This window comes from Bradyrhizobium sp. BR14999 (genome assembly GCF_056106085.1).
In genome coordinates, this window is sequence record NZ_CM148536.1 from 509,531 (window position 1) to 565,492 (window position 55,962).

Consider the following 55,962-nt stretch of genomic DNA (forward strand, 5'->3'; position numbering starts at 1 on the left):
AAAGGCCGCGGCGGACGCGCACCCATCCCTGGGAGTGGGGTGCACGGCAACATCACGGGGCAACCGGCGGTGTGCTCCGCGAGACCACCCGGTCGCGTAGCCATGCACCGATGGCGCAACCCACGAGATAGCACGCGAACATGATCAGGCCGAGGTCGAGCCAGTAGCCGAAACGACCGGGGACCACGTGTGACAACGAAGCTGCGACCAGACCCGCGGCAAGGGCGGCAAGCCACCGCGCAGTCACCTTCGAGGTGCCGTTGCCGCGCTGGACCACCGAGATCCAGCCCATGCAAAAGCCCAGCAGCAGCGAGCCGATCAGCCAACCCATATGGAACGAGACGAGGTAGGGCATCGTCACCTCACCAGAAATTCGATGCGGCGGTTCTGCGCCTTGCCCTCATCGGTGTCGTTGCCGGCGAGGGGCTGCGTGCTGCCGTGGCCAACCGCAGTGAAGCGGCTGGCGGGCAGGCCGGCCTTGACCAGATAATCGATCACCGCCTGCGCGCGCTTCTCCGAGAGAGCCTGATTGAAGGAGTCCTCACCGTCGGCATCGGTATGCCCGACGACCTCGATATTGGTGGTGGGGCAGCGCAACGCCGTCTCGATCAGATGGTCGAGAATGCCGGCGGAGTCCGGATCGATGTCGGCGCGCTTCGCCGCGAAGCGGATCTTGCCCTTGGCCAGGAGGTCCGAGAACAATTGCTGGCACACCGTGCCGTCGACGGGGCCTGCCGCAGGCTTCACCGTGATCTCCGGCTTGTATTGCCAGTTCTTCGGAAAGTCCTTGCCGAGCCCTGCGCGGATGTCATTGGCGGCGCCCTCGTAGAGCGCATCGCCCGACAGCTTCACCTCGCGATCCGAAACCACGAGTGTGCCGGTGGACAGCCGCGACAGCGCGCCGAGCGCTGCGACCACGGCGGTGTTGAAGGCGCCTGGCGCGCCGATGCTGGCCTTGAGATTGTCGACGACCTTCTCGTTGAAGAACTTTCGCGAGGCGCTGGTCGCGATCGCGGCGTGGATGGTGTTGTCGGGGACGTAGCCGGTCAGCGTCACCGTCGCGGCCACCGGATCCTTGTAGGCCTGGAAGATGTAGGGCGGTGCCTTGACGTCGTTGGCGGCGATCGAAAAACCCTCCGGCAGGTTCTTCAGCGCGGCCGCAATCGCCTCGCGACCGCCGAGCTCGCGCGCCATGCCCGACAGATTGACCTTGGTATCTGTGATCGTGATCTTGCCGTCCTTGAGCTTGCCGATCTGGTCGAGCAGCAACGTCGCGGCGGCCTCGAATCGTGGCGGCGCACCGCGCGCCAGCCCCATCTGATCGGTCACCTCGACGCCGGCGACTTCCTTACGCGCCGCCTCGGTCAGCCGCGCCCGCATCGAGGGCAGCGGCGCGGAGCCCGACAGGGTCACCCGCACCACGTCACGTTCCGCATTCCAGACGAAGGGTTTGGCCTCGGGAACAAGGCGGGTCCGGTCGTCGACCAGCCGCACACCGGGGACGGTTTCGACCGCCATCACGGCGTCGCGGCGCCCCTCCTCGGAGAAGGCGTCCGCGGCCAGGCTGACGTCGCGGCCGTCGACCGCGATCCGGGTCTTGTCCAGAACGGTATCCTTCAGCGCCGCCGAGCTGCGGGCCGCCAGGTCCGCCTCGACCGGCAAAGTGTTATTCCAGGCCGCAAATCCCCACATGACGGCCAGGGGAATCAGCCCCGGCCACCATTTGCTGGCCCACCTGAAAAGCTTCTGCATTCGACGACCCGAACTCTGGAACCGGAGACAAAACAAACCCTTGGCGGGCTGTCAAACCGGAAATGGTGCCCTTGTGGAGGCCCTGCGTGGACAACCGGAATAACTTTTTCTTCAAGGGTCCTTCCGTAAGTTGTGGGCGGAATGCCCGGGGGTCCGCCAGCCTGCAATGAAACAACTCCGCAACAACGTCATCCGCGCCGGGCTGGAAGCGCTCTATTTCAGCGGGGCGCACCATCTGTTGCGCCCGTTGCTGTCGGGCGTCGGTGCCATTTTCATGCTGCACCACGTGCGGCCGGCCCGTAAGGCTGCGTTCCAGCCGAACCGGCATCTCGAAGTCACCCCCGATTTCCTTCGCGCCACGCTGTGCCATTTGCGCTCACGCGACATCGACATCGTCGGCATGGACGAGCTGCATGAGCGGCTGGCGCAGGGCCGGTTCGCCCGCCGGTTCGCGGCCTTCACGCTCGACGACGGCTATCGCGACAACCTGGACTATGCGCTGCCGGTGCTGCGCGAATTTGACGCGCCTTTGGCGGTCTATGTCGCAAGCGATTTTGCCGAGGGCAACGGACGTCTGTGGTGGATTGCACTGGAGGCGGTGATCGCCAAAGCCGAGCACATTGACGTCAGAATCGGCCATTCCAAGCTGCGGCTCGATGCGACGACGCCCGCTGCCAAGCAGGCGGCGTTCGACCGCTTGCACGACTGGCTGCGCGCGCTACCGGGCGAGCACGACCTCAAGCGCGAGATCGAAGCGCTGTGCACGAATTATGGCGTCGACATGGAAGCGCTGTGCCGCAGCCTCTGCCTGTCATGGGACGAGGTGAAGAGGTTGGCCGCCGATCCCCTGGTCACGATCGGCGCGCACAGCATCAGCCATAGCAATCTCGCCAAACAGGCGGCGGAGATCGCCACGCAGGAAATGGCGATGAGCCGCGCGCGGATCGAGCAGGCGCTGGAGCGCCCCGTGCTGCATTTCGCCTATCCCTATGGCGACCGCGAAGCGGCGGGCGAGCGCGAATTCGCGCTCGCTGCGGCAGCCGGGTTCAAGACCGCAGTGACGACGCGGCCCGGCATGCTGTTCGCCGACAACGCCGGCCACATGACCGCGCTGCCGCGCGTCTCGCTCAACGGCAACTACCAGGCCACGCGAATCTTGCCCGTGCTGACCTCGGGCGCCGCGACCGCGATGTGGAACGGTTTTCGCAGGATTGCGGCGGCGTAGCCGTCAAACTCCGCCGTCGTCGCAAACCTCAGGCGTCGTCCTGGCGAAAGCCAGGACCCATTGCCACCGCCATTCATTTTGCGACGCGCTCGGGCCAAAGCTCGATCCAGCCACTGCCCCCTGGGGTAATGGGTCCTGGCTTTCGCCAGGACGACGATGAGGCGCGTTCCTTGACTCTCAATTGGCACCGGCTCACACAGCCTCCAACCCAAGGGAGGCACCATGTTCAACGATCTGTTCTCGCTCAAAGGCCGCGTTGCGCTCGTGACCGGCGGCTCGCGTGGCATCGGCAAGATGATCGCGGCGGGATTTCTCAGCGCCGGCGCGGCAAAGGTCTACATCACCGCGCGCAAGGCGGGGCCGTGCGAGGAGACCGCCAAGGAGCTCACCGCGCGATATGACGGCGAATGCATCGCACTGCCGATCGACATCTCGACGGTTGCCGGCGCCGAGCTGCTGGCCAGCGAATTTGGGAAGCGCGAGCCGAAGCTCGACATCCTCGTCAACAATGCCGGCGCGGCCTGGGGCGCGGCGTTCGACGAATTCCCCGAAAGCGGCTGGGACAAGGTGATGAATCTGAATGTGAAGGCGCCGTTCTTCCTGACCAAGGCACTGGCCGGCCCCTTGCGCGCGGCAGCCTCCGCCGAGCGACCGGCGAAGGTGATCAACATCGCCTCGATCGACGGCATCTTCGTCAATCCGATGGAGACCTATTCCTATGCCGCGAGCAAGGCCGGGCTGATCCACCTGACCCGGCGCATGGCGGTGAAGTTGATCTCCGACCATGTCGTGGTCACCGCGATCGCGCCGGGCCCGTTCCAGTCCGACATGAACCGCGCCGCGCGCGATCATGGCGACGAGGTCGCAACGCGCGTGCCCGCGGGGCGCATCGGCACCGACGAGGACATGGCGGGCGCCGCGATCTATCTCGCCTCGCGCGCGGGGGATTACGTGGTGGGCGCGACCATCGCGGTCGATGGCGGCATCGTCTATGCGAATCCGGGGATCAAGGGGAGCGGATGGGATAGCGAGTAGGATTGATTGGTACTCCGCTCTCACCCCATACTCAGTGTCATGCCCCGCCACCGGGGCTCGCCTCTGGCGAGCCCGATGACAGGCTCCGGCGGGGCATCCAGTACGCCGCGGCGGATCGGCTCAATCACTGTTGCCTCGGAGTACTGGATCACCCGCTTTCGCGGGTGATGACAGCATTCGTGTGGCGCAGTCGTCGCGCCTCGCGAGCAGCCCCTACGACTCGATCTTCACATACTCGAAATCGCCGGGCTTGTTGTCGATGCCGACTTTCGGCGGCGAGATCCAGGAGGCGAACTTGCCGGTTTCGGTGACGGGCTGCATCAGGGAGGTGATGAAGTCGCCGTCGCTCGTCGACGGCAGCCACTCGTCCTTGCGCTTCGCCCAGGTGGCCTCGTCGATCAAAATGCCGTCGGGCGTGGCGTGGATATCCTTGAACTCGCCGATGTGGCGGTGGAAGGCGACGTTGGGCAGGGTCAGCTTGTAGTCGTAGCCCGCGGTCGAAATCACCTTGTTCCAGCGCAGCATGCCCTTGACACAGTCCTGGCTGTAATCGTCGCGCAGGCGCATGTTGAGCGCGGTCAGCGCCGGCTCGTCGACCAGCTTGATCTCGCCGTTGATGAACTTCAGCACCGGATAGGTGGCGTTCTTGAGCTGGTGATCGTCCTCGATCTGGGTCTCGTGATAGCGGCCCTTGATGCCGGCATTGAAGGCATTGGCCGCGTTGGTCGAGACCTCAGAGCCGAACAGGTCGAGCGACAGCGTGTAGTGCAGGTTCAGCTTCTTCTGGATGGTCGGCAGGTCGATCACCCCGAGCGCGCGGACTTTTGCGATGTCGGTGGGGTCGGTGATGCCGGCTTCGCGCATCGCATCGCAAGTGCGCTGCACGACGCGGGTGATGCCCGTCTCGCCGACGAACATGTGGTGCGCCTCTTCCGTCAGCATGAAGCGGCAGGTGCGCGACAGCGGATCGAAGCCGGACTGCGCGAGTGAGTGCAGCTGCATCTTGCCGTCGCGGTCGGTGAAATAGGTGAACATGAAGAAGGACAGCCAGTCCGGCGTCGCCTCGTTGAAGGCGCCCAGCATGCGCGGCGCGTCTGCATCGCCGGAGCGGCGGCGCAAGAGATCATCGGCTTCCTCGCGGCCGTCGCGACCAAAGTACTTCTGAAGCAGATAGACCATCGCCCAGAGGTGACGGCCTTCCTCGACATTGACCTGGAACAGATTGCGCATGTCGTAGAGCGAGGGCGCGGTCTTGCCGAGATGGCGCTGCTGCTCGACCGAGGCGGGCTCGGTGTCACCCTGGATCACGATGAGGCGGCGCAGCATGGCGCGGTGCTCGCCCGGGACTTCCTGCCAGGCCGGCTCACCATAATGCTCGCCGAAAGGAACGACGCGATTTTCTTCCTGAGGAGCAAGGAGGATGCCCCAACGATATTCGGGCATGCGGACATAGTCGAACTTGGCCCAGCCGCGCGGATCGACGGAGTAGGCGGTGCGCAAGTACACCAGCGATTCCTGGAAGCCCTCCGGCCCCATGTCGCTCCACCAGTCCATGTAGCCGGGGTGCCAGCCTTCCAGCGCCTTGAGCACCTGGCGGTCTTCGGCGAGATTCACATTGTTCGGAATCTTGGTCGAGTAGTCGACGTTCATGATGTTCATGTTCATGGCCGTGCTCCTTGCGATTTCGTTCCGTCATGCCCGGCCTTTGTGCCGGGCATCCACGTTCTTGCTTCCTTGAGCCAGGGACGTGGATGGCCGGGACATTTGTGCGAAGACGCGCTTCGCGCTTTTGCCCGGCCATGACGCAGTGAATGTCGTTACACCCGCGTCATATCGAATTTCGGCTTCTGACCGCTGCCGTAACGGCGCAGTGCGCCTTCCTCGCCGACCGCGTTCGGGCGCTGGAAGATCCAGTTCTGCCAGGCCGTCAGGCGCGCGAAGATCTTCGATTCCATCGTCTCGGGGCCGACGAAGCGCAGGCTCGCTTCCATGCCGGTGAGGCTGTCGGGCGAGAAGCTGGCGCGCTCCTCCAGGAAGACGCGGACTTCATCATCCCAGTCGATGTCGTCGAGCGCGAAGGTGACGAGGCCGAGCTCTTCCGCCTGCTCGGCGTCGAGCGCGGTGCCGAGCGTCGCCTCGGCACGCTCCACATCGGACGGATCGGCCTGGAAGCGCGATTGAAGCCGCGTCAGGCCGTGGCTCATCGGATACGGGCCGAAATTCATCGCGGAGAGCTCGATCGACGGCGGCGGGCGGTTGTCGCCCTGGCGTGTGCCGATCAGCATGTAGGAGCGGTCGGCGGCGAACACGAGCTCGGCGAGCGTGCCGGCAAAACAGGAGCCGGGCTCGACCAGCGTCACCAGCGTGCGCGAGGTGACGTCGATGCGCTTGAGCACTCGCTTCCAGTAGTGCCTGGTTTCGTTGACCAGCCAGTGCGCCTTGTTGGCTTCGAGGAAGGCGTCGCTGGCAAGCACGTGGGCGCGGTCGCCATGGCTCTTGAATACCAGCATGGCAATCTCGAGCTCGTTGATGCGCAAGTGCAGAATGGCGTCGTCGAGCTCGCGCGCGAGCTGAAGCGGCCAGAACGAAGCTCCTTGCGCCATCATGCCGTCGATGTCGGCCGGCGGCGCCGCTTCCGGCGCCTTGATCGAGATGGTGGCGATGCGCGCTGTGCGATCGATATCGACCGTGACGAAGCCGTAGCGGATGCTGGTCTCGTCGATCAGGCGCTTGAGCGGCGTCAGCGCGATGCCCTTGCCGCTGCCCTTGCGCTTCGAGGCGGCCGCGAATTCCTTGGCGCGCTCGGCGATCTTGGCCTCCAGCTTCGAGTTCGGCGCGATCTCGTCGACGAGGCGCCATTGCACGGCGCGCTTGCCCTTCACGCCCTCCTCGATGGTGCAGAAGAAATCGGCATGGTCGCGGCGCACTTTTCGCTTGTCGACGACGCGGGTCAGCCCGCCGGTGCCGGGCAGCACCGCGAGCAGCGGCACTTCGGGCAGGGCTACGGCGGACGAGCCGTCATCGGCGAGGATGATGTGATCGGTCGCAAGCGCGAGCTCATAGCCGCCGCCGGCCGCCGAGCCGTTCACCACGGTGATGAAGCGCTGGCCGGAATTCTCCGAGGAGTCTTCCATGCCGTTGCGGGTCTCGTTGGTGAACTTGCAGAAATTGACCTTGTGGGCGTGGGTGGAGCCGGCGAGCATGCGGATGTTGGCGCCGGCGCAGAACACGCGGTTCTTGGCCGAGCGCATCACGACGACCTTCACCTCAGGATGCTCGAAGCGCAGCCGCTGGAGCGCATCCGCGAGCTCGATGTCGACACCGAGATCGTAGGAATTGAGCTTGAGCAGATAGCCCTCGAACAGGCCGCCATTCTCGTCGACGTCCATGGTCAGCGTCGCGACGTCGCCATCGACCGCGAGCTTCCAATGCCGGTAGCGGGACGGATCAGTCTGGAAATCGATGAATGTCGCGCCGCCTGCGAGGCGCCGATCTTCCCCGGCCATGGGTCACACCCCTGAGCTTGATTATGCATTTTCGCCGTAGCGTTAGATGCACAATAGTGCATCTTTTTGGATGCGTCTAGCCCCTAACGGCCATCACATGCACTTTGTTTCATGCGGCCATCCAAGACCGCGGCTGATGTTGCGGGCCCGCTCCGGGCTGGGCGGGTCTTGGACGTGTCACGCCGCTGCCGCCATCATGCGGCGCGTCCTTGCAGTCCCTGATCGTCGCGCAGGGCCGCTGTCGCAAATTGCCCAATCGCCTCAAGCGTCGCCGCCGGCGCCTCACGATGCGGGGAATGGCCCGCGCCTGGAATGATTTTCAGATCGACCGGGCAGTAGCACTCCTGCTGCGCAATCTCGACCTGACGCAGGGTGCCATATTGGTCGTCCATGCCCTGCAGGACCATGACGGGAACGCGGATGTAGGCGAGAAATTCCGAGATGTCCCAGTCGCGGAATTTCGGATCGAGCCAGGCGCCGTTCCAGCCGTAGAAGGCATTGTCGACATCCTGATGCCAGCGCGCGAGCTTTGCCTTGAGGTCCGTGGACTCGTAGGCGGTCTTGATCGCAGAGATCGATTTCACCGAGATGTCCTCGACGATGAAATGCGGCGCGATCAGCACGAGACCGCTAAGCCGATGATCCTGATGCGCGCCGGCATAGATCGTCGCGATCGAGGCGCCGTCGGAATGGCCGAGCAGGAGGCCGCGCTTGAAGGAGATCGCGTCGAGCAGCTTCGGCAGCACGTCCAGCGCCTCGCGCTGCATGTAATCGAGCGGTCGCGGCAGCGTCACCTTGCTCGACTGGCCGTAGCCTGCGCGCGAATAGACGAAGATGCCAGCGCCTGTGGCTTGCTGAAGCTTGTCCGGGAAGTCGCCCCACTGCCCGACCGAGCCGAGACCTTCATGCAGCATGACGATGGTGGGCGCGTCTGCAGCTTGCGGCGCGAGCCATTTGTATTCGAGGCGGGTGTCGCCGATGCTGAGGATGCCGGTGGAGGTGAGGTTGATCATTGTCGAATTCCCATTCCTAGCCACTGCCGAGATGCCCACCCTCCCCTGGAGGGGGAGGGTCGATTCACAGCGAGCGTAGCGAGATGTGAAGCGGGGTGGGGTGACAGTCTGTCAACGGATGCGGTGCCCGCGTGGAGAGATCACCCCACCCGCTTCGCATTGCGCTTTGCTCCATGCGAAGCGACCCTCCCCCTCCAGGGGAGGGTAAGGCGCGGCGAGTGCGGTGCGCTCAGCACCCAGCATCAATGCGCCCCTTCCCGCAGCTTGAACCGCTGGATCTTCCCGGTCGCCGTCTTCGGCAGCGAGTCCACCACATCGATCCAGCGCGGATATTTCCACGGGCCGATCTTCTGCTTGACGTGCTCCTTCAGCATCTCCTGAAGATCGTTCGTCGTTGCGCCGGGGCGCAGCACGACAAAGGCCTTCGGCTTCAGCAGGCCTTCGGGATCGGCTTCCGGCACGACGGCGGCTTCCAGCACGGCGGGATGCGTGATCAACGCGCTCTCGACCTCGAAGGGCGAGACCCAGATGCCGGAGACCTTGAACATGTCGTCGGCGCGGCCACAGAAGGTGTAGCGGCCTTCGGCATCCCTGACATATTTGTCGCCGGTCCGCGTCCACGGTCCCTCGAAGGTGCGACGGCTCTTGTGGCGCTGATTCCAATAGCCCTCGCCGGCGGAGGGTGCATCGACCAGGAGTTCACCGACCTCGCCATCAGCCACATCCTGGCCGGCCTCGTTGACGAGCCGCACCGCATAGCCGGGCACCGGCTTGCCCGAGGAGCCATACTTGATGTCGCCGGGCGCATTCGACAGGAAGATGTGGAGCAGCTCCGTCGAGCCGACACCGTCGAGAATGTCGACACCGAAGCGTGCCTTCCAGCTGTTGCCGACGGACTCCGGCAGCGCCTCGCCGGCCGAGGTGCAGATGCGCAGCGCCTTGCCGCCGCGCTCATTCTTCATGGTCTCGTCGTTGAGCATGGCCGCGAACAATGTCGGCACGCCGTAGAAGATCGAGGGGTTGTAACGGTTCATCAGGTCGAACATGCGCGCCGGTGTCGGCCGCTCGCTGTTCAGGATCACCGTGGCGCCGACCGACATCGGGAAGGTCAGCGCATTGCCGAGGCCATAGGCGAAGAACAGCTTTGCGGCGGACAGGCAGACGTCGTTCTCGCGGATGCCGAGCACCTGTTTTGCGTAGGTGTCCGCGGTCGCCTGCAAGTTCGAATGCAGATGGCGCACGCCCTTGGGCATGCCGGTCGAGCCCGAGGAATAGAGCCAGAACGCCGGCTCGTCGGGATGCGTCGCGGCGGTGGTGAACTGATCGCTCTCGCCGGCGATCTCCTCGGCGAGCTGCTTGTGGCCATTCTGCTTGACGCCGGAGACCACGACATGCTCGAGATCGGGCATGCGGCCGACGACGTCCTTGATGACGGGATAGAGCGCCTCGGACACGAACAACACGCGCGCGCGGCAGTCGGCGAGGATGTAGGCGTATTGGTCCGCGGTCAGCAGCGTGTTAAGCGGCACCGGCACGATGCCGGCGCGGATCGCGCCGAGGAATACGATCGGGAAATCGACCGTATCAAGCATGATCATCGCCACGCGCTCCTCGCGGCGAACGCCGAGCCGGCGCAGCATGTTGGCGGCACGGCGGCTCTCACGCTGAAGCTCGCCATAGGTGAGCCGCGAGACGGTATCGTCGAAGACGAGCTTGTTGCCCCTGCCCTCCTCGACGTTACGGTCGAGCAGCCAGGTCACCGCGTTGTAGGATCCCTCGCTCACGGACGCCTCCCCGAATTTAGAATTATAATTCATAGAAAGACACCACAGCGGCTTGCTGTCAATGCCAGCAGGCACTATGTTTCATTAAAACGCGCCGCAGGACATCCGCTAAAGAAGCCTCATGACCGACAGTCCCGACGCCGAATCCCGATTTCTCGAACAGCTCGGCCAGCGCGTGCGCACCATGCGCGCGCTGCGCGGCATGTCGCGCAAAGTGCTCGCCAAGGTATCGGGAATTTCGGAGCGCTACATCGCGCAGCTCGAGAGCGGCAAGGGCAATGTCTCGATCGTGCTGCTCCGCCGCGTCTCCGATGCGATGGGCGCACATCTCGAAGACCTGCTCCCCAGCGCCGATCCGACGCCGGACTGGCAGATGTTTCGCGACCTCCTGCGCAAGGCGACACCAGCGCAGATCGCGCAGGCCAAGGATCTGCTCGCCGGCGGCAGCGCGTCTGCGCCGCGGCGCGCGCCGTTCTGCGGCATTGCGCTGATCGGCCTGCGCGGCGCCGGCAAATCCACGCTCGGCCGGATGCTGGCGAAGAGGATCGGCTGGAGTTTTGTCGAGCTCAACAAGGAGGTCGAGCAGCAGAACGGGCTCTCGGTCGCCGAGATCATCGCGCTGTACGGCCAGGAAGGCTTTCGCCGCATGGAGCAGGCGGCGCTGCAGCAGCTGCTCGCGCGCAACGAGCTGATGGTGCTGGCGACCGGCGGCGGCATCGTCTCCGAGCCCCTGACCTTCGACCAGATCCTGACCTCGTTCTACACGATCTGGCTGAAGGCCGAGCCGGAAGAGCACATGGCCCGCGTCCGCCGCCAAGGCGATCTGCGCCCAATGGCGGACGATCGCTCAGCGATGGCCGAGCTGCGCAACATCCTCTTGAGCCGCGAGCCGCTGTATTCGCGCGCGACCGCGGTGGTGGATACCGCGGGCCTCTCCGTCGACGCGGCGGCCGCACGGCTGATCGATGCGGTGCGCCCAGTGCTGCAGAACGAAGCGCGCAGTTTTGGATTGCGCAGCGTGGCGCTGTAAAGATGACCGACAGCACCGTCACCACCTCCATGTTCGAGCGGATCGGCGGCGGTGCCACGATCGAGCTTCTGGTCGATTGCTTCTACCAGCGCATGGATACGCTGCCGGAGGCGCAAGTCATCCGCGCGATGCATGCGGCCGACCTCGGCCTGATCAGGGACGTGCTGAAGCGCTATCTCACCGAATGGACCGGCGGCCCGCGGCTTTACTCGGTCGAGAAAGGCCATCCGCGGCTGCGCCAGCGGCACATCGGTTTTTCCATCGGCGATGCCGAGCGCGACGCGTGGATGGTGTGCATGCGCGGCGCGCTGGAGGAGACGGTAGCAGATCGTGCCGCGCGGCAGGATCTCGACAAGGCGCTGTCCGGCCTCGCCGACTGGATGCGCAACAGATAGTGGCCCGTAGCCCGGATGGAGCGAAGCGCAATCCGGGAAGGTCTCGCCTGCCGTGAGCTCCCGGATTCCGCTGCGTTCCATGCGGGCTACAAAGACTGCAGCACCACCTAGATCGACCAGTAATGCGGATGCGGATAGGGCCGCGAGCGGTCGCCCCAATCGAACGCGTCGCCGTCGAATTCGCATGGGCCGCTGCTGAGCTGGTCCAGCGTCACCTCGGCCTGGAAGGCCTGACGTCCCGGATCATATTTCAGCGCGCTCCACTGCAGAGGATAGTGGTGATGAGTGCCGAGCAGCCGGCCGGTCTTGATCACGGCGTAGGCGACGGTTCCGCTCACCTTGTCGAGCATCAATCGCTCGATCGTGCCGAGCTTGCTGCCGTCACTCCCATAGACGGCGACGTGCTCGACGCGATCACTGGGAACCATGGTGTGTTGCATGGCGTGCTCCCTGATCTTGTCCGGACAGCATTATAGCACAGACGGCGGCGTGTAGGACGGCTCTGTGTCAGCCCAGTCCGCTCTTGCGTTGCACCTAAAGCTACAGAAGTTGCGAGCGCACCGCCTCCGCGCCGTCGCGCAACAGCGGCAGGAAGCGATCGAGCAGCTCCTGAGCGGGCACGCGGTCGACATGGGCGCCCATGTTGATGGCGGCAACGATCACGCCGTCATAACGGCGGACGGGGACTGAGATCGAGCGGAAATGCGGCTCCGCTTCGCGGTCAACCAGCGAGTAGCCCTGTGCGCGGTCGGCGCTGATGCGCGCCAGCAGCGCCTTCGGATCGGTTTCCGTCTGCGGCGTCAGCGCCTGGCGGTTCATCGCATTCAGGCGCGCGGCGAGATCGGCATCTTCGAACTGGCCGAGCATGGCGCGGCCAACCGAGGTGCAGAAGGCCGGCAGCCGGTAACCGATCTCCAATCCGCCGGAAAACACCCGCGTCGGACCGCCGCGGGCGATGAACACGACGTCATCGCCATCGAGCACCGCCAGCGAAGAGATTTCCTGCGCCGCGATTGCGATGCGATCGAGCACGGGCTGCAGCACGGCAATGATCTGACTCGAGCGCAAATATGATGCGGCCAATGTCAGCACATGCGGCGTCAGCGAGAACAGCTTGCCATCGCCGGCGACGTAGCCGCCGCGCTGGAGCGTGAACAGCATGCGCCGCGCCGTGGCGCGCGGCAGATCGGCGGCACGGGCGAGATCGCTCAGCGTCATCGGGCCGGCCGTGGCGCCGAAGCACTGCAGCAGCCGCAGACCGCGATCGAGGCTCTCGACGAAATCGGTCGCGCGCTCGTCGCTCTCGCTGCGCTTCAGCTTGGGCATGGCTTCGGGACAATCCTGCAAAATAGTGCTTGCTGCCGCTCCAAGGCATGTCATAATTCGCCCATTCGTTCAATAGGCGAACAAACGCCCAAGGATGCACGCGCCATGATGAGCCAGGAGCAGAACGACCTGATCACCCGCACCGGTCCGAAGGATCCTTGCGGCAAGCTGATGCGGAGCTATTGGCAGCCGGCGGCGCTGGTGGACGAGCTGGAGGGTGCGCGGCCGATCCGTCCCGTAAAACTGCTCGGCGAGAGCCTGGTGCTGTTCCGCGACGAGCAAGGGCGTTACGGCCTGATCGATCGCCACTGCGCGCATCGCGGCGCCGACCTCGCCTTCGGTCGGCTCGAACATGGCGGACTGCGCTGCGCCTTCCATGGCTGGCTGTTCGACGCCACCGGCCAGTGCATCGAGACGCCGGCCGAGCCGAAGGACTCAAAGCTCTGCCAGAACATCCGCCAGCGCTCCTATCCCGTGGTGGAGAAGAGCGGCATCCTCTGGGCCTATCTCGGCGCGGGTGAGCCGCCGGCATTTCCCGAGATCGACTGCTTCATCGCGCCCGGCACGCACACCTTCGCCTTCAAGGGCCACATGGCGTGCAACTGGCTGCAGGCGCTGGAGGTCGGCATCGATCCCGCGCACGCCTCCTATCTGCACCGCTTCTTCGAGGATGAGGACACCTCCACCGCCTACGGCAAGCAATTCCGCGGTGCCTCGGCCGGCTCGGACCTGCCGATGACCAAAATCCTGCGCGAATACGACCGCCCGATCATCAATGTCGAGCATACCGAATACGGCCTCAGGCTGATCGCACTGCGCGAGATCGACGAGGAGCGCACTCATGTGCGCGTCACCAATCAGCTCTTCCCGCATGGCTTCGTCATCCCCATGAGCACGGAGATGACGATCACCCAGTGGCACGTGCCGGTCGACGACGAGAACTGCTATTGGTACGCGATCTTCACCAGCTACACCAACCCGGTGGACAAGACGAAGATGCGCGAGCAGCGGCTCGAGCTCTATGAGCTGCCCGACTACAAATCGCGCAAGAACCGCAGCAACGACTACGGCTTCGATCCGCACGAACAGCAGACCGCGACTTACACCGGCATGGGCACCGATATCAACGTCCACGACCAGTGGGCGGTGGAATCGATGGGCGCGATCCAGGACCGCACCAAGGAGCATCTCGGTCAGAGCGACAAGGCGATCGTGCAATATCGCCGCCTGCTGCGGCAGGAGATCGAGAAGGTGTCGGGTGGCGAGAAGCCGATGCTGTTCCTGGACGAAGCCAACGCGCGCAGCATCCAGGGTCCGGCGACCATGGACGGCATCGGCCCGACGCGGGGCTGGGAGACCTATTGGATGGAGGTCGATGTCAAGCGCCGCCGCGGCGCGCCATGGACCGCGCCGGTGCCGAAGGACATTGCCGACAACGTGCATCGGCTGACGGCGGCGGAGTGACCTTCGTGCACCGAACCCGTAGGGTGGGCAAAGGCGCAAAGCGCCGTGCCCACCATGCTTTCTTTCAGACGATAGGCACGCGGTGGGCACGCTACGCTTTGCCCACCCTACGGTAGCGGAGTCAACGTGATGGCCCATCCTCGTCATTGCGAGCGCAGCGACGCAATCCAAAAATGCACCCGCGGAGAGAGATTCTGGATTGCTTCGCTACGCTCCGCAATGACGGAGTATGTTGCGGCAGCTTCGCGTCGAACGACTAGAGGAGTGGAGAAGTGACTTTCGTCGCGCGTCATGGGCTGTGGTCGGATGAGCAGAGGGACGCGGCGACGCGCATGCGCCGCATCGTCGAGGAAAAGAACCTCGAGGTCATCCGCCTCGCCTTTCCCGACCAGCACGGCATCTTGCGCGGCAAGACCATCATCGCCGCCGAAGCTCTCGCCTCGCTGGAGAGCGGCTGCTCCATCACCACCACCATGCTCGCCAAGGACACCTCGCACCGCACGGTGTTTCCGGTGTTCACGTCAGGCGGCGGCTTCGGCATGAAGGAGATGGAGGGCGCGGCCGACGTGCTGATGGTCGCCGACCCCACCACCTTCCGCGTGTTGCCGTGGGCGCCGGCGACGGGCTGGGTGCTGTGCGATCTCTATTTTGGCGACGGCCGTCCGGTGCCGTTCGCAACCCGCGGGCTCTATCGCAAGGTGCTCGATGAGCTCGCTGGCCGCGGCTACGATTTCGTTGCGGGCCTCGAGGTCGAATTCCACATCTTTAGACTCGACGACCCGCATATGCGCCCGGAAGACGCAGGCCAGCCCGGCACGCCGCCTTCGGTGAGCCTGCTCAGCCACGGCTATCAATACCTCACCGAGCAGCGCTTCGATCAGATGGAGCCGGTGCTGGAGATTTTGCGCCGCGACATCGTCGCGCTCGGATTGCCCTTGCGCTCGGTCGAGGTCGAGTTCGGGCCGAGCCAGTGCGAGTTCACGTTTGCGCCGAGGAAGGGGCTTGAGCCCGCCGACAACATGGTGCTGTTCCGCTCCGCCGCGAAGCAGATCGCACGCCGGCATGGCTATCACGCCACCTTCATGTGCCGGCCGAAACTGCCGAACGTGTTCGCGAGCGGCTGGCACCTGCACCAGTCGATCGTCTCGCGCGCGACTGGCGAGAACCAGTTCATGACCAAGGAAACGGCAAAGGAAGCGGCAAAGGACGACGGCGAGCCGCTCAGCGCGTTCGGCAAGGCGTACCTCGCCGGCCTGCTCGACCACGCCCGCGCCTCCACCGTGTTCACCACCCCGACCATCAACGGATACAAGCGCTACCGCTCCTATTCGCTGGCGCCGGACCGCGCGATCTGGGGCCGCGACAATCGCGGCGTGATGATCCGCGTGCTCGGGGCAGCCGGCGATGCGGCGACGCGCCTGGAAAACCGCATCGGCGAGCCCGCCGCCAATCCCTATCTCTACATGGCCTCGCAGATCCTGTCGGGCCTCGACGGTGTCGATCGCAAGCTCGATCCGGGCCCCTCCGCCGATACCCCCTACGAGACCAAGGCGCCGCTCCTGCCGAAATCGCTGCGCGATGCGGTTTCCGCACTCAAGGACGATCCGTTCTTCCGCGAAAAGCTCGGGCCTGAATTCGTCGACTATTACACCCACATCAAGAACGCAGAGATCGATCGCTTCCTCGCCGAGGTGACCGACTGGGAGCACCGCGAGTATTTCGAGGTGTTTTGACCCGTGGGCGCCGTCGTTCCGGCATAGTGCGAAGCGCCAGGCCGGGAACAGCGAGATTCCGGGTTCGGTTCTATGGACCGCCCCTGAATGACGGCAGGTCGCGCTCACACCGGCGTGAGGCCGTTTCGTCCGCCGGGTTCCGACGACATCGCAAACCCGCCCCACGAAGCCATTTTCCGATTCCGGCGAAAATCGCCGGAAAGAAAGCGGGCGCAGTCTACTGCAAATGATGAACAATGGAGTTCGATCATGTTGAGTCAGTTGTTCAGTCTGATCTATCGCCTCTCCTGCCGGTCCACTCTGATCGAAATCGGCACCCACCGTCTGGCGCGTTAGCCCCCGGCCGGCGCGATCAGGTAAGACGGACTGACCAGATGACGGGGATTCCCATGCGCAAGCTGATCCTGATTGCCGCGATGTCGCTGCTGGCGACGCAAGTGCATGCCGGTGGGTCGCGGAGCCTGAGCTTGGCGGCAACAAATCCGAACCAGCAGGCAGCCGAGCAGCCGGCCACGACGGCTGCAACGCAGGCTCCGGCAGCAACGCCGCCGACAAATATCCAAACCGCGATCACCACGCCGACGACTACGACCGCGCCGGCCGCGACTGCGCCGGTTGCCACAGCACCTGCACAGTCAGCCGCAGCGCCGGTATCCAGCACGACCGAAGCGGCCAAGCCAAAGCGCCGCCAGCCCTCGGTCGAAGCGCGTGTGATCCGCGAATTGCATCGGCACGGGATTTATTGGTGAGAGCACCCCGCCTTCTCCACCGTCATTGCGAGGAGCCCTTGCGACGAAGCAATCCAGACTGCCTCCGCGGACGCATTCCTGGATTGCTTCGCTGCGCTCGCAGTGACGGGGAGAGAGCGAGGCTCAGATTCCCAAATATTTGTGCTGAAGATCCGGCGCGGCCATCAGCTCGTCGGAGGTGCCGCTCCACACCGTCTTGCCGCGCTCGATGATGTAGTGGCGGTCGCAGATGCGAGCGAGGTGATCGACATTCTTGTCGACCACCAGAATCGACTGTCCGCGGCTCTTGAGCAGCGACAGGCAATTCCAGATCTCTTCGCGGATCAGCGGCGCGAGGCCCTCGGTCGCTTCATCCAGGATCAGGAGCTTCGGGTTGGTCATCAACGCGCGGCCGATGGCGAGCATCTGCTGCTCGCCGCCGGAGAGCTGGTTGCCCATGTTGGCGGCACGCTCGGCGAGGCGCGGAAACAGCACGTAGATCGCGGCCAGCGTCCAGGGATTGGGGCTGCCGAAGCGATCGGCGGCGGCGGCCACGAGATTTTCGCGCACGGTGAGGTTCGGGAAGATCTGGCGTCCTTCAGGGACGAGGCCGACGCCGAGTTTTGCAATTCTGTACGACGCAAGCTGTCGCACCTCGGCGCCCGCAAAGCGGATCGCGCCTGATCGCGCCGGCGTCAGGCCCATGATCGAGCGGATCGTCGTGGTCTTGCCCATGCCGTTGCGGCCCATCAGCGAGACCATCTCGCCGGGCTTGATCGACAGCGACAGCCCGAACAGCACCTGGGACAGGCCGTAGCAGGTTTCGATGCCGTCGACGTCGAGCAGCGTGTCAGCCATGATGCGTCACCACATGCTGATCGCCGAGATAGGCGCGCTTGACGTCCTCGTTCTGGCGGATCGCGGCCGGATCGCCGGAGGCGATGACACGGCCGTAGACCAGCACCGAAATGCGATCGGCGAGCGCGAACACCGCCGGCATGTCGTGCTCGACCAGCACGATCGAGACCTCTTTGCGCAGCTCCTGGAGCAGCTTCACCATGCGCTGGGATTCGGTGACCCCTAAGCCGGCCATCGGCTCGTCGAGCAGCAGCAGCTTCGGCTTGCTCGCGAGCGCCACCGCAAGCTCGAGCTCGCGGCGCTCGCCATGGCTGAGCCTGGACACCACGACATCGGCACGATGCGACAGTCCGACGCGATCGAGCGCGGCATGGGCGGCATCGCGCAGGCCATTCTCCTTGCGCGCGTTGGCGAAGAAGCGGAACGACGTGCCGGCATGCGCTTGGGCTGCCAGCGCGACATTGTCGGCGGCGGTGAAATCGAGCAGCAGCGAGGTGATCTGGAACGAACGGGCAAGGCCGAGCGCGCAGCGGCGATAGGCCGGCAGATAGGTGATGTCCCGCCCCGCCAGTGAGACTGTTCCGGAATGCGGTTCGAGATGCCCGGTGAGCTGGCTGATCAGCGTGGTCTTGCCGGCACCGTTCGGGCCAATGATGGCGTGCAGCTCGCCGCTAGCGACGTCGAGCGAGACGTTGTCGGTCGCGATGATGCCGCCGAAGCGGCGCACCAGCTTTTCGACGCGGAGCAGGGGTTCAGCCACGGCCAGCCCTCCCGAGCACACCCATGATGCCGCCGCGGCCGAACAGGACGATGAGCAGCAAGAGCGGGCCCATGATCAGCGCCCAGTATTCGGTGATCTGCGACAGGAACTCTTCCAGCAGCAGGAACACCACCGCGCCCATGATCGGGCCGAACAGCGTGCCCATGCCGCCCAGGATCACCATCACCATGAGATCGCCGGAGCGGGTCCAGTACATCACGGCCGGGCTGACGAAATCGGTGTTGTTGGCGAGCAGCGCGCCGGCAAGGCCGCACATGGTGCCTGATATGACGAAGCAGACGAGCTGGTAACGCTTGGCGGGAAAGCCGATCGCCTGCATGCGCTGCTCGTTGGAGCGCAGGCCCTGCACGACGAGGCCGAAGCGCGAATTGACGATGCGCCAGATCAGGAAGATGACACTGAGGAGGCAGGCGAGGCAGAGATAATAGAACTGCGTACGGTTCGAGAGATTGATCAACCCGGAGAAGTCGCTGCGCTGGTAGACGGTGAGGCCGTCGTCACCGCCATAGCGTGCCAGGCCCGACGCGACGTAATAAGCCATCTGCGCGAAGGCCAGCGTGATCATGATGAAGTAGACGCCGCGGGTGCGAAGCGAGAGCGCGCCGATCACCAGCGCGTAAGCCGCGGAGGCCGCGAGCGCGACCGGAAACTGGATGAAGCCGCTGCCGACACCTTCCTGCGCCAGCATCCCGACTGCGTAGCCGCCGATGCCGAGATAGGCGGCGTGGCCGAAGCTCATCATGCCGCCGAAACCCATGATGAGGTTGAGGCTCGCGGCTGCCAGCGCCAGGATGATGATGCGGGTGAACAGCGTCAGGATGAAGATGTTGCCGGTCAGATGCGAATAGAGCGGCAGCAGCACGAGGCCCGCCAGCATCAGGGCCGTAACGGCCTTGCTCACAGTGAAAGCCTTCATCGACGACTGGCTGGAAACAGCCCCTCCGGCCGCACCACCAGCACGATCGCCATGAGGAGATAGATCAGCATGGACGACAGCGCGGGCGCGGCGGTGGAGGCGGCGGCGCCACTCAGCACCTGCCGCAACAGGTTGGGCAGGAAGGCGCGGCCGAGCGTGTCGATCATGCCGACGAAGATCGCGGCGAGGAACGCGCCGCGGATCGAGCCGATGCCGCCGATCACGATGATGACGAAAGCGAGGATCAGGATGTTCTCACCCATGCCGATCTGCACGGTGAGGATCGGCGCTTGCATCAATCCGGCAAGGCCCGCGAGCGCGGCACCTAAGCCGAACACCAGCGTGTAGAGCAGCTTGATGTTGATGCCGAGCGCGCCGATCATCTCGCGGTTGGAGGCGCCGGCCCGGATCAGCATGCCGATGCGGGTGCGCATCACGCCGAGATAGAGCAACAGCGCCACCAGCAGCGCGACGACGATGATGGCGAGGCGGTAGGCGGGGTAGTGGATGCCGGGCAGGATCGGCACCGGCACGGTGAGCCAGGCCGGCAGCGGCAGCGCAAGGCCGGCCGGGCCCCAGATCAGCCGCACGGCTTCATTGAAGAAGAGGATCAGGCCGAAGGTTGCGAGCACGTGGTCGAGATGGTCTCGCCCGTAGAGATGTCGCAGCGCGCTCATCTCGAGCACGATGCCGAGCACCAGCGTCGCGCCCAGCGCCAGCAGCGCACCGAGCAGGAAGCTGCCGGTCCAGGCCGCGAAGGTCGCGGCGAAATAGGCGCCCATCATGTAGAGCGAGCCGTGCGCGAGGTTGACGAGATCCATGATCCCGAACACCAGCGTCAGGCCGGCGGCGAGCAGAAACAGCAGCAGGCCGAACTGCAATCCGTTCAAGAACTGTTCGACGACGAGCAGCATCAAGACTCTTTCAGGCGCACGCGGTGTCGCGCCGATGTTCGAACACAGTCGCCATCAGTGAAAGAGCTCCCCCTGCCTGTTCAAGGCCGAAAAATGGGTAATGGCAGTATCGTTCCGAGGCAAGAGCGATTTGACACCAAACATGCACTTTGTTGCATCTCGGCGTGCGCGGCCGAAACCTGCTCGGCAATGCAAAAAGGTTGCCGCGCGGCATGGGGCAACCTGCCGCACCCAAACGATCACCCTCCCCCGGCAGGCCGAGGGAGGGTGCGAATGTCGTCGAAATTCGGCGAGAGATGCGTTTAGTGCGACGTCATCTGCTGGGGAAAGTCGTCCGGTTCGGCGAGCACGCTGTTGGCCGTCGAGGCCTCCAGCGCGGCCATCCGGAACAGGTAGGCCAGCGTCGCCAATCCGGAATCGTCCGCCATCTGCGCCAACTCGAGCGCCATGTCGGACATGTAGCCGAGGTTCTCGTCCTTGGTCTGCGCCATGATCTGGCTGTCCCGCATCAGGTTCGACATCTCAGGCGCTCTTTCGTTGCGCGGCAAGGCCGCGGAGGTTGGCACGGGCAATGCAGTCGATCCGGGGACCGTCCTGCTGGACGACGCTCGTCATTCCGATACGGTCACGCACGACATCGAGCGACTCCTGACGGACCTCGATCGTTGCCGCCATGGTCCAGGAATTTTCCACCAGCGCCGGCAATCCCAGCGGCGTCACGATGAATCCGATGTCGTTGAAGCGCGGCAACCACCACGTCTCCATGACGAGGCAGAGACGCTCGATGCCCTGATCGAGACAGAACTCCTGCGCAGCCGCCATCAATTGTAGATTGAACGCGCCGTCGCGGCGCTCGCGCGACACGAAGAAGCGCGACCACTCCCAGACCAGCGGGTCCGACGGGCAACCACGCACCGCCGCGAGATGCGGAAAGACTTCGCTCATCATCGTCGGTCTGGTGGTGGGATACAGGCGGGAGCCGCCGAGCACCCGGCGGTTTTCGAGAGCCAGCAGGTAGACCGCGTCCTCATTGTCGTAGCTATCGATCTCGCGGCCGTCGGGCTTGCGTAGCGCCTCCCATTTCCGCTCCTCGACAAAAATCTCGTGACGAACCCGAAAATACTGTTCGAGAACGTCCTCGTAGAGGTGCCGATTGACGGCAGAAATCACATGAATCATGAACTCCCCCATGGCTCGAAATGAGGGGGAGCCTCAGCGAAAAAGGCAAAGTCGACTATTGGGAAATTTCCCAGTAGGCGAGGATTTCAGGGATTGATGATTCTGTGGCGGATCGCGATCGCGACCGCATGCGTCCGGTTGACGGCACCGAGCTTGCGCGCGGCAGTTGCAAGATGCTCTTCCGCCGTGCGTTGCGTGATGTGCAGGATCTCGCCGATCTCCCAGGCGGACTTGCCTTGCGACGCCCAGGCAAGCACCTCGCGCTCGCGCGGGGTCAGGCGCATCGACGGATGCGGCGCCGGATCGAGCAGACGGCGAATGTGATCGAAGCCGTACATCCCGATCAGGTGCAGCGCCGGCTTGCTGCGCGCATTGAGGTCGAGGTGGACGCCACCGAGCGAGACGCCGGCCTCGTAGCCGGTCAAGCCGTGGATCGGCACGACGAAGCCGCGCGACATGCGGAAATCGGCGGCGCGCCGCATCACCTCCACCGCACCCGGCTCCAGCTCCGGATCGTACGGCGCCTCAGACCACTCGAAAGGGTTCACCGTCTGCCGGCATTTGCGGATCACGGGGTCGACACGGTCGTAGCTCTTTTGGATGTAGAGGTCGAACCACTCCGCCGGCCACTTCTTGGCGAGCACCATCTGGGAAAAGCGCTGATCGGGATTCGGCAAGCCCGTTACGATGATATGTTCGAAACCGTATCGGCCGAACGCGGTAGCAAGCGCATCCATGGCGTCCGGAACCTTGGTATAGGCTCCCAGGCCTTCGATGAAGTCGAGCGCCTCCCGGCCATAGTCTACGGCGGACATCAGTGCATTTCCTGACTCTCGCCCTGCCGTATAGCACGTATTTGGGGGCTGCCTCAATTCGCTGCTCCCGTAGTTTGCCGGTGTTCCGTCCGCACCGAAGATTTAATCTACTTGTGGAAGAAGTGAGGTCAAGATACACCTGAACGCGTCCGTAGCGGGAAAACCACGATGCAAGACGAGGACATCGCCCTCAACAGCGTGCTCGGCCTGGAATTGAACCGCGTGTTTTTCGCCGTCCGCCAAACGGCAAACAAACAGAAGATCATCGAGTTCGCGCGCGAGGTGCTGCAAAGCGAGCGCGCGGAGCTGGCGGACAGCCTCCTACCCGAGGGCCCGGCGAGCTAGCCAACGCAGCCGCAGCAAACGACACGCCCAGCGCGAGCGACGCCCTTGAACGTGCCGATTTTCGTCGAAACAGTTTGACCATTGCCTTCCCTTCTCCCCTTGTGGGAGAAGGTGGCGCGAAGCGCCGGATGAGGGGTTGTCTCCGCGCGTTCAAATGCGAGAGCTCGCAAGGCGGAGAGAACCCCTCACCCGTCTCGCCGCTTCGCGGCGAGCCACCCTCTCCCACAAGGGGAGAGGGAAGGCCCCCCGCCACCACGATCATGCTTCGGATGCCCAGGACATGATGACGCTGCGCCAGGTTGAAGTGATCCGTGCCGTGATGGTGACGGGCACCATCGGCGGCGCGGCGAAGCTGCTCAACGTCTCGGCGCCGGGGATCAGCCGCCTCGTCAAATACACCGAGCGCTCGCTCGGCATCCGCTTCTTCCAGCGCCAAAACGGGCGCTACTTCCCGACGCCGGAAGCCGAGAACATCTTCGAGCAGATCAACGGCGTCTACAAGAAGGTCGACGACCTCTCCGAGATCATCTCCAAGATCGGCCGCGGTGGATTGTCGGAGCTGCGCATCGGCTCGGTGCCGAGCATCTCGCAGGTGATGGTGCCGCGCGCGATCGAGCGCGTGCGTCGCCGCTATCCCGATCTCGGCATCGACATCAACATCCTCAAGCTCGAGGAAGCCATCGACTATCTGATGCTCGGCCGCGGCGAGTGCGTGGCGATGAGCTACCGGCTGGAGCATTCCGGGCTCGACTTCATGCCGCTCGCCTCGGGCGAGCTCTATTGCATCGTGCCGCCGGGTCACGAGCTCGCCGGCCGCAAGCAGGTCTCCGCCGCCGAGATCACCCGCTATCCGCTGATCGGGATCGATCCCAACGATCCCTACGGGCGGATCATGGCCGAGATCTTCGCGCGCAACCGGCTCGACTACAACATCACCATCCGCGCGCGCTTCGGCACCACGGTCTGCGCGCTGGTGAAGGCCGGGCTCGGCATCGCCATCATCGACCAGTTCACGGTGGCCCATGGTGGTTATCCCGGAATCGAGCTCTTGAAGATCACCGAGCCGACGCGGTTCGACACCTACATCGCCGTGAAGCGCGGCGCGCCGTTGTCGCTCCATGCCGAGTACTTCATCGAGGCCCTGCGCGCCGAGATGCGCGCGGTCGAGCCGTCCCGCGGCAACAGCAAGGCCGGCTCGGCACGCGGGCGGAAGAAATAACATTATGTTAGGTTTGCCGGATAAAAGGGTAATTGTGTTAGGCAGGGGAAAGACTATCGTCGCAGCTGGAATTGCGCGGATTTCCCCGCTAATGGCCGGGACCGGACGCTCCCAACGAGATGTTAGCGAACCATGTCGAAGCGCGGATACGCCGCCAGCAAGAAGCTTCTCACCGGCCTGATCGGCGCGCCGATCGCGCATTCCGCGTCCCCCGCCATGCATGAGCGCGCCGCCGAGGCGCTTGGCCTGCGCGGCCACTACCAGCTCATCGAAGTGGCCGGCGCCGATGCGGCCGGGCTCAGTTTGATGCTCGAAGGCGTGCGACGGCTCGGCTTTGCCGGCGTCAACGTCACTTACCCTTACAAGGAAGCCGTGGTCCCGCTGCTCGACGCGCTGGCGCCAGGCGCTGCCGCCATGGGTGCGGTCAACACCGTCGTCGTCAGGGACGGCCGGCTGACCGGCCACAACACCGACACCACGGGCTTTGCGCGCGCGGTGGCCCCGCTGCTGGCCCCGTCCGCCAACGCCGTTGCCGTGATCGGCGCCGGCGGTGTCGGCAAGGCGATCGCGTTTGCGCTGGCGAGCCTGGACGTGACCGACATCCGCATTTTTGACAGCGAACCTGCGCGCGCCGAGAAACTCGCCTCGCTGCTTGCCAGGCAGGGCGGCGCGAAGATGGCCGGAAGCGTCGAGGATGCGCTCGATGGCGCAACCGGCCTCGTCAACGGCACGCCGGTCGGCATGCTGCCGAACCGCGACACGCCAGTGCCGGCGGCGCTGCTCAGGGCAGACCTGTGGGTCGCCGATGCCGTCTATTCGCCGCTGATCACGCCGCTGCTTGCCGCAGCGCGAGAGAAAGGCGCTCGGATCATGACCGGCCGCGAGCTCGCGATCTTCCAGGCCGCCGACGCCTTCGAACTGTTCACGGGCCTTGCCCCATCGACCGAGATCATGGGAGAGGCTTTTGATACCGTGATGGCCGCGCGCAGCGCCGCCTATCGGGCAGCTTGAGACGAAGCGGCCGGGGACAAGGCCGCTTGCAAGATTTGAAACGGGAGGAGAGGACGATGAAATCAACGCTACTGGTGGGCGCGCTGCTCACCGCCATGACGGCAACGAGCGCCTTTGCCCAGGCGATCAAGCTCGCCGATGTCGCCGAGCTCTCGGGCGGCGGCGCGACCGTCGGCACCAACTGGAAGAACGGCATCGATCTCGCGATCGAGGAGATCAACGCCAAGGGCGGCGTGCTCGGCCGCAAGCTGGAGGTCACCCACGCCGACTCGCAATCCAACCCGGGCGTCGCGCGCGCCCAGGTGCAGAAGGCGCTCGACGCCGAGCCCTATGTGCTGCTGGGGCCCGGCTATTCCGGTTCGGTCAAGGTCACCGCGCCGCTCGCCGCCGAAGCCGGCATCGCGCAGATCATGGGCGGCGAGGCCGCCGAGCTGACGCAAGCAGGCAACAAGTTCCTGTTCCGCACCTCGTTCGGCCAGCAATCCTCGATGCCGAAGGTCGCCAAATACATCCACGACGAGATGAAGGCGAAGTCGGTCGCGGTGGTCTGGGTCAATAATGATTTCGGCCGCGGCGGCCGCGACGTCATCGTGAAAGAGCTCGATCGGCTCGGCTCCAAGGTGGTCGCCGACCTCTCGACCGAAGCGGGCCAGGCCGATTTCGCCGCCGACGTCGGCAAGATCAAGGCTGCCAATCCCGATGCCGTGTTCGTCTACCTGAACGAAGAAGAGAGCGCGCGCATCCTGAAAGAACTGAAGCGCCAGGGTGTCACCGCGCCGCTGATGGGCGAGACCACACTGATCGGCCAGAAGGTGATCGAACTCGCCGGCGATGCCGCCAATGGCGCGCGCGGCCATGTCGGCCTCACCACCGACGCGCCGGTCGACCTCATCAAGGCGTTCCGCGAGAAGTTTTCCAAGAAGTACAATTACGTACCCGACCACAACGGCCTGAAGGGCTATCTCGCCGTCTACATGGTGAAGGCCACCACCGAGAAGATGGGCAAGGTCGACCCGAAGAAGTTTGCCGACACGCTGCACGGCCTGACCATCAAGGCCGCGGACGAGCCGGGCATCCTGATGGACGTCACCTTCAGCGACACCGGCGACATCGACCGCCAGAGCTTCCTGGTCGAGGTGGTCGAAGGCAAGCAGGTGGTGAAGCAGGTGCTGCCGAAAGTGAAGTGAGGGACGCGGTCCTTCACTTCTCCCCGCAAGCGGGGAGTTCTTCTTCTCCCTCGCCCCGCTCTTCGCGGGGAGAGGGTTGGGGTGAGGGGTGCTTCTGCGCCAACGGTGAAGATTGGACGCGCGGAAAGCGCCCCTCACCCCCCACCCTCTCCCCGTAAGGACGGGGAGAGGGAGTGATAGACCTGAACTCGCGTCGATCCAGTTCCCTCGGGCTCTAACGATCAAAGAGAACCCATGTCCAATCTGTTCGATCTTCTGGTCGCGGGACTTGCCACCGGCGCGATCTATGCGCTGGTCGCGGTCGGCTTCACGCTGCTGTGGCAGACCTCGCAGACCATCAATTTCGCGCAAGGAGAGTTCGTGATGCTGCCGGCATTCCTGATGCTGGCGGCGATGCATGCCGGCGCGCCGTTCTGGCTCGCGATCATCCTCGGCATCCTCTTATCGATGATCCTGCTCGGCCTCGCCTTCAAGATGCTGCTGGTCGATCCGATGATGCGCCATGGCGTGCTGCCGCTGGCGATCGCGACCATGGCGCTGGCCATCGGCATCAAGGAATCCGTCAAGCAGTTCTTCAGCGCCGAGGCCTCGCCCTTTCCGTCGATCGTGCCGACCGGCGATATCTCCGTTCTCGGCCATGCGGTATCGCTACAAAGCATCGGCGTCCTCGCCGTCGCGATCCTTGCCGTGGTCGGCCTGACCACGCTGCTCAACCGCACCTCACTCGGCCACCAGATGCAGGCGGCTGCCCAAAACCCGACGGTGGCGCGCATCATCGGCGTGCCGGTCGAGCGCATGATCCTGCTGACCTTCCTGATCAACGCCTTCCTGGTGGCGCTGGCCTCGCTGTTGATCACACCGATCTATCTCGCCAAATTCTCCTCTGGCGAGGTGCTGGGCCAGGCCGCCTTCATCGCCGCGATCGTCGGCGGCTTCAACCAGGTGCGCGGCGCGATCGCCGGCGGTCTTTTGATCGGCGTGCTCGACAATCTCGCGGCCGCCTATGTCTCGACGCAGTACCGCGCCGCCGTTCCGATGATTTTCCTGATCGCCGTCATCCTGTTCCGGCCGCAGGGCTTGCTCGGCCGCGCCGAGGAGCGCACCGTATGAGCGGCTTCGCCAAACCCCTGAAGATCGCGCTCGGCCTTGCTGTCATCGCTGCGCTGATCATCGTTCCCATGAACTTCAACCGCTACGGCCTGTTCATCCTGAGCCAATGGGCGGTGATGAGCATCGCCGCGATGGGGCTCAACCTCACGCTCGGCTATGCCGGCCAGGTCTCGCTCGCCCAGGGCGCCTTCGTCGGCATCGGCGCCTACGCGGCGGCGATCATGGCCACCCATGGCTGGCCGCTGCCGGCGGCAATACTGGTCGCGATTACCTTAAGCTTCGCGGTCGGCTGGGTGCTCGGCTATCCCGCGTTGCGCGTGCAGCACCACTACCTCGCCTTCGTCACGCTCGCCTTCTCCACCCTCGCCTTCCTGGTGTTCCGCAACGAGAGCTGGCTCACCGGCGGCATCTACGGCATCTCCAACATCCCGCGGCCGCACGTCTTCGGGCTAGCGACCAACAAGCCGCTGCCGTTCTACTATGTCTGCCTCGGCTCGCTCGCGATCGTGTCGCTCGCAGTGTGGTGGCTGATCCGCTCGCCCTGGGGCCGCGCCTTCATGGCGCTGCGCGAAAACCCGCTGCGCGCGCAATCGCTCGGCGTCGACACCCGCCGCTACACGCTGATGGCGTTTGCGATCGGCTCGGCGCTTGGCGGCGTCGCCGGCGCGCTCTACGCGCCGCTGACGCAATATATCGATCCCGTGCCGTTCAACCTGTCGCTCTCACTTGATCTGTTGATGATGGTGATCGTCGGCGGCGCCGGCTTCTATTTCGGCCCCTTCCTCGGCGCCATGATCGCGGTGCTGCTGCCGGAATGGCTGCGCTTCACGGAGGGCTATTATCTCATGCTCTACGCAATCGCCGTCATGCTGCTGCTGATCTGGTCGCCGACCGGCATTTTGGGGATCCTCGATCGCGCCATGGCGGCACGGCGGACCAAGGCAGCGTCCGCGCTGCGCGCCGTCGCCAAATCGCGCCTGGAGACGGTGCAATGAGCGCGGTCCTCGAGGTTACCAATATCAAGAAGAACTTTGGCGGCATCAGCGCCGTCGACGGCGTCTCGTTCGACGTGCGCGAGGGCGAGATCCTCGGCCTGATCGGGCCGAATGGCTGCGGCAAGTCGACCCTGTTCAATTGCATCCTCGGCCAGCTCACGCCATCAGGCGGCGAGGTCAAGCTCGACGGCAAGCTCGTCACGGGCCTGCGGCCCGCCGAGCTCAACAAGCTTGGGGTCAGCCGCACCTTCCAGCTCCTGCAGGTCTTCCCAAAGCTCTCGGTGCGCGAGAACCTGATCCTCGCCGGCCAGGAACACCAGGGCAACATGGCCTCGCGCCTGGTCGGCCGCTCCGATGCCGGGCTGACTGATAGCGCCAACCAGATGATCGGCTTTTTCAAGCTCGACCATCTCGCCGACGAGCCGGCCGGTGGTCTCTCCTACGGCCAGCAGAAGCTGCTCGATGCCGCCATGGCCTTCATGGGCGGCCCGCGCCTCGTGCTGCTCGACGAGCCCGCCGGCGGCGTCAACCCGTCGATGCTGGCGGACCTCAAGGACCGCCTGGTCGCGATCAACCGCGAGAAGAACGCCACCTTCGTCGTGATCGAGCACAATATGGAATTCGTGATGTCGCTGTGCTCGCGCGTCATGGTGATGGCAGAAGGCAAGGTGCTGGCGATGGGACGGCCGGACGAGGTGCGGAAAAACCCCGCCGTGATCGAAGCCTATCTCGGACATTGAGGAGGTGACCATGAGCGACCCGATCCTCTCGGTTCACAATCTCGTCGGCGGCTACGGCAAGATGACGATTTTGAACGGCACGACCTTCGCCGTACCTCAAGCCACGATCACGACGATCATCGGCCCGAACGGCGCCGGCAAGTCGACCGTGTTCAAGGCCATCTTCGGCCTGCTCAAGCTGCGCGAGGGCAAGATCAGCTTTGCTGGCAGCGACGTCACGAACTTGAGCCAGCGTGCGCTGCTCAATGCCGGCATCTGCTACGTGCCGCAGGGCCGCAACATCTTTCCCGAGCTGTCCGTGCGCCACAATATCGAGCTCGGCGGCGTCGCGGCCGGGAAGGGCCTCGACCTGCAGAGGCGGATCGAGGCAGCACTCGACCTGTTCCCGGCACTGCGGCGGAAATCGACGCAGCAGGCCTCCACGCTGTCCGGCGGCGAGCAGAAGCAGCTCGAGATCGCCCGCTCGCTGCTGCTCGAACCGAAGCTGGTGCTGATCGACGAGCCCTCGATCGGCCTGTCGCCGCTGATGGTGCAACAGACCTTCGACATCCTCAAGAGCTTGCGCGACCGCGGCGTCACGATCCTGATGATCGAGCAGAACGCACGCTCGGCGCTGGAGATTTCCGACATCGGCATCGTGCTCGAGCTCGGCCAGACCCGCATGGTCGACGACGCCAAGCGCATTTTGAACGATCCCCGCATCGGCCAGCTCTTCCTGGGCGGTGCCATGGAGGAGAGCGCGGCATGAGCGCCAAGATGCGCATCGCCGTTGCCGGCGCGGGCCTGATCGGCCGCCGCCATATCGAGCTGATCGAGGCATCGCCGGATTGCGTGCTGGCCGGCATTGCCGATCCTTCGCCGGCCGCTGGCGATTTTGCGCGGGCGCGCAACACGCCCTGCTATGCCGATCATCGCGCATTGCTGGAGCAGGAGAAGCCGGACGGGCTGATCATCGCCTCGCCGAACACGCTGCATCTGCCCATGGCGCTCGACTGCGCCGCGGCGGGCGTGCCGGCGCTGATCGAAAAGCCGGTGACCGACAGCGTCGCAGCGGCACGTCGCCTCCGTGAGGCGGTCAAGTGCAGCGGCGTGCCGATGCTGGTCGGTCATCACCGCCGCCACAATCCGATCATCAAGGCCGCACGCGAGGCTGTCGCGACCGGCAAGCTCGGCCAGCTCACCGCCGTGGCCGGGCTGTGGCTGCTGAAGAAACCCGACGATTACTTCGAGGTCGCCTGGCGGCGCGAACAGGGCGGCGGGCCGCTGCTGATCAACCTGATCCACGACATCGACAATCTCCGCTTCGTCTGCGGCGAGATCGCCGAAGTGCAGGCGCTGACCTCGAACAAGGTGCGCGGCTTTGCCGTCGAGGATACCGCCGCGCTGCTGCTGCGCTTTGCCAATGGTGCGCTCGGAACGGTGACGGTCTCCGATGCAACGCCGGCACCCTGGAGCTGGGAGCTGACTTCGGGAGAGAACGTCGTCTATCCCAAGCAGGACCAGCCCTGTTACGTCTTCGCCGGCACCAACGGCTCGCTGTCGGTGCCGACCATGGAGCTGTGGTCGTATTCAGAAAATCCCGGCTGGCACGCGCCCCTGGTTCGCAAGCCCGTCGCACTCTCCGCTTACGATCCGCTCGCCGAGCAGCTGCGGCATTTCCAAGCCGTGATCGCGGGCCGCGAGCAGCCGCTGATCTCGGTCGAAGATGCGATGGGCACGCTCGCGGTGGTGGAAGCCGTAAGCGAAGCCGCGCGCACGGGACGCACGGTATCGCCGGGCCGGATCATGGAGCAGGCAGCATGAACAAGCGCTCGATCGCAACGGTTTCCCTCTCCGGCGCACTGGACGAGAAGCTCCGCGCCATCGCAGCCGCCGGGTTCGACGCGGTCGAGATCTTCGAGAACGATCTACTGTCGTTCGGCGCCAGCCCGCGCGAGGTCGCGCGCCTCTGCAAGGATCTCAATCTCGAGATCTGCGCGTTCCAACCGTTCCGCGATTTCGAGGGCATGCCCGAGCCGCAGCGTTCGCGCAACTTTGCCCGCGCGGAGCGCAAGTTCGACCTGATGCAGGAGCTCGGCACCGATCTCTTGCTGATCTGCTCCAACATTTCGCCCGCCTCGCTCGGCGGCATCGACCGCGCCGCCGACGATTTTCGCGAGCTCGGCGAGCGTGCGGCGAAGCGTGGCTTGCGCGTCGGCTACGAGGCGCTGGCCTGGGGACGCCATGTCAACGACTATCGCGATGCCTGGGAGATCGTGCGCCGCGCCGATCATGCCGCGATCGGCATCATCCTCGACAGTTTTCATGCGCTGGCTCCGGGATTTCCGACGCGCGCGATGGCCTCGATCCCCGGTGACAAGATTTTTCTGGTGCAGCTTGCGGACGCGCCAAGGCTCGAGCTCGATATCCTCTCCTGGAGCCGGCACTTCCGCTCCTTCCCCGGCCAGGGCGACCTGCCGGTCGGCGAGTTCATGGCGGCGGTCGCTGCGACCGGCTATGCCGGGCCGCTGTCGCTGGAGATCTTCAACGACCAGTTCCGCGCCGGGTCGGCGGCGCAGACCGCGATCGACGGACTGCGCTCGCTGATCCTGCTCGAGGACCAGCTCGCAGCGGACTGGCCAAAGCTCGTCCACGAGCCGCTGGCGCCGAAGGCCAGGAGCTACGGTACCGGCTTCGTCGAATTCGCCGTCAACGAGACCAAGGCGGGCGAGCTTGCCCGCCTGTTCGCGCAGCTCGGTTTCCGCAAGACCGGCAAGCACCGCAGCAAGGCGGTGGAGCGCTGGTCGCAGGGCAAGGTCGAGCTCGTGATCAATTGCGAGACCGACGGCTTCGCGCATTCGCATTACGTCACCCACGGTCCCGGCGTCTGTGCGATCGCGCTCAACGTCGACAATGCGGGCCTTGCCATGCAGCGCGCCGAAGCGCTGAAGGCGCGCACCTTCTATCAGCCGGTCGGACCGGGCGAGCTGGAGATCCCGGCGATCCACGGCGTCGGAGGCAGCCTGCTCTATTTCCTGGATCAGGCCGGCAAGAACTGGGACACCGATTTCGAACCGGTCGCGAGCGAGACGAGCGCCGATGCACTTTTGGCGGTCGATCACATCGCGCAATCGATGCCCTATGACGAGATGCTGTCCTGGCTGCTGTTCTACACCGGCATTCTCGACCTGACGCGGCTGCCGCAGATGGAGATCGCCGACCCCAGAGGCCTGGTGCAGAGCCAGGCCATCATCAACGCAGACCAGAGCCTGCGCTTCGTCCTCAACGGTTCCTCCGCCAACCGCACGCTGCCATCGCGCTTCATCTCGGAGTTCTTCGGCTCCGGCGTGCAGCACGTCGCGTTCGCATGCCGGGACATTTTTGCGACGGTCGCGGAGATGCGCAAGCGCGGCGCGGATTTCCTGGACATTCCGGATAATTACTACGACGACATCGAAGCCAAGTACGACCTCGCGCCCGAGCTGATGGCGCAACTGCGCGCCAACCACATCCTCTACGACCGTGAGGGTGACGGCGAATTCTTCCAGGTCTACACCCACATCTTCGACGAGCGCTTCTTCTTCGAGATCGTCGAGCGGCGGAACTATCCGGGCTTTGGCGCGGCCAATGCCGGCATCAGGCTCGCAGCGCAGGCCCGCGAAGTGCGCCCCGCGAGCGTGCCAAGAGCGTAGGTGTCTTCGCCTCTCCCCGCCTGCGGGGAGAAGCCGACGCGCGTAGCGCGGCGGGTGAGGGGCACTCTCCGCGAGTCACCTGACAATCGGGGGCAGCGCTCTTCCAACACGTCATTGCAAGCGCAGCGAAGCAATCCAGAGATTTTCCGCGGAGGGATTCTGGATTGCTTCGCGGAGCCTGTCATCGGGCCGCGCTTCGCGCGGAACCGTTGGCTCGCAATGACAGTGTGGGGAGCATCGGGGAATTCGACTGTCTCCGTCCCCGCGGAGGCTCCCCCTCACCCTACCCTCTCCCCGCAAGCGGGGAGAGGGAAAGAAGCAGCGGGGATGGGGAGAGGAAACAGATCAGCTCACTTCATCTTGCACTTGTCGTGGAAACGATCCTGGTCGTGCTCGACGATGGTGGCGACGGTCTTCAGTGCGAGCTGGCCGTCGGCGTCCTTGACCACGTCCTGCAGGTAGAAGTTCTGGATCGGGATGTGGTTGTTGCCGTATTTGAACGGGCCGCGCACCGATTTGAAGTTCACCTTCTCCATTTCGGCCTTCATCGCGTCCTTCTTCGAGGTGTCGCCCTTCACGGCGACGACCGCGCTGTTGATCAGGTTCGCGGCATCATAGGACTGCGCGCCGTAGAAGGTCGGGCGCAGGCCGGTATACTTCTTGCGGTAGTCGGCGACGAATTTCTTGTTCTCGTCGTTGGGCAGATCGTTGACCCATTGCTGAGCGCCGGGCACGCCGAGCGCGTTGTCCTTCTGCAGCGGCAGCGACAATTCGTCGATCGTGAAGGCGGTGTAGAGCGGAATCTGCGCTTTGATGCCGGCCTGGGCGTATTGATTGAGGAACTGGACGCCGGCCGCGCCCGGATAGAACACGAAGATCGATTCGGCCTTGGAGTTCTTGGCCTTGGTGAGCTCGGCGGAGAAGTCGAGCTGGCTCGGCCACACCGTGTATTCCTCACCCACGACCTGACCCTTGAAGGTGCTCTTCACGCCGGCCAGCATGTCCTTGCCGGCGGCGTAGTTCGGGCCGATCAGGAACACCGACTTGACGCCCTTCTGGTTCATATAGGTGCCGACCGCCTGCGGGGTCTGGTCGTTCTGCCAGGAGGTCGAGAACACGTAAGGCGAGCACAGCTCGCCCGCGAGCTGCGAGGGACCGGCATTGGCCGAGATCAGGAAGGTCTGTGAGTCCACCGCGGTCTTGAGCGAGGCCAGCAGCACGTTCGACCAGATGTAGCCGACGATGAAATCGACCTTGTCGGATTGCACCAGCTTCTCGGTCTTCTGCTTGCCGACATCCGGCTTCTGCCCGTCGTCCTCGTAGATCACCTCGACCGGCTTGCCGCCCATCTTGCGGCCGAGATGGTCGAGCGCGAGCTCGAAGGAATTGCGCATGTCATTGCCGATTACGGCGGTCGGGCCGCTGAAGGTCGAGACGAAGCCGATCTTGATGGTGTCGCCGGCGAATGCCGGATTTGCCAGCACCAGCGCCGCTGCGCCCGCCAGCCAGAATGCCGTCCTCATAACCACTCCCCTCCTTGATTATCGATCCCGGAAACGGGGTGATCGCCGGCCCGGGTCAGTCTTTATTGAACGCAAAATCTGTCGAGCCGCCAACGGCTCAGCGCCCGTCCCTGCACCATATTTCGCCCGAATTGGGGATGGCAAGAAATATAATTCTACTCACTTCGGCCAAGGCATGGTCAAGGCTGCGGCACTTTTTCGCGGCGGATCGATACACCAGGCCTATGCGACGATTGATGACGGCTATTGGACCGCGACGGCCAATCCGCACTTAAATGAGAAGGTAGAGCAGCGAGATTCGAGGGGCACATCATGACCACGACACCGCACCGCGTCGTCATCGTCGGAGCCGGCTTTGGCGGGCTGGAGACGACCTACCGGCTCGCGGGCGCGCCGGTCGAGATCACGCTGATCGACCGCCGCAACCATCATCTGTTCCAGCCGCTGCTCTACCAGGTCGCGACCGCTTCGCTCGCGACCAGCGAGATCGCCTGGCCAGTCCGTCATCTCATGCGGGGCCGGCGCGAGGTGACGACGCTGTTTGCGACGGTGAGCGGCGTCGATACCGACAGGCGCTGCGTGCTGATCGACGACGGCAGCGAGGTGCCTTACGACACCCTCGTGCTCGCCACCGGCGCACGGCACGCCTATTTCGGCCATGACGAATGGGAGCAGTTCGCGCCCGGCCTGAAGACGCTGGAGGACGCCACCACGCTGCGCCGGCACATCCTGGTGGCATTCGAGCGCGCCGAGCGTGAGACGGATCCGGAGAGGCGCGCGGCGCGGCTGACCTTCGTCATCGTCGGCGCCGGCCCGACCGGCGTCGAGCTCGCCGGCACCATCGCCGAGATGGCGCACCACACTCTGCCCGGCGATTTCCGCAACATCGACACGACGAAGGCGCGCGTCGTGCTGATCGAGGCCGGCCCGCGCGTGCTCGCGGGCTTTGCCGACGACCTCTCGGCTTACGCGCAGGCCTCGCTGGAGAAAATCGGCGTCGAGGTGGTGCTGGGGCAACCCGTGACCGAGATCGACCGCGACGGCGTGGTGTTCGGCGGCACGCGGCTCAACGCCAAGACCAGGATCTGGGCCGCCGGCGTGCGCGCTTCGCCCGCTGCCGAATGGCTGGGCGCACCAAGCGATCGCGCCGGCCGCGTGCAGGTCGAGGGCGACCTGACGATTCCGGGCCATCCCGAGATCTTTGCGATCGGCGACACCGTCAACATCAACGCCTGGGAGGGCAAGCCGGTGCCCGGCATCGCGCCCGCGGCCAAGCAGCAAGGCCGCCATGTCGCTGAGACCATCAGAGCGCGGCTGCGTGGCGAGACGAAGGGCGCCTTCCGCTACAAGCACGCCGGCAGCCTCGCGCAGATCGGCAAGCGGCTCGCGGTGATCGATTTCGGTCGCATCAAGCTGCGCGGCACCATCGCGTGGTGGATCTGGGGCATCGCCCACATCTACTTCCTGATCGGCCTCCGCCACCGCCTCAGCGTCGCGCTCAGCTGGCTCTGGATCTACTCCCGCGACCAGCGGGCGGCGCGGCTGATCACGCAGGGAAGTAGCAAGGTCGTTGGGTGATCTTCTCCTTCTCCCCGCTTGCGGGGAGAGGGTCGGGGTGAGGGGGAGTCTCCGCGGGGACGGTGAGAGTCGAATCCTTCGATGTTCCCCCATCGTCATTGCGAGCGCAGCGAAGCAATCCAGCATCCCTCCGCGGGAAGACTCTGGATTGCTTCGCTCCGCTCGCAATGACGTGCTGAAAGATCGTCGTTCCCAGAGGCACCTGGCTCGCGGAGGCTCCCCTCACCCGCCGCGCTGCGCGCGTCGGCCTCTCCCCGCACGCGGGGAGAGGCGAAGGAGACCGCGCTCGCCGCAACAATTTACTTCACCAGCTCGCAGCCGCCCTCCGCCAACGGGCGGAACGCCTGGTCCGCTGGGATGGTCGAGACCAGCTTGTAATAGTCGTAGGGATATTTCGACTCCTCCGGCTTCTTCACCTCGAACAGGTACATCGGGTGCACCACGCGGCCGTCCTGGCGGATGATGGTATCGCCGAACAGCTTGTCCTTGCCCCTGAACTTCTTCATCTCGGGCACGACGTTCTTCGCATTGTCGCTGCCGGTCGCTGCGACCGCATTGAGATAAGCGAGCGTGGAGGCATAAACGCCGGCCTGGTTGCCGCTCGGCATCTTGCCGTTCATGCCCGGACGCGCGGCGAAGCGTTTTGCAAACGCGCGGGTGTCATCGTTCATGTCCCAGTAAAAAGCTTCCATGAGCTGGAGCCCTTGCGCGACCTTGATGCCCATGCCGTGAACGTCGTTGATGAAGAGCAGGAAGGCGACCAGCTTCTGGCCGCTCTGCTGGATGCCGAACTCGGCGGCCTGCTTCACAGCGTTGATGGTGTCGCCACCGGCATTAGCAAGGCCGATCACCTGCGCTTTCGAGCTTTGCGCCTGCAACAGGAAGGACGCAAAATCGGAGGTGCCGAGCGGATGCTTGGATGAGCCGATCACCTTGCCGCCATGCGCATCGATGTATTTCTGCGCTTCCGACTCGATGCCCTTGCCCAGCGCGAAATCGACCGTGAGGAAATACCACTCCTTGCCGCCGCGCGACACCATCGCCGCTGCCGTGGTGTTACCGGTCGCCCAGGTGTCGTTGACCCACTGGATAGTGTTGGGCGAGCAGGCCTTGCCGGTGAGATCGGAGCTTGCGGTCGAGGACGCCAGGAACGTCATGCGGCTGTCGCGCAAGAGCGTGTTGATGGAGAGGCCGACGGCCGAGTTGGGCACGTCGACAATGGCGTCGACGCCTTCGACATCGAGCCATTTGCGCGCGATGGCGCTGCCGACATCGGCCTTGTTCTGATGATCGGCATAGACGATCTCGACCTTGATGCCTTTGCCGCCGCCGTTGAAGTCTTCCGCCGCCATGCGCGCGGCCTCGACCGAGCCCATGCCGTTGGTGTCCTGGAAGATGCCGGAGATGTCGTTGAGCACGCCGACGCGCACGACATTGTCGGATATCTCGGCGCTTGCCGCGCCGGCCACCAGGCTCGCAGCCAGTGCGAGTGCCCACTTCAGATGCTTCATCGTTTCCCTCCCCTGTTGGATTTGGTGCCACGCCGATCGTTGCCGGCGCGGTTCAGATTTCAGACCTGCCGCTCCGGCAGCTTCACGATGAGCCCGTCAAGCGCGGGCGTGACATGGATCTGGCAGGACAGCCGGCTGTTCGGCAGCCGCGCGCTCGCGGTGCCGTCGAGCAGCGCATCCTCGTCGGCGGCGATTGCTGGCAGGCGCGCGAGCCAGCTCTCGTCGACATAGACGTGACAGGTCGCACACATGGCGTTGCCGCCGCATTCGGCCAGAATGCCGTCGAGGCCGTGGCGGGTCGCGGCCTGCATGGCGCTCTCGCCATCGCCGGTCTCGACGCGGTCAGACTTGCCGTCCGGATGAATGAAGGTGATGGCGGGCATAAAACTCCTCGTCAGGCCGGGGTGATGGTGACAGGCAGGCTATCGAGCCCGCGCAGCGTGTTGTTGAAGCGGCGTTTTGGTTCGCCCGTGATCTCGATCTTCGCGATGCGTCGGGCCAGCGCCGTCAGCATCACCTCGCCTTCGAGGCGGGCGACGAGCTGACCGACGCACATGTGGATGCCGGAGCCAAAGCCGACATGGCCGGAAGTACGGCGGGTGATGTCGTAGCTGTCGGGCTTGTCCCAACGCCGCGGATCGCGGTTGGCGGCGGCGAGGAACATCAGCACTTTCTCACCCTCGCCGATCTTCGCGCCGGAGAGCTCGACCTCCCGCGTCGTGGTGCGGAAGAAGGTCTGCACCGGGCTTTCGAAGCGCACGGCCTCCTCGAAAGCGCCGCGCGCGAGCGTGAGATCCTCGCGCAGGCGCTGCCATTGATCCGGGAAGCGCGCGAGGCAATAGACCGCGGCGCCGATGCCGTTGACGGTAGTGTCGAGGCCGGCCGACAGCAGCGAACGCACCAAGAGTGGCGCTTCGGTCGCGGTGATCTCGCCGTCGTCGACGCGGGCATGGATGCATGCGCCGAATCCGCCGGGCGACAGATTTTCGCGCTGGCACTGCTCGGCGACATAGGCCTGATGCGGCGCCGAGCGTTGAATCGCCTCCTGGCGCAACTGGTTGGGCGGGCCGAAGGCATTGAACACCACGCTCGCATAGGGGATCAGATGCTCGCGTCCTTCCGGCTTCAGCCCGAGCGCATCCGGAAAGATCGAGAGCGGATAGGCCTCGGCAAGATCCGCGATCGCATCGAAGCTGCGCTTCTCCAGCAGCGCATCGACCCGCGCCTCGGCCGCCGCGGCGAAGCGGTCGCGCACCTGCTTCATCACGGTCGGCGACAGCACTTTTGACAGCACGGCCCGGGTCCGGGTGTGCGCGGGCGGATCGGCCTCCAGGATCAGGCTCGGCGGCCGCCACGGCGTCTCCTTCTTGAAATCACTGAGGCCGACGCCACGGCTGGAGCAGAAGGTCGCAGGATCGTTCAGCACGGCATGGACCTCGGCATAGCGCGCCACGCCGTACACACTCCATTTGTCTAGATAGACGACCGGACCTGCCTCCCGCAGCAATTCATGCGTGGGATAGGGATCGGCGAAAAAATTCGTCGCGAAGGGATCGACGTCGAGATGCGGCACCGCCGCAGATCCCGGTGATACCTGGGAGCCGGATGCGGTCATGGGAGACCTCCCTCATTTTGATCTTGTGAAAGGGCGGCGCATGCCCTTAGGTCTCTCGGCCCGCCGCGAGTCAGAACCCCGATATGCCGCCGTCTTCGACCAGAGTCCGCCAAAAGCCTGCGCCCAATGATGCGGGACCGACGCTCGATCTCGATCGTTACGTCCCGGCGTTCGTCACCTTCATCGCCAACAAGCTCTCGAACAGCGCGACCGCGTTCTATCAGCGCCAGTTCGGCGTCAACGTCACGGAATGGCGGATCATGTCGCTGCTGGCGATCGAGCCCGGTATTCCAGCCTCGCGCATCTGCCACGTCATCGGCTTCGACAAGGGGCCGGTGAGCCGGACGCTCGCCGGGCTCGAAAAGCGCGGGCTGGTGTCGATCCGCACCGACCCGAACGATGGCCGCACCCATTCGATCTCGCTCACGGCGAAGGGCCGCGCCACCCACGACAAGGTCATCGTCGCCGCGCTCGAACGCGAGCGGCGCCTGTTGTCCTGCCTCAGCAAGGACGAGCGCGAGGTGCTGATCGACCTGCTCCGCCGGCTGCACGAAAATCTCGGCGCGGTGACCGGCGGCACCGAGCCCTGACAGGCCGCGCGCCGGCTGTCCGCTCCCCTCATGTCTAGACGTGCGCCAGCATTTGCCGACGGCGCCAGTCCGGCCGCGCATTGTTTCCTCCGAGATCGGACGCGGCGGTTCCTCCGCCGTCGTCCTTGTCTGGGAAACGGTTCGCACAAATTAGTTGCTTAGGCAACAAAAGAATCGGCAGGATAATGCGGCAGGACGGCTGGCCTATTGGGCGAGGTATCTCCTGTTTCCCTTATGGGAGAGGCTAAAGAGCAACCTCAATCCAGCTTCGCCTCCATCCCCCGCTTCACCGCGGGCCGCGCCATCAGCGCCTCGTACCAGCGCTTGACGTTGGGGAAGTCGGCGAGATCGACCTTGTGGCGCGGATGGCGCCAGGCCCAACCCAGGATGGCGAAATCGGCAACCGAGAGCTCGCCGGCGACGAAGTCGCGGCCCTCCAGCCGGCGGTCGAGCACGCCATAGAGCCGGCGCGTCTCCGCCATGAAGCGCTTCAGGCCGTAAGCGCGGTCGTGCTCGTTCTCGAGCGCGATGAAATGATGCACCTGGCCGGGCATCGGGCCGAAGCCGCCCATCTGCCACATCAGCCATTCATAGACGGGGATGCGCGCGGCAAGCGATCTCGGCAGGAATTTGCCGGTCTTTTCGCCGAGATAGAGCAGGATCGCGCCGGATTCGAAGATGCTGACGGGCTTGCCGTCGGGACCCTCGGGGTCGACGATCGCGGGGATCTTGTTATTGGGGGAAAGCTTGAGGAACTCCGGGGCCATCTGCTCGCCCTTGGTGATGTTCACCGGGATCACCTTGTACGGCAGCCCCATCTCCTCCAGCGCGACCGAGATCTTGCGGCCGTTCGGCGTGTTCCAGGTGTGCAGTTCGATGGTCATGCCTTGCTTCCCTTCCCCAGGTTCGGCCCTCACCTACTCCAGAAGGTTGCACCCCCACAACCGGCGGGGCGGAATGGCCGATCCCTGTTGACGGGAGACGCCCCCTCTGGAATGTCGCGGCGGTCGCGGATAAATTCCGCCTCCTTCAAAAACGCTGTTCGAGGGACCGTCGTGTCGAAATCAGCCTCCCGCGCCCGCCTGTTCGAAATCATCCGCCGGCGCTCCTTTGGCCGCGGCGAGGTGACGCTCGCGTCGGGCCGCAAGAGCGATTTCTACTTCAACCTCAAGCCGACCATGCTCGACCCCGAGGGCGCGACGCTGCTCGCCGAGCTCACTTACGAGGCGCTGAAAGACGACAAGCTCGATTTCATCGGCGGGCTCGAGATGGGCGCGGTGCCGCTCGCCGGCGCGCTGGCGCAGATCTCCTGGATCAAGGGCCATCCGATCGCGGCGTTCTTCGTGCGCAAGAAACCGAAGGAGCACGGCGCCAAGCTCGCGATCGAGGGCTTGCCCAAGGGCGAGACCTTGGCGGGCAAGCGCGTCGTGATCGTCGAGGATGTCACCACCACAGGCGGCTCGGCGATGAAGGCGGTAGAATCCGTGCGCGAGACCGGCGCCAATGTGGTGCTGGTGCTGACCATGGTCGACCGCGAGGAAGGCGCCACGGACACTTTCGGCGCGGCCGGCCTGCCGTTCCGCTCCCTCTACAAGGCGTCGGAGTTCTTGAAGGCTTGAGGCCGCGAAACAGCCCTGGCCGTTACATTCGGGCGTGGCCCGGAAGCAACGATCTGTCGGAAGCTGTGCCCGGCCTCAAAGAGGTCACGGCCCCGACTTGAAACCGCCTCCGCTCAACTGCTCATTTACCATCCCGCTTTATGGTGAATCATGTGCCAAGACCTCGCTGGTCTCGGCCAGGTTCAGTAGCGTCCGTGGAGTGAGCGTTGCGTACAATCTCGTCCCATGCGCGCCGGCAGCGTCGCGCGATGCTTGTGGCCGCGATCCTTGCGGCACCGCTGCTCGTGGCCCCGGCTCCGGTCTCGGCCGAAGGCCTGTTCGACTTCTTCTTCGGTGGCCTGCAGCAGCAGCGCCCGCAGCGCGAGGTGCCGCAGCAGGCGAGCTCCTACACCGATCCCTTCACCGGCCAGCAGAATGCCGCAACCCCGCAATATGCGCCGCCGACCCGTTCGGCGGCGGCCGGCGGCTCCGGTCCGGCCTTCTGCGTGCGCAGCTGCGACGGCAAATATTTTCCGCTGATGCGCGGGCTCGTCTCGCCGGCGCAGATGTGTCAGGCGTTCTGCCCTGCCAGCGCGACGAAGGTCTATTTCGGCTCCTCGATCGAGGGCGCCGCGTCGCAGACCGGCGAGCGCTACGCCGACAGTGAGAACGCGTTCGCCTACCGCAAGGCGCTGCGCGCCGACTGCACCTGTAACGGGCGCGAACCCGTGGGCCTCGCCCCGGTCGACCTCGCGCTGGATTCATCGCTGAAGGCCGGCGACGTGATTGCGACCGCCGACGGCCTCGTTGCCTATACCGGCATCCGTGTCGGCAACGACCAAGCTGCGGACTTCACTCCGGTTGCCTCCTATCCCGGCCTCACCGCGCAGGTCCGCGCGCGTCTTGGCGAGATGAAGGTGGCCCCGGTGCGCGCCGAGACCGTGGCGGCGGATGCGCCGGCCGCGGAGATCGTGCGCGAGGCACTGCCCGATGTGACGGTGCCGAAGACGCAGAAGCCGGCGAAGCGGGCGGGATTGGACTGATCTCGTGTCCCGGACGCGGCGCAGCGCGAAAGCGATGCGACGCTGAGCCGGGACCCAGCAATTTCTGGGCCCCGGTTCAGCAGCGCATCACTGACGTGCTGCGCTGCGCCCGCTAGGGCATGCACATATCTCTGAGGCTCCATCCTGCTGCGACGGCGTGGAAGTATTCGAGGCCGTTCTTGAAGGTGATCGGGCCCGGCGGCTTGGACGATGGGTAGCCGTCCCAGCCGCCGAGGCGACCAATGATCCAGGCGGCCCAAGCGAGGCTATCGGGCGGATGTGGGTTCTTTAATCGCTTGCTCCCGGCTTCGAGTTGACGGTTGAGGGCGGTGAGCACGTTAATTTGGCCGTTGTCGAAGGCAGCGAGAATGGGTTGGCGACTGCCATTGCGGGCCTGCAGAAGTTGGATTGTGATGACGGCCGCCTTAGCGGCAATCGCGACCAGCTTGAGAAGGCGATCGGCGGTTCCGATCTGGCTGTCTTCGAGCTTGAAGCCTTGTGTCTTCAGGATGCGGAAGAACTGCTCGATGATCCAGCGTTGCTTGTACCATTGGACGATGCGCCAGGCGTCCTCGATGCCGGTAACCTCGTGAGAGGTGAGAAGCCGCCAGTGCAGCGGCTCTACCCCGGTTTCGGCATTGATCTCGCGCACATCGACCACCGCCAATGGCAAGCTTTCCGGCAGATGGCGCAGGAACTTACTCTGTGGGCGGGCGAGCTCGATTGCGCCAAAGCGAAGTTCGAGGTGAGCCAGGCGGGCGGGCCGCGCGGCGCGCGCAGGCAATTGGATCGCACGCCGATCCACCGCGGCCATGGCATCGCTGACCTCATACAAGCCGCTGCGGTCGGCAAGCTTGCGATCATGCATGCTGCGCGCGATGACGTGGAAGTGTTGCTCGGCCGAGCTGGCATAAAGGGCAAAAATATCGCTCTCGCGGTCACCCAGCACCGTCACCGCTGTGGCCTTGGTGAGGAGCGGCTTGGCCGCCATGGCAGTGGATATCCAGCGCTGCGATTCCTTGTCCGATAACTCCCGATCGTCGTGCGAGGTCGTGCGGCGACCTGTGCGCGTCCATATCTGCCCGCTCAAAAGTCCAAGACAGTTGCCGTCATCGGCATCCACAGCCAGCAGCGGATGCAGCAGCACGCCGTGGTTATTGCCTTTGCCGATTTCTCCGAGCCCGCGCCGGCGTTGCGGTGTGGTGTTGAAGTGGATCTCGCTGGTGTCCTGGATGGCCAGCACGTGGCGGCCCTCTACCGCAGCGACCGTGCTTTCGCTCCAGCTTTCGATGATCCGCTCCACCGTCACCTTGTCATGGCCAAGAAAGCGGTTGAACCGCACTTCCAGCGCGCGGTTCCCCCTGGAGAGCTGCCGAAGGCAGACAGTTTTGCCCACAACCATGCGTTCGACGAACGCCGCCCCCCTTTATCGAGACGACGATCCCCGAACCGGCCCAGCGTCCAGTCAATCCGTGACAACATCGCGGCACCCCGTCCAAATCATGGAGTGCCGCAATACGAATCACACAGAACTCTGATTCTGGAATCCTCCCAGGCCGATCCGAGTCAATCCGCCGCACCAGATATGTGCATGCCCTAGGCTGCGCCCGGGGTACGAGTTTACCGTCCGATGATCACCCCGATCACGTTCGGCGCTGCCAGATATTTCTCCTCGATCGCCGCGCGCGCAGCGGCACGGTTTTCCGGCGTCAGGAGGCCGCGCTTCTCGGCCAGGATCATCCAGCAAAAGCCCCACCAATCGGTCAGCATGCCCTGGTCATCGACGAGGTCATAACCCTGCTCGGCGGCGAAGATGCGCGCATGCGCTTCATCCAGCGTATCGAGGAACAGATGGTCGTCGGTCGAAAACAGCTCGTCGCTGATGTCGTCGATGGTGTAGCCCCAGATCGACTGGCACACCGCGTTGAACTCGCGGTCGAACTGGTCGTCATCGATCCTCTGGCGCCGCGCCGCCCGATGCAGTCGCGACAGCGACCGCGCGAAATCGGCGATCCGGGTGAGGGCAAATTGATCGAAGGCAATGGTGGACATGTAGTCCTCGCGAAGTCTGAAGGACGCTAGATATTGTGTCGGCGAGATGCCGAATCACAATGATATATCAAAGACTTGCTAAAGTGTTCTTAATTTGTTCTGTTGCTTCCACAATGTCGTCCCGGCGAAGGCCGGGACCCATAAACACCGCTGTCAGACGTTTTCGGACATGGGTGCCGCCAATGAATGCGCCAGCCGCGTACTACGTCAGCCGCCGCTACGGCACGTTGTACATCGGCGTTTGCAACGATCTCAGCAATCGGCTGACATTGCATCGTTCTGGACGCGGTTCGAAGTTCGTCACGAAATATGGCGTGACGCGGCTCGTCTACGTCGAAACCTACACTTCGCCATCCGAAGCGATCGCACGTGAGAAGGCGCTAAAGGAATGGCGCCGCGACTGGAAGATTCGCTTGATCGAGCAGGAAAATCCGGATTGGCGCGACCTATCGCATCTCATTTGACAACGGTGGTTATGGGTCCCGGCCTTCGCCGGGACGACAACCCAGTGAAAGCCTTCGGCCAAACGAGCGCTGTTTCCGCCGCACGATCCCCTCAATTCACCGCCGACATCAGCCTGTCTCCGCACGCGCTCGCATAAAACTTGCCGCCGCATTGGCGCTTGATGGCGGCACAGCGGGCTGCTGGCGTTGCGTTTTGCGGGAGCGAGACGGCGCAGCTGAGGCCGTCGGCGCTGCGGCCGATTTTTCCGGCGGCGGAGGCGGCGGTGGAGACGCTGATGCAGACAATGAGCAGGGTCGCAGTGGCGATTTCGATCAGCAGTCTCATCAGAGGTCTCATGGGTCTCCTCCACAGTGATGGCTGAATTGGCCGCCATTGTAGCAGCAAATCCATGTTTCTCCGTGCTGGTCCGGGTTCCAAAATCGGCCCGTTCCTTGCATAAATTTGCATCAACGCAGTGCACGACCGCGCCAGTGATGGTTCCGGTGCAGGGGCATGACGCGTAGGGTGAGTGGTGTTCGTTCGACCAGGAAGTGACGGCCTTGCAAGATCAATCGTTCCAGCCAAATTTTCCCGCCCCCGGCCAGCCCATCGACGAGCTCGCGCTGGCTGAGATCAAGGGTGCGATCCTGGCGAAGCTGCGCCTTGCGATCGGCAAAGACGCGGGCATGGCGACTAGGCACGACTGGTACCAGGCCGCCGCGCTCGCGCTGCGCGACCGCATCGTGCATCGCTGGCTCACAGCCGAGAAGCGCAGCTACGACGCCGGGCGCAAGCGCGTCTATTATCTCTCGCTCGAATTCCTGATCGGCCGCCTCTTCACCGACGCGCTCAACAACATGGGGCTCCTGAAGATCTTCGAGCTCGCGCTCGGCGATCTCGGCGTGTCGCTGCCCGAGCTGCGCAAATGCGAGCCGGACGCGGCGCTCGGCAATGGCGGCTTGGGGCGGCTCGCCGCCTGCTTCATGGAGAGCATGGCGACGCTGTCGATCCCCGCGATCGGCTATGGCATCCGGTACGATTACGGCCTGTTCCGCCAGATCATCAATCAGGGCTGGCAGCAGGAATATCCGGACGAATGGCTGAGCTTCGGCAACCCCTGGGAATTGCAGCGGCCAGAGGTGATCTACGACGTCAATTTCGGCGGCGGCGTCGAGCATGTCGACGACAAGGGCCGCGACCGCGCCATCTGGCACCCGGGCGAGACCGTGCAGGCGATCGCCTATGACACGCCGATCGTCGGCTGGCGCGGCCAGCACGTCAACGCGCTCCGCCTGTGGTCGGCGCGCTCGCCCGATCCGCTCAGGCTCGATGCCTTCAACAAGGGCGACTATGTCAGCGCCAGTGCCGAGCAGGCGCGCGCGGAAGCGATCTGCAAATTCCTCTATCCGAACGACGAGAGCCCGGCGGGCCGCGAGCTGCGGCTGCGCCAGGAATATTTCTTCGTCTCCGCCTCGCTCCAGGATCTGGTGAAACGGCATCTCGCCTCTGACGGCCAGCTCCGCAGCCTCGCCGGCAAGGTCGCGGTGCAGCTCAACGATACCCATCCGAGCCTCGCCGTCACCGAACTGATGCGCATCCTCGTCGACCTCCACAATTTCCGCTGGGACGAGGCCTGGAAGATCACGGTCGCCACGCTCTCCTACACCAATCACACGCTGCTGCCCGAAGCGCTCGAGACCTGGCCGGTCGAGCTGTTCGAGCAGCTGTTGCCGCGGCATCTGGAGATCATCTACCGCATCAACGTGCAGCATCTGGCGCTGGCGGAGGCGCGCTGCCCCGGGGACATCGACTTCCGCGCTTCGGTCTCGCTGATCGACGAGAGGAGCGGCCGCCGCGTGCGCATGGGCCAGCTCGCCTTCGTCGGCTCGCACCGCATCAACGGCGTCTCGGCGATGCATTCCGACCTGATGCGCGAGACCGTGTTCCACGATCTCAACCATCTCTATCCCGGCCGCATCACCAACAAGACCAACGGCATCACCTTCCGCCGCTGGCTGATGCTGGCGAACCCGAAGCTGACCGATCTGTTGCGCGAGACCTGCGGCGATGCCGTGCTCGACGATCCCTCCCAGCTCAGCCTGATCGAAGCCCGCGCCAGCGACGTCGAATTCCAGAAGAAATTCCGCGCCGTCAAGCACGCCAACAAGGCGGCGCTGGCGCGGCTGATCGGCGAGCGGCTCGGCATCAAGGTCGATCCTGGCGCACTGTTCGACGTGCAGATCAAGCGCATCCACGAGTACAAGCGCCAGCTCCTCAACATCATCGAGACGGTCGCGCTGTACCAGGCGATCAAGGACGATCCCAACGGCAATTGGGTGCCGCGGGTGAAGATTTTCGCGGGCAAGGCCGCGGCGAGCTACCGCTACGCCAAGCTGATCATCAAGCTGATCAACGACGTCGCCGAGGCCGTCAACAATGATCCTGCGATCGGCGGCAAGCTCAAGGTCGCCTTCCTGCCCGACTACAATGTCAGCCTGGCCGAAGTGATCATTCCCGCAGCCGACCTGTCCGAGCAGATCTCGACCGCCGGCATGGAAGCCTCCGGCACCGGCAACATGAAGCTGGCGCTGAACGGCGCCATCACCATCGGCACGCTCGACGGCGCCAATATCGAGATCCGCGACCATGTCGGCGCCGAGAACATCGCGATCTTCGGCCTGGAGGCCGGCGACGTGATGATCCGGCGCAAGCAGGGTCTGGATGCGTCCGACGTCATCCGTAATTCGCCGAAGCTCCAGCGTGCCATCAATGCGATCGGGACCGGCGAATTCTCAAACGGCGATCCCGGCCGCTTCGAATCCATCGCGCATGCGCTGCGCTATCTCGACCATTACATGGTCAGCGCCGATTTCGATTCCTATTACGAGGCGCAGCGCGCGATCGATGCGCGCTGGCAGGTGGCGCCGGCCTGGACGCGCGCGTCCATCCTCAACGTCGCGCGCATGGCGTGGTTCTCGTCCGACCGCACCATCCGCGAATACGCCGAGGAGATCTGGAACGTGCCGGTCAATCCGACCACGCCGCTGCTGCCAGATCTGCGCGACGTCGCAGGCTGATTTTCCGCAGCGTGAAATCGGCCTTACCTGCGAGGTTATTGCACCTTGCAAGGCGGATGATGATATGATTGTCGTCATCCCCAAGCTGGCGTCAGTGATACGGACACCCTAGCTTCAAACACCGTCATTGCGTGCGCAGCGAAGCAATCCAGATTCTTTCCGCGGGGACGGTCTGGACTGCTTCGCTGCGCTCGCAATGACCGTCGGGGAGACACCGAGGAACACAATGCACGCCAAGCTCCCGCATCCTTTCGACGACGCCACCCGCATCACCGCCGGTGACTCCAGCTGGCAGGGGCACACCAGCGACGATTACTGGGCCTTTGTCGGTCCGTTCGGCGGCGCCACCGCCGCGACCATTTTGCGCGCGCTGATTGATCATCCCGAACGCGCCGGCGATCCGCTCGCGCTCACAGTCAATTACTGCGCACCGATCGCCAAGGGGCCGTTCGATCTCGACGTACGGCTGGTGAAGACCAACCGCTCCAGCCAGCATTGGAGCGTCGAGCTCAGCCAAGGCGGCGGCGAGGTCGCAACGCTCGCCACCGCCGTGTTCGCCGAGCGCCGGCCGTCCTGGGAGCACGGGGTGGCGAAGTGCCCGGACGCCAAGCCGTTCGAACAGACGCTGCCATTCCCGAAGATCGCGGCGTCCTGGGCCAACCAGTATGAATTCCGCTTCGTCGAGGGCGAGATGCGGATCGGCCCGCCGCAAACCGAGCCCACCAGCACCTATTCGAAGATCTGGATCAGCGACCGCACGCCGCGCAAGCTCGACATGCTGTCGCTGATGTCGATGTCGGATGCCTTCTTCGGCCGCATCTTCCATGCGCGGCGCGAGCTGGTGCCATTCGGCACGGTGTCGCTGACGACGTATTTCCACACCGATGCCGAAGAGCTGGCGGCTGAAGACATCACGCGCGTGCTGGCGACGGCCGACGCGAAGATCTTCCACAAGAGCTATGGCGACCAGAACGGCGAGCTGTGGTCACCGAACGGACGACTGCTCGCGACGACGACGCAGATCGCGTATTTCAAGGCGTGAGCTGCTCCCGCAGGGCACGTCATTGCGAGCGGAGCGAAACAATCCAGACTGTCTCCGCGGAGGGATTCTGGATTGCTTCGCTGCGCTCGCAATGACGGTGGAGAGAGCTCGCGCAAAGAAAAAAGGGCGGCCTCGCGGCCGCCCTTTCGCAATTCAAACAGCGCAAGCTCTACTCCGCCGCGAGCTTCACGTCCGGCGCGGCTGCGCGCACTTCGGCGTCGACCTGGGCTTCGAACTTGGCGAAGTTCTTCTGGAACATGCCGATCAGCGCGCGCGCGGTCTTGTCGAACTCGTCCTTGTCCTTCCAGGTGTTGACCGGGTTGAGGATTTCGCTCGGTACGCCCGGCAGGGCGGTCGGGACCGCGAAGCCGAAATATTTGTCGGTGCGGAATTCGACGTTGCGAAGCGAGCCGTCGAGCGCGGCGGTGAGCAGCGCGCGCGTCACCTTGATCGGCATGCGGGAGCCGACACCATACTTGCCGCCGGTCCAGCCGGTGTTGACCAGCCAGCAGTCGACATTGTGCCGGGCGATGAGCTCACGCAGCATGTTGCCGTAGACGCTGGGGTCGAGCGGCAGGAAGGGCGAGCCGAAGCAGGTCGAGAATTCCGGCTGCGGCTCGTTGCCGAGACCGCGCTCGGTGCCGGCGACCTTGGCGGTGTAGCCGGACAGGAAGTGGTACATCGCCTGCGCCGGCGAGAGCTTTGCGATCGGCGGCAGCACGCCGAACGCGTCGGCGGCAAGCATCACCACGTTCTTCGGCTGCGGCGCACGGCCGGTGCGCGAGGCGTTCGGAATGAAGTCGAGCGGGTACGCCGAGCGCGTGTTCTCGGTCTTGGAGCCGTCGTCGAAATCGACGACGCGGGTGTCCTTGTCGAGCACGCAATTCTCGAGCACCGCGCCGAAGCGCGTCGATGCAGCAAAGATCTCGGGCTCGGCTTCCTTCGACAGCTTGATGCACTTGGCATAGCAGCCGCCTTCGAAATTGAACACGCCGTTCGGGCCCCAGCCGTGCTCGTCGTCACCGATCAGGGTGCGGTTGGGATCGGCCGACAGCGTGGTCTTGCCGGTGCCTGATAGCCCGAAGAAGATCGCGGTGTCGTCGTTGGCGCCGACATTGGCGGAGCAGTGCATCGGCATCACGCCGCGCTCGGGCAGATAGTAGTTCAGCGTGGTGAACACCGACTTCTTCATCTCGCCTGCGTAGTAGGAGCCGCCGATCAGGACGATCTTGCGGGCGAAATCAATCGCGACGACGTTCTCCGAGCGCACGCCATGGCGCTTCGGATCGGCGCGGAAGCTCGGCATGTCGATGATGGTGAGCTCGGGCGTGAAGCTCGACAGCTCGACGGCCTCGGGGCGGATCAGCAGCGTGCGGATGAACAGCGAGTGCCAGGCGAGCTCGGTGAAGACGCGCGTTTTGATCCGGTAGGCCGGATCGGCGCCGCCATAGAGATCCTGCGCGAACAGAGTCTTGCCTTCGGCGTGCTTGAGGAAATCCTGATGGAGCGCCTCGAACTGCTCCGCGGTGATCGACTGGTTGCCGGCCCACCACATCTTCTTGTCGGTGGTGGCGTCACGCACCGTGAACTTGTCCTTCGGGCTGCGGCCGGTGAACTCGCCGGTGTCGGCGCAGAGCGCACCGTCGGCGGACAGCACCGCCTCGCCTGCCGAGAGCGAGTATTGATAGAGTTGTGGCGCACCGAGGTTCCAGTGAACCTGCTTGAGATTCTTTAAGCCGAATTTGTCGGCGCCGAAGGCACCGTTGCGCACGCCCGTCTCTTGCACGAAAAAATCCTCCTAGAACCCGCGACACTTAGCGCGACCAAACTTTGGCGCCATCGCGGTCACCGTGAATATAGGCCATTTAGCCTCGGTTGGGCGACCTAATACTGATGAACGCTGGCGTTGCCAAGCTGATCCCGTAGGATTTAGTTTATTCAAAGACCGCGCCAAACGTCGCGCATGTCAGCTCTGAGCAGGCGCATTCAAAAAGTTCGAATGATCGCGCAACCAAACGCGCATTTGCGCGTTACTTCCGGTTATTGCGACGCACAACGCCCGACGTGGCTTCCTATCGTACCTCACCTTCGCCGATGAGTGCGAACGGCCCCCACATCGCAGGGTAGGCGTTGCGCGGTGACGAGGCGTCATCGAGATAGCTTAACATCGCGCGGCGCAAGGCTTCGGCGCGACCGATCTTCGGTTCGTTCTTGAGCAGCTCGAACGTCGACGTGGTCAAGCGCGTGGCAGCTTCTGAATCCACCGCCCAATGCGAGACAAGGAGCGCGCGGGCACCGGCATAAAAGAACGAGCGCGCCAATCCCGACAGGGCTTCGGCGCCCGGCTTGTCGCCCGCGATGGTGTTGCAGGCCGACAGCACAACCCAATCCGCATTGAGCTTGAGCTGGGCCACTTCGCTCGCGGTGAGCACGCCGTCGTCGAGCTCCGATGGCTGATCGGGAATGGAGAGTGCAAGCGAGGGCTCACCCAGTCCCTTGATGTCGCCGGCGACAAGGCCGTGGGTGGCAAAGTAGATGATGCCATATTGAGCAAGCGCTGCACGCTTGAGCGTCGTTTCGCTGGCGTCGCGACCGAGATGGATGTCGGCATCGGTCGCGCCGACATCCCTCGCTACCGCGTTCAGCTCGTCCGCAGTATCCGGCAGTTGCGGCAGCGCCTGCGCCAGCCGCGCACGATCGACGCCGGCACCGCGCCAGAAATCGGTATAGGCGATGGTCGCAATGCTGCGCGCCGCCACCTTGCCGCTTGCGGCACGATGCTCGGCCGGTCCCTCCAGCGCAGGGTTGAACACGGGATCGCCGAAGCCGGTCATCGGCTTGATGCCTCGATCCCTGCGCGCAAAGGCGCGCAGGGATTTCAGGCTGATCACCGACGGCAGCACCGAGACGGCCTGGCGCCGCAACAGCCAGGCGGCGCTGCGATAGCCTTCGAGCCTGTCCGGGATCGCCGCTTGCGGCTTCTCCGTGACCAGCAGATGAAACGGCAACGCGGTCAGCGCCGCTGACGGCACGACCAGTAAGTTGCGCTTGTCTTTCGTCAGCGCCTCCACCGGACCAAGCAGCGCGGCATAGAGCTCGTTCGCGAGCGCAAGGTCGAACAATCCGGCTTTGCCGGAGGCATCATGCGCCTTGCCGACGTCCAATCCCCGGCGGAAGGCGGACACTTTCTGCGCCAGCGCATCAGCGCCGAGCGGGATCTCCTTCCAGTCGACGCCGTCGCGGGTGATCGCGATGACGTAGCTTTGCTTGTCGACGATCGAATAAAGCACCATCGCCTCGTCGGCCGACAGCAATGCCTGAATGTCCTTCACCGCCAGCGGCAGCGGGTTGGAGAGCGAGGAATAGTCGGGAAACTCGACGGCGAGGGTCTTCTGCAATCCGCTGCGCTCGCTCGCGATTGCCGCAATCCGCGCGCGGCTGCGCTGTTCGGCCGCGCGGTCGCGTTGAGCGGAAGGCTTCGACACCGCAGCGATGATCGCCTTGTCGAGCGCATCGGACTCGGCCGCGAGGTCCTGATCTTTGCGCACGAGCTCGGCGAGCCGGTCGCTGCCGGCGGCCAACCGCACCGCGAGCTTGTTCACGGCGGAGGCGGCAGAGGATTGCGTGCCGCGCTGGATCGCCGCGAGCGCCTCGTCCAGTGCCTTGTCGTCCGGCAGGAGATGCTGCTGCCGCGCGGAAAACAGGATCGGCAACACGACGCGCAACTGCGCACGATTGTTGGCGAGCGTCTTTTCCGCAAGCGGCAAGGCGTCGGCAGTCCGCCCGGACACCTCGAGGAAATAGGCGAAATTGCTGGTCGAGATTGCGACGTCGGGGTGATCGGCGCCGAATGCGCGCTCGCGGATCACCAACGCGCGGCGATACAGCGGCTCGGCCTCGGCATAGCGCTGCTGGTGCTGATAGAGACCCGCGAGATTGTTCAGCGAGCGGGCGACGTCGGGATGCTCCGGCCCCAACACCTTCTCGCGGATCGCGAGCGAACGCTTGATCGGCGCTTCGGCATCAGCATCGCGATTGAGGTCGCGATCGACCTGACCGATGTTGTTCAGGACTGTCGCAACCGCGGGATGCTCGGGCCCGGCTGCTTTCTGGTAGATCGCAAGCGCCCGCTGGAACAGCGGCTCGGCCTCGGCAAAATGCTCCTGTTTGACGTAGAGCGTGGCCAGATTGTTGAGGGCCTGGCCGACATCGGGGTGCTCACGCGGCAAGCTCTTTTCGCGCACGGCGAGCGCGCGCTTGAACAGCGGCTCGGCCTCGGCGAAGCGGCCCTGCCGCTGATATAGCGCGGCGAGATTGGTCAGTTCGGCCGCGACCAATGGAGTGTCGAGGCCAAGCGACTTTTCCATCAATGCGATTGCGCGCTTGTAGAGCGGCTCGGCCAGATCGTCGCTCCCCTGGCCGGCATGGACCTGACCGAGATTGTTGAGCGCAGCGGCGAGTTCACGGCCGTTGTCGCTCTCCTCCAGGCTCGCAACCATCGCCTGCGCGAGCGGAAGCGCTTCCGAATACTTGCCGGCACTCGTGAGCGCGTTGATCTTGGCGCCCTGCGCCGCGAGATTGCCCTTCTGGGCAAGGCCAGCCGTGGACAGCGATGCGCTCGCCGCGAGTGCGAGGCCTGCGATCAGCGCCAGTCGATTCCATCTTGCCATGAACACTCTCGCTGCCGCCGTCGGACCGATCACGGTCTTAGGTCGCAGCGATGAGCGGCGACGTTCAAAGCGTTGCGCCCTGGTCCATCTTCTTGCGCGCCTCACCAGCGAGGCGGACCAGCATCTTGCGCAGTGCCGTGCCATCCGTCACCCGCTCCGGGAAGTCCAGCCGCAGGGCGGTCTGATCCATTTGCATATCGAAGCCCTCCGGATCGCAGCCGGTGCAGCGCCAGTCGCCCTCGGCGGCGCCGAGGAGCCTTGTGGCATAGAGGTTCATGGCGTCGCGATGGTCGGCATTCATGTGCTCGACGGCGCCCTGTTCCGCCGCGAGCAAATCCTCGGCGCCGGTGAGATCCGTGAGGAACTGCTCGGGCGTGAGGTCGACGATCCGGCCGAAGCCAGCGACCAGATGGGTTCCCGAGGGCCGGATCCGGAAGAAGGAGAAATCCTTAAACGAAACAAAGTCTTCCGCCGAGGGATGGGCATTGAGATACCGTCGCTGGAGCAGCTCTTTGTCGGCGCCGGCCTGTTCCGCCCGGCCGGACAGCATGATCCGGGCCCCTTCCAGGGGATCACCGGCCGCGCGCTCGTCCAGCATCAGCGAGATCCGGCTGTCCGCGAGGATGTTCCGGGTATGCACGGCGAGGCGCGAGATCAGCAGGATCGGCGAGCCATCGGGATGGCTCGCCAGATTGACCAGGGAACAATAGGGATCGCCGCTCCCGGCCATCAGGGTTGCCAGCGCCCCCTGCCGCGACCGTCGCAGCAGCGATTTGGCGAGTTTCGCGGGGTCGAAATCCGGGGTCGGTTGCATCGGCTTTCTCGGGGTCAGGTGGTTGCAAGGGAGGCCTTTTTTCGGGTAAACGGGGGCCAGGTTATGGGTCGAGACGCGGCGGATCTGCCGCGTTTCGTGGAACTTGGTCACACTTCAGCCTAGCTTGCATTGCTCGGTGACAAGGTTCGTATGCCGAGTTCGGCACCCATTGTATGCGGCGCATCACTGGATTGCTCGCCGTTTCAAGCCACGACCCAAACGGAAAGCAGAAAGCAGAGGCTCATGCCCACAATCGCTTTGGTCGACGACGACCGCAACATTCTCACATCCGTCTCGATCGCGCTGGAAGCCGAAGGCTACCGCATCATGACCTACACCGACGGTGCCTCCGCGCTTGACGGTTTTCGCACCACCCAGCCCGATCTCGCGATCCTCGACATCAAGATGCCGCGCATGGACGGCATGGAGACGCTGCGTCGTCTCCGGCAGAAATCCGATCTGCCGGTGATCTTCCTGACCTCCAAGGACGAAGAGATTGACGAGCTGTTCGGCCTCAAGATGGGCGCCGACGACTTCATTCGCAAACCGTTCTCGCAGCGCCTTTTGGTCGAGCGCGTCAAGGCGGTGCTGCGCCGCTCGGCGCCGAAGGACCCGACCGTCGCGCCGAAGGAGAACGATGCCAAGGCGCTCGACCGCGGCCTTTTGCGCATGGATCCGGAACGGCATACCTGCACCTGGAAGAACGAGCCGGTGACGCTGACCGTCACCGAATTCCTGATCCTCCAGGCGCTGGCGACCCGGCCCGGCGTGGTGAAGAGCCGCAACGCGCTGATGGATGCGGCCTATGACGACCAGGTCTATGTCGACGACCGCACCATCGACAGTCACATCAAGCGGCTGCGCAAGAAGTTCAAGGTGGTCGACAACGAGTTCGAGATGATCGAGACGCTCTACGGCGTCGGCTACCGCTTCAAGGAAGCCTGAGGCGGCAGGCAGCTTCACGAAAGACGAGAGCGTCGCCGGTTCTGATTCCATCGGGACCGGGATCGCTCTAGGATGCGGGGACCTTCTCAACGAGCTGTCCTAACGCGGGCGTAAGCATTGCTTGACCGAACGCAGCCTGATCCAAACCAGAGCGCCGAGGATGTCGCATCCCACGGCGTTCCGGAGCACGTTGTCGAAGACAAGCAGCAGGGTTGGCGTCCGCTGAACTGGTTGAAGCGCGCCGGGCAGTTCTTCTTCGCGCTGTCCTTCTCGAGCCTGACCCGCCGCATCGTCTCGCTCAACCTCGCCGGCCTCGTCGCGCTGGTCGCCAGCATCCTGTATCTATCGCAATTCCGCGCCGGCCTGATCGACGCGCGGGCTCAGAGCCTCCTAGTGCAGGCCGAGATCATCGCTGGCGCCATCGCGGCCTCAGCGACCGTGCAGACCAACGCCATCACCATCGACCCCGACCGGCTGCTCGATCTCAAGCCGGGCGAGACCTATGGCGGCTCGGACGAATATTCGCCGCTGGACTTCCCGATCAATCCGGAGCGCGTAGCGCCGGTGCTGCGCACGCTGATCTCGCCGACCAAGACGCGCGCGCGCATCTACGATCCGAATGGCAGCCTGCTGGTCGACAGCCGCAACCTCGAAAACGTGCTGCGCTACAACCTGCCGCCGCCGGCCGAGAAGCCCGGCATCGTCGAGCGCGGCATGGTCGCAGTGCG

At 64.4% G+C, this 55,962-nt stretch carries 52 protein-coding genes (1 of these 52 running past the window's edge); 26 read left to right on the forward strand and 26 right to left on the reverse strand.

Going from position 1 to position 55,962, the window contains the following annotated elements:
* Positions 1–52: 52 nt before the first annotated feature.
* Positions 53–355, reverse strand: a complete 303-nt coding sequence (locus tag ACR9YP_RS02365) for a hypothetical protein (RefSeq protein ID WP_438104276.1) — start codon at positions 353–355, stop codon at positions 53–55.
* A gap of 2 nt (positions 356–357) precedes the next feature.
* Complete coding sequence (locus ACR9YP_RS02370) at positions 358–1,752, reverse strand: OmpA family protein (protein ID WP_438104274.1); 1,395 nt, start codon at positions 1,750–1,752, stop codon at positions 358–360.
* A 166-nt stretch (positions 1,753–1,918) separates the two neighbouring features.
* Here ACR9YP_RS02370 and ACR9YP_RS02375 point away from each other — a divergent pair, with 166 nt between their 5' ends.
* Both ACR9YP_RS02375 and ACR9YP_RS02380 read left to right on the forward strand, forming a co-directional pair.
* Positions 1,919–2,977: a polysaccharide deacetylase family protein gene (locus ACR9YP_RS02375; RefSeq protein WP_091884922.1), complete on the forward strand. Its 1,059-nt coding sequence runs from the start codon at positions 1,919–1,921 to the stop codon at positions 2,975–2,977.
* A gap of 222 nt (positions 2,978–3,199) precedes the next feature.
* Entirely contained in the window at positions 3,200–4,012 is an 813-nt protein-coding gene (locus ACR9YP_RS02380) for an SDR family oxidoreductase (RefSeq protein WP_091884917.1), read from the forward strand.
* A gap of 213 nt (positions 4,013–4,225) precedes the next feature.
* Here ACR9YP_RS02380 and boxB read toward each other — a convergent pair whose 3' ends face one another.
* The 4 genes from boxB to ACR9YP_RS02400 all read right to left on the reverse strand — a co-directional run bounded on the left by boxB (position 4,226) and on the right by ACR9YP_RS02400 (position 10,315).
* The gene (gene boxB, locus ACR9YP_RS02385; RefSeq protein ID WP_091884914.1) at positions 4,226–5,677 is read right to left on the reverse strand and encodes a benzoyl-CoA 2,3-epoxidase subunit BoxB; all 1,452 of its coding nucleotides are present in this window, start codon (positions 5,675–5,677) and stop codon (positions 4,226–4,228) included.
* Positions 5,678–5,829: 152 nt separating this feature from the next.
* Positions 5,830–7,518, reverse strand: a complete 1,689-nt coding sequence (gene boxC, locus ACR9YP_RS02390; protein ID WP_438104273.1) for a 2,3-epoxybenzoyl-CoA dihydrolase — start codon at positions 7,516–7,518, stop codon at positions 5,830–5,832.
* Between the two features lie 194 nt (positions 7,519–7,712).
* Complete coding sequence (locus ACR9YP_RS02395) at positions 7,713–8,531, reverse strand: alpha/beta fold hydrolase (RefSeq protein ID WP_438104271.1); 819 nt, start codon at positions 8,529–8,531, stop codon at positions 7,713–7,715.
* A gap of 242 nt (positions 8,532–8,773) precedes the next feature.
* Positions 8,774–10,315, reverse strand: a complete 1,542-nt coding sequence (locus ACR9YP_RS02400) for a benzoate-CoA ligase family protein (RefSeq protein WP_370990951.1) — start codon at positions 10,313–10,315, stop codon at positions 8,774–8,776.
* Between the two features lie 121 nt (positions 10,316–10,436).
* On the opposite strand from ACR9YP_RS02400, the gene ACR9YP_RS02405 reads away from it, so the two are divergent.
* A complete protein-coding gene (locus tag ACR9YP_RS02405) occupies positions 10,437–11,345 on the forward strand; it encodes a helix-turn-helix transcriptional regulator (RefSeq protein ID WP_370990952.1) in 909 nt (302 codons plus the stop codon).
* A gap of 2 nt (positions 11,346–11,347) precedes the next feature.
* A complete protein-coding gene (locus tag ACR9YP_RS02410) occupies positions 11,348–11,740 on the forward strand; it encodes a group II truncated hemoglobin (protein WP_438104267.1) in 393 nt (130 codons plus the stop codon).
* A 107-nt stretch (positions 11,741–11,847) separates the two neighbouring features.
* Here ACR9YP_RS02410 and ACR9YP_RS02415 read toward each other — a convergent pair whose 3' ends face one another.
* Positions 11,848–12,180 (reverse strand): PRC-barrel domain-containing protein, encoded by a 333-nt coding sequence (locus ACR9YP_RS02415; RefSeq protein WP_128936903.1) that lies wholly within the window; start codon positions 12,178–12,180, stop codon positions 11,848–11,850.
* A 100-nt stretch (positions 12,181–12,280) separates the two neighbouring features.
* Entirely contained in the window at positions 12,281–13,066 is a 786-nt protein-coding gene (locus ACR9YP_RS02420; RefSeq protein ID WP_438104265.1) for an IclR family transcriptional regulator domain-containing protein, read from the reverse strand.
* Between the two features lie 105 nt (positions 13,067–13,171).
* Between ACR9YP_RS02420 and ACR9YP_RS02425 the strand changes: the two genes are divergently transcribed.
* The 3 genes from ACR9YP_RS02425 to ACR9YP_RS02435 all read left to right on the forward strand — a co-directional run bounded on the left by ACR9YP_RS02425 (position 13,172) and on the right by ACR9YP_RS02435 (position 17,012).
* Positions 13,172–14,530 (forward strand): aromatic ring-hydroxylating dioxygenase subunit alpha, encoded by a 1,359-nt coding sequence (locus ACR9YP_RS02425; RefSeq protein ID WP_438104263.1) that lies wholly within the window; start codon positions 13,172–13,174, stop codon positions 14,528–14,530.
* Between the two features lie 272 nt (positions 14,531–14,802).
* Positions 14,803–16,263, forward strand: a complete 1,461-nt coding sequence (locus tag ACR9YP_RS02430; protein ID WP_438104262.1) for a glutamine synthetase family protein — start codon at positions 14,803–14,805, stop codon at positions 16,261–16,263.
* 374 nt (positions 16,264–16,637) lie between these two features.
* A complete protein-coding gene (locus tag ACR9YP_RS02435) occupies positions 16,638–17,012 on the forward strand; it encodes a hypothetical protein (RefSeq protein ID WP_474218948.1) in 375 nt (124 codons plus the stop codon).
* A gap of 123 nt (positions 17,013–17,135) precedes the next feature.
* On the opposite strand, the gene ACR9YP_RS02440 is transcribed toward ACR9YP_RS02435, so the two are convergent.
* The 7 genes from ACR9YP_RS02440 to ACR9YP_RS02470 all read right to left on the reverse strand — a co-directional run bounded on the left by ACR9YP_RS02440 (position 17,136) and on the right by ACR9YP_RS02470 (position 22,454).
* Complete coding sequence (locus tag ACR9YP_RS02440) at positions 17,136–17,849, reverse strand: ABC transporter ATP-binding protein (RefSeq protein WP_438104258.1); 714 nt, start codon at positions 17,847–17,849, stop codon at positions 17,136–17,138.
* Entirely contained in the window at positions 17,842–18,609 is a 768-nt protein-coding gene (locus ACR9YP_RS02445; protein ID WP_438104256.1) for an ABC transporter ATP-binding protein, read from the reverse strand. Before ACR9YP_RS02445 ends, ACR9YP_RS02440 begins: the two co-directional genes overlap by 8 nt.
* Positions 18,602–19,546, reverse strand: coding sequence for a branched-chain amino acid ABC transporter permease (locus ACR9YP_RS02450; RefSeq protein ID WP_438110502.1), 945 nt, complete (start codon positions 19,544–19,546; stop codon positions 18,602–18,604). The genes ACR9YP_RS02445 and ACR9YP_RS02450 overlap by 8 nt, the downstream gene beginning before the upstream one ends.
* Positions 19,543–20,460 carry a branched-chain amino acid ABC transporter permease gene (locus ACR9YP_RS02455; protein ID WP_091884876.1) on the reverse strand — a complete coding sequence of 306 codons (918 nt, stop codon included), beginning with the start codon at positions 20,458–20,460 and terminating at the stop codon, positions 19,543–19,545. Before ACR9YP_RS02455 ends, ACR9YP_RS02450 begins: the two co-directional genes overlap by 4 nt.
* Positions 20,461–20,762: 302 nt before the next feature.
* Positions 20,763–20,981 (reverse strand): hypothetical protein, encoded by a 219-nt coding sequence (locus ACR9YP_RS02460; RefSeq protein ID WP_091884873.1) that lies wholly within the window; start codon positions 20,979–20,981, stop codon positions 20,763–20,765.
* Between the two features lies 1 nt (position 20,982).
* Positions 20,983–21,639 carry an acyl-homoserine-lactone synthase gene (locus tag ACR9YP_RS02465; RefSeq protein WP_164934754.1) on the reverse strand — a complete coding sequence of 219 codons (657 nt, stop codon included), beginning with the start codon at positions 21,637–21,639 and terminating at the stop codon, positions 20,983–20,985.
* Positions 21,640–21,725: 86 nt separating this feature from the next.
* On the reverse strand, positions 21,726–22,454 hold the full coding sequence (locus ACR9YP_RS02470) for a helix-turn-helix transcriptional regulator (protein WP_128940226.1): 729 nt from the start codon (positions 22,452–22,454) through the stop codon (positions 21,726–21,728).
* Between the two features lie 168 nt (positions 22,455–22,622).
* On the opposite strand from ACR9YP_RS02470, the gene ACR9YP_RS02475 reads away from it, so the two are divergent.
* The 10 genes from ACR9YP_RS02475 (at position 22,623) to ACR9YP_RS02520 (ending at position 32,732) form a co-directional block, all read left to right on the forward strand.
* Complete coding sequence (locus ACR9YP_RS02475; protein ID WP_091884862.1) at positions 22,623–22,799, forward strand: hypothetical protein; 177 nt, start codon at positions 22,623–22,625, stop codon at positions 22,797–22,799.
* A gap of 280 nt (positions 22,800–23,079) precedes the next feature.
* The gene (locus ACR9YP_RS02480; RefSeq protein WP_438104253.1) at positions 23,080–24,018 is read left to right on the forward strand and encodes a LysR family transcriptional regulator; all 939 of its coding nucleotides are present in this window, start codon (positions 23,080–23,082) and stop codon (positions 24,016–24,018) included.
* Positions 24,019–24,150: 132 nt separating this feature from the next.
* The gene (locus tag ACR9YP_RS02485) at positions 24,151–25,029 is read left to right on the forward strand and encodes a shikimate dehydrogenase (protein ID WP_474218952.1); all 879 of its coding nucleotides are present in this window, start codon (positions 24,151–24,153) and stop codon (positions 25,027–25,029) included.
* 56 nt (positions 25,030–25,085) lie between these two features.
* Positions 25,086–26,216, forward strand: a complete 1,131-nt coding sequence (locus tag ACR9YP_RS02490; RefSeq protein ID WP_128936913.1) for an ABC transporter substrate-binding protein — start codon at positions 25,086–25,088, stop codon at positions 26,214–26,216.
* A 234-nt stretch (positions 26,217–26,450) separates the two neighbouring features.
* Positions 26,451–27,326 carry a branched-chain amino acid ABC transporter permease gene (locus ACR9YP_RS02495; protein ID WP_438104251.1) on the forward strand — a complete coding sequence of 292 codons (876 nt, stop codon included), beginning with the start codon at positions 26,451–26,453 and terminating at the stop codon, positions 27,324–27,326.
* A complete protein-coding gene (locus tag ACR9YP_RS02500) occupies positions 27,323–28,321 on the forward strand; it encodes a branched-chain amino acid ABC transporter permease (RefSeq protein WP_474218954.1) in 999 nt (332 codons plus the stop codon). The genes ACR9YP_RS02495 and ACR9YP_RS02500 overlap by 4 nt, the downstream gene beginning before the upstream one ends.
* A complete protein-coding gene (locus tag ACR9YP_RS02505; protein ID WP_091884839.1) occupies positions 28,318–29,061 on the forward strand; it encodes an ABC transporter ATP-binding protein in 744 nt (247 codons plus the stop codon). Before ACR9YP_RS02500 ends, ACR9YP_RS02505 begins: the two co-directional genes overlap by 4 nt.
* 10 nt (positions 29,062–29,071) lie before the next feature.
* Entirely contained in the window at positions 29,072–29,809 is a 738-nt protein-coding gene (locus tag ACR9YP_RS02510; RefSeq protein ID WP_438104247.1) for an ABC transporter ATP-binding protein, read from the forward strand.
* Positions 29,806–30,864 (forward strand): Gfo/Idh/MocA family protein, encoded by a 1,059-nt coding sequence (locus ACR9YP_RS02515; protein ID WP_438104246.1) that lies wholly within the window; start codon positions 29,806–29,808, stop codon positions 30,862–30,864. The genes ACR9YP_RS02510 and ACR9YP_RS02515 overlap by 4 nt, the downstream gene beginning before the upstream one ends.
* Positions 30,861–32,732 (forward strand): bifunctional sugar phosphate isomerase/epimerase/4-hydroxyphenylpyruvate dioxygenase family protein, encoded by a 1,872-nt coding sequence (locus ACR9YP_RS02520; RefSeq protein WP_438104245.1) that lies wholly within the window; start codon positions 30,861–30,863, stop codon positions 32,730–32,732. Before ACR9YP_RS02515 ends, ACR9YP_RS02520 begins: the two co-directional genes overlap by 4 nt.
* A gap of 350 nt (positions 32,733–33,082) precedes the next feature.
* Here the strand turns inward: ACR9YP_RS02520 and ACR9YP_RS02525 are convergent, their stop codons facing one another.
* A complete protein-coding gene (locus ACR9YP_RS02525) occupies positions 33,083–34,255 on the reverse strand; it encodes an ABC transporter substrate-binding protein (RefSeq protein ID WP_128936920.1) in 1,173 nt (390 codons plus the stop codon).
* A 312-nt stretch (positions 34,256–34,567) separates the two neighbouring features.
* On the opposite strand from ACR9YP_RS02525, the gene ACR9YP_RS02530 reads away from it, so the two are divergent.
* The gene (locus ACR9YP_RS02530; RefSeq protein WP_438104243.1) at positions 34,568–35,833 is read left to right on the forward strand and encodes an NAD(P)/FAD-dependent oxidoreductase; all 1,266 of its coding nucleotides are present in this window, start codon (positions 34,568–34,570) and stop codon (positions 35,831–35,833) included.
* A 299-nt stretch (positions 35,834–36,132) separates the two neighbouring features.
* Here the strand turns inward: ACR9YP_RS02530 and ACR9YP_RS02535 are convergent, their stop codons facing one another.
* Genes ACR9YP_RS02535 through ACR9YP_RS02545 form a run of 3 tightly spaced genes read right to left on the reverse strand, consistent with a single transcriptional unit; the run spans position 36,133 to position 38,959 of the window.
* Positions 36,133–37,344: an ABC transporter substrate-binding protein gene (locus ACR9YP_RS02535; protein WP_438104241.1), complete on the reverse strand. Its 1,212-nt coding sequence runs from the start codon at positions 37,342–37,344 to the stop codon at positions 36,133–36,135.
* Between the two features lie 59 nt (positions 37,345–37,403).
* The gene (locus ACR9YP_RS02540) at positions 37,404–37,727 is read right to left on the reverse strand and encodes a 2Fe-2S iron-sulfur cluster-binding protein (RefSeq protein ID WP_438104239.1); all 324 of its coding nucleotides are present in this window, start codon (positions 37,725–37,727) and stop codon (positions 37,404–37,406) included.
* A gap of 11 nt (positions 37,728–37,738) precedes the next feature.
* Positions 37,739–38,959, reverse strand: coding sequence for a cytochrome P450 (locus tag ACR9YP_RS02545; RefSeq protein ID WP_438104237.1), 1,221 nt, complete (start codon positions 38,957–38,959; stop codon positions 37,739–37,741).
* A gap of 83 nt (positions 38,960–39,042) precedes the next feature.
* Here ACR9YP_RS02545 and ACR9YP_RS02550 point away from each other — a divergent pair, with 83 nt between their 5' ends.
* On the forward strand, positions 39,043–39,549 hold the full coding sequence (locus tag ACR9YP_RS02550; RefSeq protein ID WP_128936925.1) for a MarR family winged helix-turn-helix transcriptional regulator: 507 nt from the start codon (positions 39,043–39,045) through the stop codon (positions 39,547–39,549).
* 257 nt (positions 39,550–39,806) lie between these two features.
* Here ACR9YP_RS02550 and ACR9YP_RS02555 read toward each other — a convergent pair whose 3' ends face one another.
* Positions 39,807–40,433: a glutathione S-transferase family protein gene (locus ACR9YP_RS02555; RefSeq protein WP_438104235.1), complete on the reverse strand. Its 627-nt coding sequence runs from the start codon at positions 40,431–40,433 to the stop codon at positions 39,807–39,809.
* 171 nt (positions 40,434–40,604) lie between these two features.
* On the opposite strand from ACR9YP_RS02555, the gene pyrE reads away from it, so the two are divergent.
* Both pyrE and ACR9YP_RS02565 read left to right on the forward strand, forming a co-directional pair.
* A complete protein-coding gene (pyrE, locus tag ACR9YP_RS02560; RefSeq protein WP_091885388.1) occupies positions 40,605–41,168 on the forward strand; it encodes an orotate phosphoribosyltransferase in 564 nt (187 codons plus the stop codon).
* Between the two features lie 248 nt (positions 41,169–41,416).
* A complete protein-coding gene (locus tag ACR9YP_RS02565) occupies positions 41,417–42,190 on the forward strand; it encodes a DUF2865 domain-containing protein (protein ID WP_370991139.1) in 774 nt (257 codons plus the stop codon).
* 112 nt (positions 42,191–42,302) lie between these two features.
* Here ACR9YP_RS02565 and ACR9YP_RS02570 read toward each other — a convergent pair whose 3' ends face one another.
* On the reverse strand, positions 42,303–43,592 hold the full coding sequence (locus tag ACR9YP_RS02570) for an IS4 family transposase (protein WP_438103448.1): 1,290 nt from the start codon (positions 43,590–43,592) through the stop codon (positions 42,303–42,305).
* Between the two features lie 218 nt (positions 43,593–43,810).
* The gene (locus ACR9YP_RS02575) at positions 43,811–44,242 is read right to left on the reverse strand and encodes a hypothetical protein (RefSeq protein ID WP_438104234.1); all 432 of its coding nucleotides are present in this window, start codon (positions 44,240–44,242) and stop codon (positions 43,811–43,813) included.
* Between the two features lie 182 nt (positions 44,243–44,424).
* Between ACR9YP_RS02575 and ACR9YP_RS02580 the strand changes: the two genes are divergently transcribed.
* Positions 44,425–44,706: a GIY-YIG nuclease family protein gene (locus ACR9YP_RS02580; protein ID WP_438104233.1), complete on the forward strand. Its 282-nt coding sequence runs from the start codon at positions 44,425–44,427 to the stop codon at positions 44,704–44,706.
* Between the two features lie 91 nt (positions 44,707–44,797).
* Here the strand turns inward: ACR9YP_RS02580 and ACR9YP_RS02585 are convergent, their stop codons facing one another.
* Positions 44,798–45,031 (reverse strand): hypothetical protein, encoded by a 234-nt coding sequence (locus ACR9YP_RS02585; protein ID WP_245473367.1) that lies wholly within the window; start codon positions 45,029–45,031, stop codon positions 44,798–44,800.
* Positions 45,032–45,246: 215 nt separating this feature from the next.
* Here ACR9YP_RS02585 and ACR9YP_RS02590 point away from each other — a divergent pair, with 215 nt between their 5' ends.
* Both ACR9YP_RS02590 and ACR9YP_RS02595 read left to right on the forward strand, forming a co-directional pair.
* On the forward strand, positions 45,247–47,763 hold the full coding sequence (locus ACR9YP_RS02590) for a glycogen/starch/alpha-glucan phosphorylase (protein ID WP_474218956.1): 2,517 nt from the start codon (positions 45,247–45,249) through the stop codon (positions 47,761–47,763).
* A gap of 226 nt (positions 47,764–47,989) precedes the next feature.
* Positions 47,990–48,805, forward strand: a complete 816-nt coding sequence (locus ACR9YP_RS02595) for an acyl-CoA thioesterase (RefSeq protein ID WP_438104231.1) — start codon at positions 47,990–47,992, stop codon at positions 48,803–48,805.
* A gap of 169 nt (positions 48,806–48,974) precedes the next feature.
* Here ACR9YP_RS02595 and ACR9YP_RS02600 read toward each other — a convergent pair whose 3' ends face one another.
* The 3 genes from ACR9YP_RS02600 to ACR9YP_RS02610 form a co-directional block, all read right to left on the reverse strand.
* Positions 48,975–50,591, reverse strand: coding sequence for a phosphoenolpyruvate carboxykinase (locus ACR9YP_RS02600; RefSeq protein WP_370990988.1), 1,617 nt, complete (start codon positions 50,589–50,591; stop codon positions 48,975–48,977).
* Positions 50,592–50,877: 286 nt separating this feature from the next.
* Complete coding sequence (locus tag ACR9YP_RS02605) at positions 50,878–53,475, reverse strand: CHAT domain-containing tetratricopeptide repeat protein (RefSeq protein WP_438104229.1); 2,598 nt, start codon at positions 53,473–53,475, stop codon at positions 50,878–50,880.
* Positions 53,476–53,539: 64 nt separating this feature from the next.
* Positions 53,540–54,289 carry a HugZ family pyridoxamine 5'-phosphate oxidase gene (locus tag ACR9YP_RS02610; protein WP_438110500.1) on the reverse strand — a complete coding sequence of 250 codons (750 nt, stop codon included), beginning with the start codon at positions 54,287–54,289 and terminating at the stop codon, positions 53,540–53,542.
* A 243-nt stretch (positions 54,290–54,532) separates the two neighbouring features.
* On the opposite strand from ACR9YP_RS02610, the gene ACR9YP_RS02615 reads away from it, so the two are divergent.
* Both ACR9YP_RS02615 and ACR9YP_RS02620 read left to right on the forward strand, forming a co-directional pair.
* A complete protein-coding gene (locus ACR9YP_RS02615; protein ID WP_008542552.1) occupies positions 54,533–55,234 on the forward strand; it encodes a response regulator transcription factor in 702 nt (233 codons plus the stop codon).
* 117 nt (positions 55,235–55,351) lie between these two features.
* A protein-coding gene (locus tag ACR9YP_RS02620; RefSeq protein ID WP_438104226.1) for a stimulus-sensing domain-containing protein crosses the window boundary here: on the forward strand, positions 55,352–55,962 show its 5' portion. Its footprint extends 1,186 nt past the window's final position; the window shows 611 of its 1,797 coding nt (coding positions 1–611); the start codon lies at positions 55,352–55,354; its stop codon lies off the right edge, out of view.

Excerpts from the sequence above, each read along its gene's own strand:
- boxB (WP_091884914.1), bottom strand. The coding sequence starts at position 5,677 with ATGAACATGAACATCATGAACGTCGACTACTCGACCAAGATTCCGAAC.
- ACR9YP_RS02450 (WP_438110502.1), bottom strand. The coding sequence starts at position 19,546 with ATGAAGGCTTTCACTGTGAGCAAGGCCGTTACGGCCCTGATGCTGGCG.
- ACR9YP_RS02520 (WP_438104245.1), top strand. The coding sequence starts at position 30,861 with ATGAACAAGCGCTCGATCGCAACGGTTTCCCTCTCCGGCGCACTGGAC.
- ACR9YP_RS02605 (WP_438104229.1), bottom strand. The coding sequence starts at position 53,475 with ATGGCAAGATGGAATCGACTGGCGCTGATCGCAGGCCTCGCACTCGCG.
- ACR9YP_RS02485 (WP_474218952.1), top strand. The coding sequence starts at position 24,151 with ATGTCGAAGCGCGGATACGCCGCCAGCAAGAAGCTTCTCACCGGCCTG.
- ACR9YP_RS02405 (WP_370990952.1), top strand. The coding sequence starts at position 10,437 with ATGACCGACAGTCCCGACGCCGAATCCCGATTTCTCGAACAGCTCGGC.
- ACR9YP_RS02495 (WP_438104251.1), top strand. The coding sequence starts at position 26,451 with ATGTCCAATCTGTTCGATCTTCTGGTCGCGGGACTTGCCACCGGCGCG.
- ACR9YP_RS02505 (WP_091884839.1), top strand. The coding sequence starts at position 28,318 with ATGAGCGCGGTCCTCGAGGTTACCAATATCAAGAAGAACTTTGGCGGC.
- boxC (WP_438104273.1), bottom strand. The coding sequence starts at position 7,518 with ATGGCCGGGGAAGATCGGCGCCTCGCAGGCGGCGCGACATTCATCGAT.
- ACR9YP_RS02555 (WP_438104235.1), bottom strand. The coding sequence starts at position 40,433 with ATGACCATCGAACTGCACACCTGGAACACGCCGAACGGCCGCAAGATC.
- ACR9YP_RS02425 (WP_438104263.1), top strand. The coding sequence starts at position 13,172 with ATGATGAGCCAGGAGCAGAACGACCTGATCACCCGCACCGGTCCGAAG.
- ACR9YP_RS02415 (WP_128936903.1), bottom strand. The coding sequence starts at position 12,180 with ATGCAACACACCATGGTTCCCAGTGATCGCGTCGAGCACGTCGCCGTC.
- ACR9YP_RS02480 (WP_438104253.1), top strand. The coding sequence starts at position 23,080 with ATGATGACGCTGCGCCAGGTTGAAGTGATCCGTGCCGTGATGGTGACG.
- ACR9YP_RS02565 (WP_370991139.1), top strand. The coding sequence starts at position 41,417 with ATGCTTGTGGCCGCGATCCTTGCGGCACCGCTGCTCGTGGCCCCGGCT.
- ACR9YP_RS02570 (WP_438103448.1), bottom strand. The coding sequence starts at position 43,592 with ATGGTTGTGGGCAAAACTGTCTGCCTTCGGCAGCTCTCCAGGGGGAAC.
- ACR9YP_RS02535 (WP_438104241.1), bottom strand. The coding sequence starts at position 37,344 with ATGAAGCATCTGAAGTGGGCACTCGCACTGGCTGCGAGCCTGGTGGCC.
- ACR9YP_RS02530 (WP_438104243.1), top strand. The coding sequence starts at position 34,568 with ATGACCACGACACCGCACCGCGTCGTCATCGTCGGAGCCGGCTTTGGC.
- ACR9YP_RS02580 (WP_438104233.1), top strand. The coding sequence starts at position 44,425 with ATGAATGCGCCAGCCGCGTACTACGTCAGCCGCCGCTACGGCACGTTG.
- ACR9YP_RS02470 (WP_128940226.1), bottom strand. The coding sequence starts at position 22,454 with ATGTCCGCCGTAGACTATGGCCGGGAGGCGCTCGACTTCATCGAAGGC.
- ACR9YP_RS02585 (WP_245473367.1), bottom strand. The coding sequence starts at position 45,031 with ATGAGACTGCTGATCGAAATCGCCACTGCGACCCTGCTCATTGTCTGC.
- ACR9YP_RS02490 (WP_128936913.1), top strand. The coding sequence starts at position 25,086 with ATGAAATCAACGCTACTGGTGGGCGCGCTGCTCACCGCCATGACGGCA.
- ACR9YP_RS02440 (WP_438104258.1), bottom strand. The coding sequence starts at position 17,849 with ATGGCTGACACGCTGCTCGACGTCGACGGCATCGAAACCTGCTACGGC.
- ACR9YP_RS02575 (WP_438104234.1), bottom strand. The coding sequence starts at position 44,242 with ATGTCCACCATTGCCTTCGATCAATTTGCCCTCACCCGGATCGCCGAT.
- ACR9YP_RS02410 (WP_438104267.1), top strand. The coding sequence starts at position 11,348 with ATGACCGACAGCACCGTCACCACCTCCATGTTCGAGCGGATCGGCGGC.
- ACR9YP_RS02550 (WP_128936925.1), top strand. The coding sequence starts at position 39,043 with ATGCCGCCGTCTTCGACCAGAGTCCGCCAAAAGCCTGCGCCCAATGAT.
- ACR9YP_RS02540 (WP_438104239.1), bottom strand. The coding sequence starts at position 37,727 with ATGCCCGCCATCACCTTCATTCATCCGGACGGCAAGTCTGACCGCGTC.
- ACR9YP_RS02595 (WP_438104231.1), top strand. The coding sequence starts at position 47,990 with ATGCACGCCAAGCTCCCGCATCCTTTCGACGACGCCACCCGCATCACC.
- ACR9YP_RS02510 (WP_438104247.1), top strand. The coding sequence starts at position 29,072 with ATGAGCGACCCGATCCTCTCGGTTCACAATCTCGTCGGCGGCTACGGC.
- ACR9YP_RS02475 (WP_091884862.1), top strand. The coding sequence starts at position 22,623 with ATGCAAGACGAGGACATCGCCCTCAACAGCGTGCTCGGCCTGGAATTG.
- ACR9YP_RS02455 (WP_091884876.1), bottom strand. The coding sequence starts at position 20,460 with ATGCTGCTCGTCGTCGAACAGTTCTTGAACGGATTGCAGTTCGGCCTG.
- ACR9YP_RS02545 (WP_438104237.1), bottom strand. The coding sequence starts at position 38,959 with ATGACCGCATCCGGCTCCCAGGTATCACCGGGATCTGCGGCGGTGCCG.
- ACR9YP_RS02375 (WP_091884922.1), top strand. The coding sequence starts at position 1,919 with ATGAAACAACTCCGCAACAACGTCATCCGCGCCGGGCTGGAAGCGCTC.
- ACR9YP_RS02500 (WP_474218954.1), top strand. The coding sequence starts at position 27,323 with ATGAGCGGCTTCGCCAAACCCCTGAAGATCGCGCTCGGCCTTGCTGTC.
- ACR9YP_RS02365 (WP_438104276.1), bottom strand. The coding sequence starts at position 355 with ATGCCCTACCTCGTCTCGTTCCATATGGGTTGGCTGATCGGCTCGCTG.
- ACR9YP_RS02610 (WP_438110500.1), bottom strand. The coding sequence starts at position 54,289 with ATGCAACCGACCCCGGATTTCGACCCCGCGAAACTCGCCAAATCGCTG.
- ACR9YP_RS02395 (WP_438104271.1), bottom strand. The coding sequence starts at position 8,531 with ATGATCAACCTCACCTCCACCGGCATCCTCAGCATCGGCGACACCCGC.
- ACR9YP_RS02380 (WP_091884917.1), top strand. The coding sequence starts at position 3,200 with ATGTTCAACGATCTGTTCTCGCTCAAAGGCCGCGTTGCGCTCGTGACC.
- ACR9YP_RS02525 (WP_128936920.1), bottom strand. The coding sequence starts at position 34,255 with ATGAGGACGGCATTCTGGCTGGCGGGCGCAGCGGCGCTGGTGCTGGCA.
- ACR9YP_RS02515 (WP_438104246.1), top strand. The coding sequence starts at position 29,806 with ATGAGCGCCAAGATGCGCATCGCCGTTGCCGGCGCGGGCCTGATCGGC.
- ACR9YP_RS02435 (WP_474218948.1), top strand. The coding sequence starts at position 16,638 with ATGACGGGGATTCCCATGCGCAAGCTGATCCTGATTGCCGCGATGTCG.
- ACR9YP_RS02615 (WP_008542552.1), top strand. The coding sequence starts at position 54,533 with ATGCCCACAATCGCTTTGGTCGACGACGACCGCAACATTCTCACATCC.
- ACR9YP_RS02465 (WP_164934754.1), bottom strand. The coding sequence starts at position 21,639 with ATGATTCATGTGATTTCTGCCGTCAATCGGCACCTCTACGAGGACGTT.
- ACR9YP_RS02460 (WP_091884873.1), bottom strand. The coding sequence starts at position 20,981 with ATGTCGAACCTGATGCGGGACAGCCAGATCATGGCGCAGACCAAGGAC.
- ACR9YP_RS02370 (WP_438104274.1), bottom strand. The coding sequence starts at position 1,752 with ATGCAGAAGCTTTTCAGGTGGGCCAGCAAATGGTGGCCGGGGCTGATT.
- ACR9YP_RS02420 (WP_438104265.1), bottom strand. The coding sequence starts at position 13,066 with ATGCCCAAGCTGAAGCGCAGCGAGAGCGACGAGCGCGCGACCGATTTC.